Genomic DNA, 57,671 nt, shown 5'->3' with positions numbered 1-57,671 from the left:
TACACAAAAAGAGACCTGGTTCTTAATTCTTGATCAGGATGGGAAAACAGGGATCGGTGAATGCGGAATTTTAAGAAGTCTTAGTTACGATGATCGACCCGACTATGAGGAAAAGCTAAAATGGGTTTGTGAAAATATTGATCTGGGGGAAGAAAGATTGTGGGAGGAGCTAAGGGAATTCCCCAGTATACAGTTTGGAGTGGAAATGGCTTTTAAGTCGCTGGCTGCTGAAGATCCATTTTTACTTTTTCCTTCTAATTTCACCCAGGGTAAAGCCTCTATTCCTATCAATGGCCTTGTCTGGATGGGAGAGGAAGAGTTCATGAAGGAACAAATTGTTGAGAAGATAGAAGATGGCTTCAGGTGTATAAAGCTGAAAATTGGCGCCATTGATTTTGAAACTGAAATGAAATTGCTGAAGTTCATAAGGCGTGAATTTACTTCAGAAGAAATAGAAGTAAGGGTAGATGCCAACGGGGCTTTTAAGCCTTCTGAAGCCCTTGAAAAACTGAAGCGTCTTAGTGAACTGGAACTTCACAGTATTGAGCAGCCCATAAAACAAGGGCAACCGCAGGAAATGGCGGCACTTTGTGAAGCCAGCCCTCTAGCCATAGCACTGGATGAGGAATTAATTGGAGTGACAGGTGTAACAGAAAAGAGGGAGCTTTTACAAACAATAAAACCACAGTATGTAATTTTTAAACCCAGTTTAATAGGTGGTATAAAAGGAACAAATGAGTGGATAGAATTACTGGTCTCAATGGAGACCGATTGGTGGATCACCAGTGCACTGGAGAGTAATGTAGGGTTAAATGCCATAGCACAATATACGTTCAATCTAAAAAATCCAATGCCACAAGGTCTTGGTACAGGAGGTTTATATACCAACAACTTTAGTTCTCCTCTTGAAGTGAGGAAAGGAAATTTGTGGTACCAGCCCTCTAACAAATGGAATTTTAACCTATAGATTTTATCATGTTTATTAAATTAGCTTATAAAGCAAAAACCGAATGGTGGCGATATCTAATTGGTGTTATCATCATTTTTTTGGGGTGGCAGTTATTTGGGTTTTTACCGTGGCTGGGCCTGCTTGTTCTTGAGGCAGGACCCCAGGTGTTTACACTTACCCAGGGGGAAATGATGCAGGTCCTGGATTCAAATCTCACATTTTTCTTTTTGTTACTGTCCTTTGCTGTAGGCCTGGCCACGCTTTTTTTCGTCGTTAAATTCCTGCATGAACAAAAGATCAAAGACGTTACCACTTCGCGAAAAAAAGTGGACTGGGGAAGGTTTTTCTTTGGATTTAGTATAGTTGCCGTTTTTTCACTTGTTACCACAATTGTTGATTATAACATGCAACCCGAGGATTATCTTTGGAATTTTAAAACGGTTCCCTTTCTTATTCTTGTAGCTATTGCTCTAATCATGGTCCCATTGCAAACCAGTTTTGAAGAATACCTTTTTAGAGGCTACCTTATGCAGGGAATAGGTGTTTTAGCCGGAAACAGGTGGTTGCCACTAGTGATAACTTCTGTGATCTTTGGAGGCATGCATATTTTCAATCCCGAGGTTGAGAAACTGGGATACATTATTATGGCATATTATATTGGTACCGGTTTTCTACTGGGCATAATGACACTTATGGACGAAGGGATGGAACTGGCCCTGGGTTTCCACGCAGGTAATAACCTTATTGGAGCACTATTAATTACGGCCGACTGGACTGCATTTCAAACTAATTCTGTATTAAAAGATGTTTCAGATCCTTCGGCGGGATGGGATATTCTTGTTCCACTTCTGGTTGTTTATCCTGTCTTTCTTTTTCTAATGGCAAGAACCTATAGGTGGAATAACTGGAAGGAAAGGCTTTTTGGAAAGGTGAGTCCGCCGCAAACCATAAACTATCATGAAGAGATTTAATTTGTTCTGAACAATTCGTTAACTTTAGCATTTAAGCGTTAAATATGACTAGAGTTATGGAAACTAAATTCAGTTTACCGGAAACCCATCCCGAGTTTAGGCTTAATGGTCTTTACTATACCAATGAAGAACTGGCTGCGGTAGCCTATAGTCTAATTAAGGAAGGGGAACCATATGAAGGTCAGGCGGGAAATTTTCTGCTTGACTGGCTTAATGACAAAGATTATATCGAGGTAAAAACTTCCGGTTCCACGGGGCCTCCCAAAGTGATTTCGATTAAGAAGCAGCAAATGGTCAACAGCGCAAGGTCAACCGGGAAGTTCTTTGATCTGGGGCCGGGTACTACTGCGCTACATTGCCTTCCCACAAATTTTATTGCCGGTAAAATGATGCTGGTACGGGCTATGCTTCTGGGTTGGAAGCTTGACCTGGAGCTGCCCAAGGCTAATCCTCTTGACCGCATATTTAAAATATATGACTTTTGCGCCATGACCCCATTCCAGCTGGATAATTCCCTTAGCCGGCTACATCTTATTAAAAAGCTAATAGTTGGAGGGGGAGCCGTTTCAAGTAATCTGCGCAACCTGGTACAGGGTATAAACACCAAAGTTTATGAAACATACGGAATGACAGAAACTGTTTCTCATATTGCTGCCCGCAATGTGAATGCCAGGGGTAAGAAACTTGAGGAGCCATTGCCATTTACAACACTTCCAAATGTGAAGATCGATATTGATGAAAGGGATTGCCTTATCATTGAGGCACCACAGTTATCTGATGAAACACTGATCACAAATGACGTGGTAGAGTTAATTTCTGAAAATAAATTCATCTGGAAAGGTAGAATAGACAACCTGATAAATTCCGGAGGGGTGAAACTTTATCCTGAAGAGATCGAGGCAAAATTGGCACCTATCATTGCACACAGGTTCTTTGTGACCTCCCTGCCAGATCCTGCACTTGGGGAGAAACTGGTATTGATGGTAGAAAGTGAGTTTTCAGAAACTGCGTTGAACAATCTGGAAAGAGAGATCAAGGTCTGTCGAAAACTCGGGAAATTTGAAGTCCCTAAGAAAATCTACTTTGTTGAGAAATTTGAAGAAACTGCCAATGGCAAGATACACCGCGCCAACACCCTTAAAAGCAGGATAACCTAGGCTACATCTGCATTTTAAAATAGTAGTCTGCCGAGTGCTTGCCCGCACCATAGAAAATAAAAAATATGGTTGCGGCAAATACCAATGTTGCTAGCAGTAAATTCCCCCAATCCATAATTCCCACAAAGTTGATCAACACAGCGCCAATGAGAATTGGTAATTGCGCTACAAGAGCCCAGCGGGTAAGGAGCCCAAAAGCAATAAGAACACCTCCTACCAGGTGAACGGGAGCAATATAATGGATAACCAGCATTACCCCGCCATAACCTTTTAATGGCTCAATAAGGTCGGTAAGCATGTGGGTTTGAGAAATAAATTGTATTCCTTTAAGGAAGAAAAAGATACCCAATGCTACTCTCAAAAGGTCAAGCGGATAATAAGTATGCGCATTGGCCCATTTGTTTAAAGATTTGATCGTCATCATAACCTCAGGATTTTGAAGTTATAATTTACTGAAAATTAGTTATTTAAACTAAAATTTTTTGAGAAAGGAATTTGTAAGGGTGGCAAAAATATCATTTTTCAAACCTGTTTCAGGTTTTTTCTCTTGATGTAAAACTCTTTCTCTTTAACCTGTAATTCTTCTGGAGAATTTACCTGTTGCTCCATTTTTTGCCATTTTTGAGTCGGGTAAATCCGGGTCTCTTTCCCTTTGATCAAAATATCTACAGGCATATTAAAGCCCTCAACATCGGCTTGCCATTTATAGAAAATCTCGCCTTCCTCTTTTTTAAATTGTAACTCGGGTATGGAGGCGTATCTTAGATATTGATCGAATACCGGCTGCAGGTCGTAATCAATGGCAGCATTGAAAAAATCTTCGGTAGTTTGGGTGGTAATGATCTTGTGGCGATTGCTTTTTGTATAATCTTTTAAGGTTTTCCACCACAATTCGTCATCATTGTAAATACTCCTTATGGTGTTCAAAAGGTTGGCTCCTTTATAATACATGTCCCCGGAGCCTTCACTGTTTACTCCATAGGTGCCAATTATCTTTTTTGTGTTGCCAATATTGTTTCTTATGCCCTGTAGATATTCAAGAGCTTCCTCTTTTCCCCAGCGGCACTCTATGTAAACAGCTTCAGAATAGGAGGTGAAGCCTTCATGAATCCACATATCGGCAATATCTTTTGCTGTTATGCTGTTTCCAAACCACTCATGACCTGTTTCATGGATAATGATAAAATCCCATTTTAGGCCAATTCCTGTACCGCTCAGGTCGTTGCCCAGGTAGCCTAGTTTGTATTCATTCCCATAGGCCACTGCACTTTGATGTTCCATCCCTAGGTAGGGAGTTTCCACAAGTTTAAACCCGTCCTCTTCAAAAGGGTAAGCCCCAAACTTTCCATAGAAGCAGTTCATCATGAACTTTACTTCCTCAAATTGTTTTTTCGCCTTTTCCAAGTTGTAGGGAAGAACGTAATAGTCCAGGTCGAGGTGGCGAAACTTATCTTTAAAATGTACGTAATTGCCTATATTCAGAACAATATTGTAATTATTGATGGGGTTGTTCACCTTCCAGTTCCAACGGGTGTAGCCGTTATCGAGAACCTCTTTCCCTAAAAACCGGCCATTGGAAACATTCATGAGTTCATTGGGGACTGCAATTCCAATAAGCGCTTCTTCGGGTTCATCGCTCTGGTGATCTTTGTTGGGATACCAGAGACTTGCCCCTGTACCCTGTACGGCAACTGCGATCCATGAGTTACCCTGTTGATCCTTTTCAAACACAAAACCCCCGTCCCAGGGAGCATTCTTCGCAACTATCGGGTTTCCGGAATAGAAAAACTGAATGGAATCGATTTCATTTTTTTCCACTTTCGGCGCCAGATCAATGAATACAGCATCATGCCTGCGATCATACTTCATTTTTCTTCCGCGGAAAAGAATTGAATCCACATCCATATTCCTGAAAAGATCAACCTGCATTACCGGCAACGGGTCTTCAGCTTTAAAGGTAATACCGTTAAAACCTGAAATGTACTTCTCTTCGGGAACTACCTTTACCTGAAGGTTGTACTTAAGGACGTCATAGTTCCTTTCGGGCCGCAGGGAACCGCGAAGGGTATCGGCTTCAGTAAACTGACTTTTGCTGGTAACAACTTGTGCCTGTATAGGCGCGGCAATTAAGGCCATTAAAAAAAAGAGTGCTGAAAAGCGCATTTTTGGCAGGTATTAGGTCTGGATCACTCCCAGGTTAAAATCTTTTTCGATAGGTGCGTGGTTGGCTGCTTCTATTCCTGTGGAGATCCACTTTCGTGTATCTAATGGATCGATCACGGCATCTGTCCACAAATGAGCGGCGGCATAGTAGGCCGAAGTCTGCCTGTCATACCTGGCTTTGATTTCGTCAAAGACTTCTTTTTCTTTTTCGGCATCAACTTTTTCACCTTTCTTGGCCATTGATGCGGTTTCTATTTGCGCAAGGACTTTTGCAGCTTGTGTACCACCCATAACAGCAAGTTCGGCGCTTGGCCAGGCAAAAATAAGTCGTGGGTCATAGGCTTTTCCGCACATTGCGTAATTCCCGGCCCCGTAGGAGTTTCCGATAATTACAGTGAATTTTGGAACTACCGAATTACTTACGGCATTCACCATTTTTGCGCCGTCTTTAATGATACCGCCGTGTTCACTCTTGCTTCCCACCATAAATCCGGTCACATCCTGAAGAAACACCAACGGAATTTTCTTTTGATTACAGTTTGCGATGAAACGGGTAGCTTTATCGGCCGAGTCTGAATAGATCACTCCTCCAAACTGCATTTCTTTTTTAGCACTTTTGACGATCTTACGCTGATTGGCAACAATACCTACGGCCCACCCGTCAATACGGGCATAACCGGTAATGATTGTCTGGCCATAACCTTCTTTATATTCCTGGAATTCGGAATTATCTATAAGCCGGTCAATTATCTCCCGCATGTCATATTGTTCATTGCGCTGCTTAGGAAGTATCCCGTAGATATCCTTTTGATCCTTCGCCGGTTTTACCGGTTTTTTGCGGTTATATCCTGCTTTGTCGCTATCTCCAATCTTGTCAATTAAACCTTTGATGGTTTCAAGAGCATCTTTGTCGTCTTTGGACTTATAATCTGTAACCCCGCTAATTTCACTGTGGGTAGTGGCCCCACCAAGGGTTTCATTATCAATAGATTCTCCAATGGCAGCCTTTACAAGGTAACTTCCCGCAAGGAAAATACTTCCGGTTTTCTCCACGATAAGGGCTTCATCACTCATAATTGGCAGGTAAGCACCGCCTGCAACACAACTACCCATAACGGCAGAGATCTGGGTAATTCCCATGCTGCTCATTACAGCGTTGTTTCTAAAAATCCTTCCGAAGTGTTCTTTGTCGGGGAAAATTTCGTCCTGCATTGGCAGGTAAACTCCGGCAGAATCCACCAGGTAGATTATAGGCAGCCGGTTTTCTATGGAGATCTCCTGGGCTCTTAGGTTTTTCTTTGCGGTAATTGGGAACCATGCACCTGCTTTCACAGTGGCGTCATTAGCAACAACAATACATTGTTTGCCCGATATTTTCCCAATCTTCACAATAACACCACCACTTGGGCAGCCGCCGTGCTCTTCATACATTCCTTCACCTACAAAAGCACCTATTTCTATGGCCTCTTTTGCATCATCGAGTAAATAATCCACCCTTTCCCGCGCAGTCATTTTTCCCTTGGCGTGATGTTTGGCGATTCGCTTTTCCCCACCTCCAAGTTTTACCTTCTTTAGGCGCTGATTAAGATCTGAAACTAATAATTTGTTGTGGTCTTCGTTTTTGTTGAATTCAATATCCATTTATAAGAGCTAATAGTCGGTTATCAGGTTTATCTTGCAGTGTTTGGCAACTCCAAACACGGCAATTTTTTCAATGGTTGCTAAAATACAAAAACCCTGCAACTAAAAATCTTTATAAAAAGATATAAAAACACGATATTTGTCATAGGAGAGCTTATTCCACAAATATTACTTTTGCCTCCAATTGGTGAAGACTGCCATACAATTAACTACTTGCTGCTATTATGGGAATGAATAAGAATACGATTTTTGGGTGGGCATCCTTTTGCATGCTCCTGGTTGGCATAGCCCTTGTTTTACTGGGAGTTTTAAAATACAGGGACTATGCTATAGGTTTCTCCACAGCCGGAATAGGTTTCTTTATAGTGTCCTGGGCCTTCAATGCGCTTAAAGGAAGAGTGTAGGAAATCTTAACTTTTTTATCGGTATTTTGTTCAAGCAAAGGAGGCTGTCTGAAAAAGCCATTTTTCGTCAAGCTGAAATAAATTCAGGATAACGTACGTATTACATACTTTTTAGACAGCCTTCTTTTATGATGATAAGCTGTATCAAAAAGCAAAGCCAATACCAATGTTAGCCATGAATCCTTTAAAAAAGATATCTGGAACAGATAATTCTTCAATCAGATCGTAAGTCTCTGTTTCCGAAGTGCCATCTTCATACTCAGCAGTATACTCAAATGTTTCGGGCATGGAAGAAAATGAATAGCCAATTTCCGGTCTAAGATAGAATAAGCCACCAATTTTGGCTCCTAATTTGACACTTATCGAATTATGGTCATAGTCTATTTGGCCCGTACCTTCCTTCCCATCACTTTCAACAGAGGTTTGTCCTTCAAATTTAAATTTACTGTAACTCAAACCACCATACAGTCCTTTTCCAGCCTTGAAAAAATAATAATTTACCCCACCTTCCAAATAAGAGAAATCTAGATCTGTATTTTCATCATTGTCTTCTTCAGAAAGAAACCAGTCAGATTTTACAGTGGAATAATCCAGACTTACTGCAAGTTTGTCATTTAAAAGAGGGGTCACATACTCAACATTTCCTCCAACCAAATTGGGAAATCCTAATTTAAGACCCAGCCGCACCGGTCTCACCTTATAATCCCTTTCTTCAGGTATGTCGGTTTGAGCCTGTGCAAAGTCGAACTGAAACAGCATAGCAGCCAGCAATAAATAACAAAATGAAGTAGTTGTAATTTTTCCCATGATGAATTTTTTTAATAGGAAAGAAATATATTTTATTATTAAAGAGGCTGCAATACCCATTAATGAGTAATTTTAGAAAACAATTTGAATTTTTATGGACTCAGAAGTTAATATGAAGAGAATACTGCTGAAACATCTTCGTGGAGGTGAGGCTTTTATGCCTTTGGAGGAAATCCTTAAAAAGATCCCTTTTTCTGAACTCGGAAAGAGACCGGCGGGACTTCCCTATTCATTTTACGAGATCTTTTACCATATAAAGTTCACTCAAAATGACATTTTAGAATACTGTAGAAGGGAAAATTACAAATCCCCCGATTGGCCCCTGGATTACTGGCCCGATCACCCGCAGCCAGAAAGTGAAAGCTCCTGGGATCAACTAAAATCGGAATATTTTAAAGATCGGGAAGAATTGGAAGCGCTTGTGATTTCTAAAGAAACAGACCTTCTGGATACTGTACCTTCAGGTGGGGATCATACCTTTATGAGGGAGATCTTATTGGTTATTGAGCACACTGCTTATCACAGCGGACAGCTTTTAATTCTCTTAAGGCACCTGGGACTACATTCTTCCTGAAATTATTCGGCGGCAGCCTTAAAATCAATTCTAAAATTGTGATATTTGTCTGTTAATTAGAATTACAGGGAGGTTCTTAAAACCTTCAGCAAACATTAAGAAAAACGAAATTTATGGCAGATGATAAGAAAGTAATTTTCTCCATGTCGGGGTTAACAAAGACATACAAAGGAGAGAATACACCGGTTTTAAAGAATATCTATTTGAGCTTCTTTTACGGAGCCAAAATAGGTATCCTTGGACTTAACGGTTCAGGTAAATCTACCCTTTTAAACATCATAGCAGGAAAGGAAAAGAATTACCAGGGAGATGTTGTTTTTGCACCGGGTTACACTGTGGGAATGCTGGAGCAGGAGCCTGAACTAGATGAGGAAAAAACAGTCCTTGAGGTGGTGAAAGAAGGTGCAGCCGAAACTGTTGCCATCCTCGAGGAATATAATAAGATCAACGATATGTTTGGTCTGCCTGAGGTCTATGAGGATCCCGACAAGATGCAGAAGCTTATGGATAAGCAGGCTGCGCTGCAGGATCAAATTGACGCCAGCAATGCCTGGGAGCTTGATACAAAGCTTGAAATCGCGATGGATGCTTTGAGAACTCCCGATTCTGATAAAAAGATAGGAGTACTTTCTGGAGGGGAAAGAAGAAGGGTGGCATTATGCCGACTTCTGCTTCAGGAGCCAGATGTGTTGCTGCTTGATGAGCCAACCAACCACCTGGATGCAGAATCTGTATTGTGGCTGGAACAACACCTTCAGCAATACAAAGGAACAGTGATCGCCGTAACTCACGACCGTTACTTCCTTGATAATGTTGCAGGATGGATCCTTGAGCTGGACAGGGGAGAGGGTATCCCCTGGAAAGGAAACTACTCTTCGTGGTTAGACCAGAAAGCAAAGCGTCTTGCACAGGAACAAAAACAGGCAAGTAAACGCCAAAAGACCCTGGAGCGAGAGCTTGAATGGTCGCGTATGGCGCCAAAGGGAAGGCAGGCAAAGCAAAAAGCCCGTCTAAACAACTATGATAAACTCCTTAGCCAGGATCAAAAGCAAATGGACGAGCAGTTGGAAATTTACATTCCAAATGGCCCGCGCCTGGGAACAAACGTGATCGAGGCCAAAGGTGTAAGTAAGGCGTTTGGTGACAAGCTGCTCTATGACGATCTAAACTTTAAGCTCCCTCAAGCGGGAATCGTGGGAATTATAGGGCCTAACGGTGCAGGTAAGACCACCATTTTCAAAATGATCATGGGAGAGGAGAAACCCGATAAGGGAACCTTTGAAGTGGGAGAGACTGCAAAAATAGCTTACGTAGATCAAAGCCATTCCAATATCGATCCTGAAAAGACCATCTGGCAGAACTTCAGCGATGAGCAGGAGTTGATCCTGATGGGTGGCCGCCAGGTAAATTCAAGAGCCTATTTAAGCAGGTTCAACTTTAGCGGAAGTGAACAAAATAAAAAAGTCAGTAAACTTTCCGGTGGGGAAAGAAACCGTCTTCACCTTGCAATGACGTTGAAGGAAGAAGGGAACGTGTTGCTTTTGGATGAACCTACCAACGATCTTGACGTAAACACCTTGCGAGCCCTGGAAGAGGGATTGGAGAATTTCGCCGGTTGTGCGGTGATCATTTCCCACGACCGTTGGTTTATGGACAGGGTGTGTACCCATATCCTGGCTTTTGAAGGAAACTCTGAGGTCTATTTCTTTGAAGGCAGTTTCTCTGAATATGAGGAGAATAAAAAGAAACGCCTGGGAGATGTCACCCCAAAAAGAATTAAGTACAAAAAGCTGGTAAGATAGAAAAAACAAGAGCCTCAAAAATGCCATTTTTGAGGCTCTTGTTTTTTTCAAGTTCCAGGTTCCAGGTTCAGGTTTTTCTGACCACTGATTACTGACCACTGATCACTTAATCCCCCGGATACCAGTTAGCTAATATTACTTCCACATTAGGATTACCTTCGTTTACAAGTTTTCTGAATTGTTCCACATCGGCTTTGCCGTCCTTTCCACGAAAGTGGTATGGATAAACCTTATCGGGTGCGAACTCAATGACAGCATCTGCCGCTGCATCCACAGGCATAGTGTAAGGTAAATTCATTGGCACCAGGGCAATGTCAATGTTCTCAAGATTTCTCATCTCCGGGATGTCTTCGGTGTCGCCGGCTATATAAAGTCTTTTACCGTCTTTTTCCAGTAAATATCCATTTCCGCGTCCTTTGGGGTGGTATTGTTTTGCTTCTTCCCGCAGGTTGTACATAGGAATGGCTTCAATGGAAATGCCGTTGTGATCTAAAGTTTCTCCATTGTTCATCACCGTGATCTTTGTACCTAAAGAGTCAGGCAATTCATCTTTTACGGCTTGGGGTGCAATGATGGGAACATTGTTTAAATTCAAGGCTGCCAGGGTTTCAGCATTCATATGGTCGCTGTGGATATCTGTAATGAGGACCAGATCGGCTTGATCCATTCCGGCAAAAGCTTCAGCTCCTCCCACCGGGTCGAGGTAGATAGTGTTTTCTCCCCAATTGATCACCGCGGTGGCATGAGAAATGGGATGAATGTCTATTTGTTCCTCGTTTGTGGCTGTTGCAGTTTCGCCTTCCATCACCTCTTCTTCGGTAACTATAGGTTCTTCCCTGTTTTCATTTCTGCAGGAAAAAAGCAAAACAGGGGCTATAAGTAAAATTAAAATTCGCTTCATAATTATTCGGTTTTACATAAAACTACTTAAAAATGAAGCTTTTTGCCTCAGGTTTAATAGTACTTTAAGAAAGCGGAAGCTCCATTTTGATGTCACCCCGGGAATATGGATTGCCCTCTCCTAAGGGAATTTCCTTAAAACCGTACTTTTTGTAAATATGAATGGCATTCTCCAGTTTGCGGTTCGAATAAATGATAAGCTTTTTCCATCCCTTGCGACGCGCAAAGTCAAGTGTATGCTCCATGAGTTTCTGACCAAAATTTCTGCCCTGTGCAGCCGGTAACACAGCCATTTTTGTCAATTCAAATATGCCGTCCTCTATTTTCATGAGGGCCACCGTGCCAATGATTTTTTCCCCTTCACGAACAAAAAATATATTACCTCCGGGTTCTATGATATACTTCTCAGGTTTTCCTAAAACCTCTTCATCATGAGGTTCTACCCAAAAATATTTTTCCAGCCACTCAATATTCAGTTGCCGGAAGTCTTCGGCATACTGAGCTTCATATGAAATGATCTCCATTAACTATTGTCCTATTTCTTTTTTCTGCCAGGGCCATTTCCCCTCAAGTTCTACCTGCAATGAAAGACTTAAAAAGGTTCTGATTAATACAATTACCCCCAGGACCAGTACATTGTTCATTGTAGGCGCAGTGCTAACCGTAGCGATAATATCACCGGCGACCAAAAATTCCAGACCTAATAGAATGGCTTTTCCAAGATCATGGCGAAAAGTCCTGTAGGTACTGCCATCTTCATGTTGATCAAAGAAGTAGCGCCAAAGCGCAAAAAAGGGTCCTATAACCATTACCAGGACTCCTGCAACCTCAATAATCAATGCTGCCAGTTCTACATAATATTGTATAGTTTCATGCATGTTTTTTATCTTTTAAAAAATCTGTAACAAGGTAGCTCAAGGCCTTCCCGGTGGGATAAATGTCGTTTGCCACAGCTTCACAAATGTGAAGATAACAACAATTTCTTTCTTTTGCTGCTTCTTTTATTAGCTCTCTGGCTTCGTCAAGGGTAAGGCCAGAGGGGGAGACCGCACTGCTTGGGAAATTCGCAATGGCGTCACAATCCAGTTCCAGCCCAAATTTTTCTTCCCTTACAAAATCCAAATTGTCGCAAAATGCTGCTGTACGTTGCTTTTGCGAAAGCTCCTCCAGCAGGCTGTAATGAAATGCTTCGGAAGCATCCATGTCATTAAAAATATATTGCGCAGTATAATTACGGTGCAGCCCAAAAACAGAATACTTTTCTAAAAAGCCATTTTTGAGAGCATAGCTAAAACCATTTCCGCTGTGGCGATGTTCCAGTTTTCGTAGATCTGTATGTGCATCAATGTTCAGGACGTTGATGGGGTGACCAAAAGCTTCAGAGGCACCTTTAAGGTTTCCGCAGGCATTATTATGGCCGCCGCCAATGATGACGGGAAATTTCCCTGCAGAAATAACCTTTTTGACCACCTCACTTACTACGGAATCCAATTGCTCTACAAGATCCCCAAGCTTCCGGACGTAATTAGGATCTGAAACATCAATGTTCCCTGCCTTTTGCATTACTTCGGAAGTATTCAGTTCCCCAAGCAAAAGAATTTTTCTGGCGGAATTATACTTGTTTTCCTGCACATTGAGGAAAGCTTTCAGGAATTCCTGCCATGCATTTGAAGTACCCGGTTTACCATAATTTGCCCGGACCCCAACATCCTCAGGGATTCCAAAAATGACAAATTGAGCATCAGTTTTTTCCAGATCGTCAAGACCGGAGGCAACATTTATTTTTTCCCCCAGCTTGGTTTCTCCCGGCCTCTGGGAGATGAGTTTGTTGATTTGCTTTTCAGAATAGAACTTGAGCCCGCTCATCTAGACTTGTTTTCCGTTGATGTAAACCGAATGGATATGATTGGCACCAAAGGAGTAGGGCATGAATCCATAGGAGGGGATCTCATCTGTAAGGATAAGGTTTGCTGCCTTTCCTTTTGTGATGCTGCCATGTGTGTCGAGAATATCCATCGCATAAGCCGCGTTGATTGTAGCTGCATTGATGGCTTCTTCGGGATTTAATTTCATCTTGATACAGGCCAGGGAGATCACCAGGTTCATATTGCCATTTGGAGTACTTCCCGGGTTGTAATCTGTTGCAAGAGCGAGAGGTAATCCCGCCTCAATAATATCCCGCGCAGGGGTATAAGGTATTCCCAGGAAAAGAGAGCAGGAGGGAAGTGCCACAGGCATGGTTTCGCTGTCTTTCAAAACATCAAGATCGTCGGGCTCCATCACTTCCAGGTGATCTACAGAGAGGGCGTTGTGCTCTACCGCAGTTTTGATCCCGCCAATAGAATTGAACTGGTTGACGTGAATTTTTGGTTTGAGTCCATATTTTTGTCCCGCCTCCAGGACACGGTGGGTGTCTTCTACGCTGAAATAGCCTTTTTCACAGAAAATATCCACAAATTCTGCCAGCTTTTCTTCGGCGATCTTTGGCATCATTTCATTGATGAGCAGGTCAAGATAACCGTCCCTGTCATTTTTATATTCCGGTGGAATGGCATGAGCTCCCAAAAATGTCGCTTTAATGGGGAGATCGTAATTATCCTTTAATTTTTTTATAACCCTAAGCATCTTAAGTTCGGCTTCTGTGGTCAGGCCGTATCCCGATTTGATCTCAATGGCCGTGGTGCCCATTTTCATCACCTCCTCAAGCCGCTTTGCCGATTGCAGGTAAAGATCATCTTCAGGAGTTTCCTGAAGCTTTTTTGCCGAATTTAGGATACCTCCGCCTTTTTCAGCAATTTCTTCATAAGTGAAGCCGTTGATACGATCTATGAATTCCTGTTCTCTGTTTCCGGCGTAGACCAGGTGTGTATGGGAGTCGATCCAACCCGGCAAGAGGAACTTTCCGGAGGCATCAACTTCAGCTATTCCTTCAAAAGAGGGTAGATCCTGCATTTTTCCGAAGTCGGCAATTTTACCGTCCTCCACGAGTAACCAGGCGTTGTCAATCACAGGAAGCTCCTTCATTTCACTGCCTTTTAGAGGCTTGAGAGTTTCCTCCCGCACCTGTACGAGCTGTTTAATGTTCTTAAAGATGGTTTTCATATCGTAAAGATAGGAAAGTGTTGAGAATTTACAGGGCCTGCCAAAGAGGACCTTTGAAAATGCCACTTTTGGAGCCTCGTCTTTTCAGTATTTATTTTTAACTTGGGAAAGAAATTTTTCCAACAACTATGAATCAAAAAAAGCCAGGTCTTAACACCATTTGTACCCATGTGGGAGAGGTGAAGGACGAACAATTCAAGGGGGCTGTTTCCCCGTTATATATGTCAACTTCGTATGCTTATGAAGATGTAGAGGTGAAGCGGTATCCACGTTATTTCAACACTCCAAATCAACGGGGACTGGCCCAAAAAATGGCAGCCCTGGAACACGGGGAGGCTGCTCTTATCTTTGGAAGCGGAATGGCTGCAGTAAGCACCGCCCTTTTTGCCTTTTTACAAAAGGGGGACCATGTGGTGCTTCAAAGGACCCTGTATGGGGGAACGAGTAACCTGGTAGTGGAGGAATTTGAAAAATTCGGAATTGAATATTCCTTTGCAAATGACATCTCTGCCGAAGCTTTTGAAAAAGAGGTTCGGGACAATACAAAGGTCATTTACATTGAGACCCCGTCGAATCCGCTTTTGACCATTACAGATATAGAAGCTGTGGCGAAGCTCGCAAAGAAGCATGGGCTGGTGAGTATGATCGATAATACCTTTGCTTCGCCTGTTAACCAGAATCCTATTGATTTTGGTATTGATGTGGTGATACATTCAGCTACAAAATATATGGGCGGGCATAGCGATATCCTGGCGGGAACAGTGATCTCTACGGAAGAATATGTGGACAGGATCTTTCAGCTTGCAAAGAATTTTGGCGGCAGTCTAAGTGATTACACCGTATGGCTCCTGGAGCGCAGTCTTAAAACATTGGGATTAAGAGTAAAGGCGCAGAATGAAAACGCTCAAAAACTTGCTGAATTCCTTGAAGGAAATGAGCTGGTGAAAAAAGTTTACTATCCCGGTCTTTCTTCCCATGAAGGACATGAGCTGGCGAAAAAGCAAATGCACGGCTTTGGAGGGATGATGTCCTTTGAGCTGAAGGATCTAAATTCTCAAACCTTTATGAATTACCTAAGGCTTATCAAGCCTTCAATGAGCCTTGCGGGTGTAGAATCCACCATCCTGTCCCCAACCAAAACCTCTCACGGATTATTAACGCCCGAAGAAAGGGCAGAGCAGGGGATAAGTGACCACCTTATGAGATTTTCTGTAGGGATTGAGGAGCCCGAAGATCTTATTGCCGATATAGAACAGGCGCTGGAAGAGGCCCGTAAGGACATGCTGGACGTGAGGCTGTAGGAGTCGATTCAATAAGTGTTCAGTGTTCGGTGCTCAGTGATCAGATTGTTTGGGAATATTCGCGTATTCGTGGCTAATAAAAGAATCAAGAATCAAGAGGCAAGAGCCAAGACTGGTGTTCAGTGGTCGGTGTTCAGTAGTCAGAATTTTGGGAAATATAAAACTCTGGAGGAGCGACATTAAATGAGTGATCAGTGTTCAATGATCAGTATTCAGAAATTTTGGGAATCAAGATCCGGAGGAGCGCTATATTTATGGAATAATAAACGGAATTGCATACAGAGCTCCAGAGGAGCGGCATAGTTAAGCACAGAAAAGGAAATAAAAACTATGTGTGTATTTGTGGCTAAAAAAGAAACAAGAATCAAGAGGCAAGAGCCAAGACTGGTGTTCAGTGGTCAGTGTTCAGTAGTCAGAATTTTTGAAACATAAAATTCTGGAGGAGCGGCATAATTAAGTTGAAAACAATAAAAAATTATTCGTGTATTCGTGGCTAAAAAAAGAAAACAAGAAGAAGTGATCAGTATTCAGTGATCAGTTTTCAGATTATCTGAATAAGAAGCTCCGGAGGAGCGATATGTTTATAGCGGAAAATTATAAATTAAAAGAGCTCCAAAGGAGCGACACAATACAAAAAAAAATTATTCGTGTATTCGTGGGTCATTTTAACCACAGAATAGAAATTATAAAAAATGAAATTAGATATACTGGCCATTGGAGCCCATCCCGATGATGTAGAGTTAAGTTGCTCTGCGACGCTTGCTAAAGAAATTTCCCGCGGAAAAAAAGTTGGTGTTCTTGATCTTACCAGGGGAGAATTAGGAACCCGTGGTACGGCCGAAATAAGGGACCAGGAAGCTGCCGATGCTGCCAAGATACTTGGGCTTTCGATGCGTGAAAACCTCGAGTTTAGCGACGGATTCTTTGTAAACAATGTGGCACATCAACTGGAGATCATAAAAGTTCTTAGAAAATATAAGCCAGACCTGGTGCTGTGTAATGCCATTGATGACCGGCATATTGATCATGGTAAAGGTGCAAAACTGGTAGCCGATGCTTGTTTTTTAAGTGGTTTGAGAAAGATAGAAACCATTCTTGAAGGAAATTCCCAGCATGCCTGGCGCCCAAAGAATGTTTTTCACTACATTCAATGGAAGAATTTAACGCCAGATGTGGTGGTCGATGTCACCGGATTTATGGAGAAAAAGATGGAATCTGTAAAAGCTTATCGCTCTCAATTTTGGGATGAAGACAGCAAAGAACCCCAAACGCCAATCTCGAGCAGCAATTTCTTTGACAGCATCACCTACAGGGCCAGGGATTTAGGTCGTTTAATAGATGTGGAGTACGCCGAAGGGTATAACGTGAGCCGTCACGTAGCGGTAGATTCCCTGTTTGATCTTCTGTAAAAATTTGATTTTTTTCTTTTGTAAAAGAAAGGATTTATACTACATTTGCATCCGATTTAAATGGTGGTTGTAGCTCAGCTGGTTAGAGCGCTGGATTGTGGTTCCAGAGGTCGCCGGTTCGAACCCGGTCTTCCACCCAGAAAGCTTCTTGTGAAAACAAGGAGCTTTTTTTGTTTTAGGAGTTTCTTGTAGCAAGAATTGAGAGTGGTTGCCGGTAAAATAAAAAAAGACCTAACAGGTTGTGAAAACCTGTTAGGTCCGGATTCTTGAGTGAGTTCTATAAATACTACTCTGTAGCTTCTGTCGTTAGAGTAGGTTTATCAACATAAGGGCGAGTTTCCCTATTTGCTACTTCCCATGCCGTGAGGAATACCAGTTTGGCTCTTTTAGCCAGGAGGTCATATTCGATCTTGTCGGGAGTATCCGTAGGCTGGTGATAATCTTCATGTACCCCATTAAAATAGAAGATAATTGGAATATCATGCTTTGCAAAGTTGTAGTGATCACTACGGTAGTAGAACCTGTTAGGATCATTTTCATCATTATAGGTATAATCCAGGTTGAGGTTAAGGTATTTTTCGTTCACCTCTTCACTAAGTTCATGCAGCTCTGTACTTAATTTATCGCTTCCAATAAGATATACATAATCACCCGCAGTTTCCATGTCTGTTCCTATACGCCCAATCATATCTATATTCAGATTGGTCACGGTGTTAGCCAGAGGGAAAACCGGATTTTCTGAATAAAATTTTGATCCTACCAGGCCTTTTTCTTCTCCCGTGACATTCAGGAACAAGATAGAGCGCTTAGGAGCAAAACCATCTTCCTGTGCTTTTTTAAAAGCTTCGGCGATCTCGAGAATGGCAACAGTTCCCGACCCGTCATCATCGGCCCCGTTGTAGATGTTTCCTTCATCATCGATCCCTACGTGGTCATAATGAGAAGAGATCACCAGGACCTCTTCCGGCTTAGTGCTACCCTGGATATAGGCCAAAACATTTTCGGTATCATTCACAGTTCCGCGTGTAAAATAACTACCCGGTACCTCCTGGTAGTAATCATCCTCACCTAAGGGGGAATCAATATCAAGGCTCTGGTATTCTTTTTTCAGATATTCGGCGGCCAATTTTTGTCCGGGTTCTCCAGTTTCCCTACCCTGGAATTCATCACTGGCAAAAATGTAGAGGTGCTCCTTTAATTCTTCCGCAGTAATTGTATTTGCATATTCCATTGGATTGGCCTCCGAAACGTCTCCTGGCTGTTGCGCCTTACATCCTACAAGGCTTACTGCAAGGGATAACAAAAATAATTTTTTCATGTTTTAATTTCAGTTTTATGATAAGAACGGCAAGATAATAGTTTTAAAGGAATTCTGTTTTAAAAGCCTTTGGGCGTTGATTTTTATAAAAGATTTCGAGGTCCTTAATAGATAATAAAACAGATTTGTCGTATTTTTAAGTACATGATGTAAATCTTTATACCAATGAAAAATGCCGTCCCCGTTTCCGAGATTATGACCAAAAATATTTTGAGACTGTCTTTGTCTGATAATTTATCTACAGCTGAATCTCTAATGAAGAAAAACCACATAAGACACCTTCCGGTAGTTGAGAAGGAACACATTGTGGGCATGGTAAGCCTTAATGACCTGCTAAGAATTTCTTTTGCCGATGCGGTAAATGTGGAAGATGAGGAGGTTGAAACTTCTGTTTATGACATGTTTACCATTGAACAGGTCATGACGAGGAAGGTAGAATATATTTCTTCTAAAAGTACAGTAGATGAAGTAGCCAGATTATTCCTTAACTATGAATTTCATGCCTTGCCTGTAGTGGATGATGACTGCCTTACCGGAATAGTTACTACTACAGATATAATAAGATTTTTTCTGCAAAATTCATCCAATGCATGAATTGGGACAAACAAAAAAGTGAGAAGAGTAATGTAGGGGGGTACGCTTCTCACTTGTAGTGCCTTTACAGGCAAATTTCTTTACTTCAAAATAACTCATTTCTATCAATAAAAGTATCCGATAAATCGCGGTTTAACCTCCATTTAACAGTACATGTAGGAACTTTCCACCAAAATTGAGACTTACATTTGCCCTATTAATTAGTAGAAGAAAAATTTGAGCCCCTTCTAGTTTTTTTTGGTTATACGATTCGGGTCAAGTTTTGCTGTTTTTCTTTAAACTTTGGGGAGCGGGTTTTTCATGCAGAATCTTTTTTCCGGTTCTTTGTATTGCTTTAACTTCTTTTGCTTTAGGGAGGATGATAAGAGAAAATAAAGCCCGGGGCAAATATATATTACTCAAGCATCCCTATTCTTCAAATAAATATTATCCGAATAAAAGCAAGTCGGCAACATGAAACCTCTTCCTGCCAAAAGCAATACTGCAGAAATATTATTGGCATGACCAGGTTCGGAAAGGAAAAGAGAGGGTTAAATAAGACTTCAGATAGAAAAAAATGAGCCAGGATCTTCAATGCCTTAGTTGGAGTTTTTCCCAGAAAGGAGGAGGATGAGGATATGAAAAGTTGAGATTCAAGATATTAACGGGACAGGGGTTCATCAGTGAAGTCGGATCTATTTCTCCACCTGAATTTCTCTCTTTAAAAAAATCCTTTTTTTAGGTTTTATTTTAAAAAAGCTTTTTATATTTGCACCCGCAATGGAGGAATGGCAGAGTGGTCGATTGCGGCAGTCTTGAAAACTGTTGAGGGTAACACCTCCGGGGGTTCGAATCCCTCTTCCTCCGCTGAAAAGTCCGTAAACGCACTGTTTACGGGCTTTTTCATTTTTCATAATTTCAAATAATTTCAAATAATTTCAAATAATTTCATCTAATATCATTCTTCGCGGTGAACGATTCGGAGGCAATAAGGCCATGAAATTGAGTGACACCTTTATGATGAATATTTCTACAAAAAAGGATGCAAAAATTCTTAACCGTTACCTGAATAAAAAGAAAATGATCTGTATATGGCACATCAGAACCTCTTAGAAAAAGAGAAATTTTTTACGGCCAGAGATCTGATTGACTATTCTCTAAGAAAGGATGTAAAAGACTCTACACCAAAACAGGTTTTAGAAATTTTCGAGGAACATAACGCAAAGGTCAACAGCCTTATAGGTGATATTCCTGTCCAACGGAGAGATCACAGATTTATTTCGGGTTTTGAATACTATCTTAAAACTGAAAGGAAATGTAACCACAATTCAGCTAAGAAGTATATTGTGAATTTTGCAAAAATCATCCGCATTGCATTTGCGAATGAGTGGATTTCCAGGGACCCTTTTCGAACTGGAAAGGAACTTTAAAAATTGTTGACCGGGAATTCCTTACGCAGGAATTGAAGGGGCGGAAAAATTTTGCTGGATTTTTATCCCAAATTTTTAGATGATAATCAGCGATTCACGCTATTCTTCAATCATGACGATATTTGTGTAAAGAAGGAGGGACAACTTACTTTTATCCCATCTATGGCCAAACATAGTAAAACTTCTTGAGATTCCAGAACGATTCTTTGAAGACATTTTATGTTGCTGATTAGTAGGAGGTCTTGTAAATTGCAGTGTTATTGAAAATATTTAAATGAAATCAAATAAAGAGGTTCTAACAGCTGCTGAGGTTGTTATGTTAATTATAAAAAATGAAGGAGAGTTGGAGGATGATTTAGAATACCCTGCGGAGTTTTCTGAAGCTTACAGGCTTCTTCTGGCTTTAGAGGTAATTCAGTTAGTAGAGGAAAAATTTCTTCCCTCAATAAATTTCGACGCTGCACATCGTATAGGTGTGCAAAAGTTTTTAGAGAGTGAAAATTATAAAAAGGAGACATTAGAGAGGCGACGCAGTCAAAATAAAAATGTTCGTGTGGCTGTTTTTTCAAGTGCAGCAGTTGCTATAGCGGGATATTTCATTAAGAGAGCAAAAGCAAATACCCGATCATAATTATTTACGGTTTTTATTTTTTAATGGTCCTCTACGACCGACTTTTTTGGCAGCATCTGGAAGAAAATTGCCTTCTTCTTAGAATAATTTTTCCCTACCAATATTACAAGAGCAATTCCGGAACCCACTAATAAATTCGTCAGGGTTTGGGTGCTTTCTCCCAATAAAGCTAACATTAACATTAGAGGAGTTATGCCTGCAATACAGGCTAAACTGAATTTCCAATAGTCCATTTTCACCATTCCGCTAACCAGGCTCACAACATCATTTGACAGAAAAGGGATTTAGCCGTGTAATAAAAATAATCCAAAAGCCGTATCTCTCAGGAAAAATTGTAGTTCTGGACCTTGCTGTATTTCCTTTTATCTTTTCTACCGTAAATGGACCAAACACCGGGTCTATGAATTAACCTGCCGATGAAGCCGCATAATTAGAGCAGGTCACATATAGAATAAGCCTTATTCTTGGAGATGTTTTCCTTGAAGTATTTAGAAATAATTTGATAAGTGGCCCGTATGAAAAATGAAGAATGGATGCGTTTATAGAAGGATAGATCGGGGTTTGAAAAAACTGAAAGATTTACTAACTTACTAAGAATATAAAAAGATCAATATGAAGTGTCCGAATGATAATACCACCTTAGTTATGACTGATCGTAATGGTGTAGAAATTGATTATTGTCCAGAATGCCGGGGAGTCTGGCTGGACAGGGGAGAACTGGATAAGATCATTGAACGATCCTCAACTCCTGTACAAGGTCAAGCTCCGCAACACCGTGGTGATAGATATTCAAATACAGGAGAAAATAAATACAACAAACCGCGAAAAAAAGATTCTTTTCTTGGGGATTTATTTGATTTCTAGCTTGAACTTAATTGCTCATATTTAGCTATTCTAAAATTATATTTTTAGAATAGCTAAATTTTTTTCAATTTAAAGGATCATTACTTTATTACTGCCAATCGTAGATTTTCCAGCTCTCATTTTTAGTGCTTCAAAATTGGAAGATGCAGCTTCTAATATAGATGTCGTCCTTTCTATTCTTATTAAAGTTATCGGTCTTACAAAAGTAGCATTTGTGCAATCAGCGCCGGAACTTGTAGTAAATTTAATGGCAGCCGTTCTGAAAAATACCTTTTTTAAGAGTACTATTTTGACATAATAATCTTTATCTCCCAAAAATTATAAGTTTATTCTTTAGATAGGAGAGCTTAATTGTAAGAGGTATGAAAAAAGATTTTAACTTTTTTTAGGAGGAACAATTTTTGTGGATATTTGCATGAATTTTCTAATTCATAGGAATGAAAGACAGTGATAATGATAGTTCCCCTGTAAGAAGCGGTGGTAATATTAAAAAATACAGCTTTTCTAGTACAAAGGTTATAACCTCTCCTATCTTGAATCGGAGCATATTTTCAAGATCCACCTTCCTTATTAATCCATTCTGATGGCACTTCTCCTAACTTACCTTTTTATTGCATTATTTACTTCATTTCTTTGTTCTATTGCTGAAGCGGCTTTGCTTTCCACACCTATCTCCTATGTAAAGGCTAAAATGGAATTTGGCAGTAAAACCGCAGAAAATTTTCTTGCCTTAAAAGAAGATGTTGACAGGCCGCTTTCGGCAATTCTTTCTTTGACCACTGTAGCTCACACAGTCGGTGCTGCAGGGGTAGGAGCCCAGGCAACGATCGTTTTTGGAGAAGCTTATTTTGGTATTGTTTCTGCAATTCTTACCATTTTGATCCTGGTGTTTACCGAGATTATTCCTAAAACTTTAGGTGCAAATTTTAGCAGGGAATTAATGGGCTTCACCACTAAGACTATTCGAGTAATGATCGTGTTGACATATCCTTTAGTAATTATGTCAATGTTCCTCACTAAATTTTTATCCAGGAAAGAAAAAGAATTTACCACCAGCAGGGAAGAAATTTCTGCTTTGGCTTCCATAGGAACAGAAGAGGGGATTTTTGTAGACAAAGAGAACAAGATAATCCAAAACTTAATTAGATTGAAATCTATTCGTATTTCTGAAATTTTAACCCCCCGAATAGTTGTGGTTGTTGCCAATGAAGATATGACTCTTCAGGAATTTCTGATTAATAAAGAATTTTTACACTTCTCTCGTATTCCTGTTTATCATGACAGCAGAGATAATATTACAGGATATGTTTTCAGAGAAATGGTTTTTGAAAAGTTAGCAGAGGATCAATTTCATCTAAGACTTAAGGATATCAAAAGGAATATTTCCACCTTTGCAGAAACAGATACACTGTTCGGGGTTTGGGAGGAATTATTGAAGAGGAAGGAGCAGATTTCTTTAGTCGTAGACGAATACGGAGGAATGGATGGTATTGTCACTTTGGAGGATATTATTGAAACCCTGTTGGGCTTCGAAATTGTCGATGAAAAAGATAGAGTAGAGGATATGCAGCAGTACGCTATGGAGCGTTGGAAAGCAAGACAGAAGAAGTATAAACTTCTTAACGATGATTTCAAGAAGCCGGAATAGAATACAAGCTTTTGAAGAAAGTTAAATTAATTGACTATTGATTTTTTCAAGTAGAATTTCTATATCAAAGGACTTAGACAGGAAGTCATTTGCAGCACCTTTAGCTCCTACGGCGTTTTCATGAGCGGACATAAGGATCACCGAAATCTCGGAAATTTCTTTCTTTTATTTTAGTTTTTTGCTTAGAGCAGCTCCATTTCCATCAGGCAACATGATATGTAATAAATACAAATCAGGTTGTTGTTTCCCTCTTCAAAAGATCTTATGGTAGAGAATGCCTTAACAGAAAACCCCTTATTCGAAAGTAAGAATTCTAATAATTCTCTTATTCCCTGGTCATTTTCTACTATATAAAAATTTTCTTTTTTGTTTTTTCTGTGCCTATTTATTCATAGCTCCTAAATATTCGCTAAGACTTTGAAGTTTAGCAGGTGCTGTTCAAAATCATTTTTGGATTCCTAAAATTATTTAATTCATCCTGGTTCTTATTAATAATAGGTTTTATAATGAGTTTACCTTTCCTAAGAACATTCCCCTTGCCAATTTGAAGATTTAAGAGTGAGAAGGCGGAATAACCCCAAAGGGTTTTTAAAAAAAGCATCAAGAAAGACTTCTGTTAACATTCTTGGTACTCCCAGGGGCTTTATCTGTCATTCTATAATATTCAGTAACTTTAAAAAAAAGATTTTCATGGAATTACTCATTCTTTATGCCTTTTTATCCATTTTCTTTTCCTTTCTCTGTTCTATTCTCGAGGCCGCTTTGTTGAGTTTTACCCCTTCCTATATAAAAGTAAAGAAACAGGAGGGAAAGAAATTTGCAGATACACTCGCTAAATTTAAAAAAGATATTGACCGGCCATTGATTGCTATATTAACCGTTAACACCATTGCTCACACTGTAGGGGCTATAATGGTAGGAGTGCAGGCAGAAACGGCTTTTGGGGATGGGACAAATGCTGTGGGCATAGTTTCAGCGGTTATGACAATTGCAATCCTTGTTCTCTCGGAAATCATTCCCAAAACTATTGGTGCTACCTATTGGCAGAGCCTTGGAGGATTTACGGCTAAAACATTAAATTTATTGATCTTCCCCTTGAAATATACTGGAATCCTCTGGTTGATGATGCTCACTACAAAAATGGTAGGAAAATCGGCTCATGTAAGCACTATGAGTAGAGAAGAGTTTATAGCAATAGCAGATGTTGCCGGAGAAGAAGGTGTTTTTGAGGAAAATGAGACGACAATTATAAAAAATCTTTTATTGTTTAGATCAATTGAGGCTAAGGATGTGATGACTCCTTTTTCTGTTGCCAAGATCGAAGATGAAGATATAAAAATTGAAGATTTTTTTAAAGCTAATAGAAATCTCAAATTTTCCAGAATTCCTATTTATAAAGGAACACCCAATAACATTACAGGGTTCTTTTTAAAAGATGACCTTTTGGAAGAAATGATAGATGAGAAAGGGCCTGAACCGTTAAAATCTCTGCGTCGGGATCTTCCTGCTATTGCGGCTGAAATTCCCATACCCGATCTTTTTGACAATTTTATAAAAAAACGTGCTCACATCGCTATGGTCGTCGATGAATATGGGAATACAATTGGATTAGTTACTATGGAGGATATTATTGAAACCCTTCTTGGCCTGGAAATTATGGATGAAAGTGATAGTGTGGAAGATATGCAAAAGCTGGCAAGGAAAAAATGGGAAGAACGTGCGAAGAGAATGGGAATCTTAACCCTGGATCAAGAGGATTGAACACCAGGTGAGATGTTGAATTAATGACTAAGACCTTTTAGTTGGATAGGAGGGCGGTAAGCTTCTCCTAATTTCTTTTTTGTGCAGATAGCCACATTCACCGGAAAAACATACGAGATAGAAATTTCCGATGATATCAATCACCTGTAGGCTAGTTTGTTTTTCTAGTATTATAATCTTTTCTCCTTGTTTGGATGGTTCCTTTCTAAGAGTTGCTCCCTCTAAAGCATAGGCACGTATTGGCCCCGAGAGGTCCTTAATCGGAAACTCTGCTATTTTACCATTAATCGTACTCAGGGAATCTTGAAGAATATCTATTTCTTGTCTTATCCCTTGACGTTTTTCCTCAAGCTCTTTTAAACTAGATGTTTGGGAATGTAGCTGGGCAGAGAACAGAATTAAAAGAAGTAGAAGTAGTTTCATGCTTATATTTGCTAGTTTGATAATCAAAAACTTTGCCACCAACAATTCCAGGTGTCCAATATCTAAATAGACTTTAACAACCTTCAAAAACTGGAAATACCAAATTAGAATTAACCTGTGGGAGACATGTAAAAAGGGTAAGTGAGAAATGGGTGTAGTGAGCGAAAGTACTGTTTTAGGAATTGATATTATTTCACCCACCATTCCCGAAAGGCAAATTCGTATACTTCAGCTCCTTTAACAAATTTTTTTCAGTATTTGATAGGGGGTTTTCTAATTTAGTTTTTTAAACGCCCCCCTATGAAGTTTTTCCTACCGTTTATTTTGTTATTTATAGCTACCTGGACCTCCCTTTCACAGGAAGTTCAAAATTTAGAAAACTTCCCTGATCAAAATGAGAAGCTGCACAGTTTTTATCTTATCGGAGACCTGGGTGCAGACTCCTCTGCTGATTCCTTTCCTACGCTTTCCGCCTTAGGTGAACTTCTGCAATCCCGGGAGGAGATGGATGTCAAAGGGAAAAAATCTTTAATTTTCTTAGGAGACAATGCTACGAGAGAGTTGGAGTTAAAATGGCATGGGGCACTGAACAAGTTAGAGAATAGAACAGAAATGTCGGTTTTTGTTCCGGGGGAGAATGAATGGACGTTGGGTATCGATGGATTGAAAGAGATAGAAAATGACCTGGAGGATGTTTTGGTGAAGGATAAGCTGGTGATTCCCAATCCCGGATGTGCTTTTAAATTTGTGGATATATCTAAGGATGTACATCTAATTGTACTGGACTCTCAGTGGTTCCTGGAGGATTGGGATGAGCATCCATTGATCAATGACGATTGTCCGGAAATAAAATCCAGGGCGGCGTTCTTTGAAGAATTTGAGACGGAATTAAAGAAAAACCAAAATAAGACTACTATAGTTGCTCTCCACCATCCTCTAATTTCTAACGGTATTCACGGCGGGAGGTTTGGATGGTCATCTTATTTAAACCCGGAGGAAAAGAAGTTGCCCATTCCTGTTGTGGGGCAGATCATGAACTTACTAAGAACCAGTGGAGGAACCTCTTACCAGGATAGTAACAACCCTTTATATTCTTCATTTGTGGATCGAATTGAAACCATTGCCAATAAGTGGGGAAGAGTTGTATTTGTATCGGGTCATGACCATTCACTGCAATATCTTGAAAAAGATCACCTCAGGCAGATAGTATCAGGATCTGGCGCCAAAAGCTCGTACGTAAGGAGTGGAGGGAATGGACTATTCTCAGAAGATTTGAGAGGTTTTGCTGTTTTGGATGTTTTTCAAGATGGCTCTTCCCAGGTAAGGTTTTATCGAGGAAAGACTGGAGAACCTAAGCTTCTATATCATAAAGAATTATTTCCACATCTTCCTGAGTACTCTACAGATACTCTCTCTAAAAGTTTTCCTTTAACAATCAAAGCATCTGTCTATAACCCCGGGGAAACAGAAAAAACCGGTTTTTATAAAACCCTTTGGGGGGAAAGGTACAGGCGGTTGTATGAGAAGCAGATCGAAGTTCCCGTCGCAGATCTTGATACCTTATATGGAGGTTTAACCGCGATGAGAATGGGAGGAGGTAACCAAACAAACTCTGTAAGAGTTAAGGATAGTCTTAATAGAGAATATAATTTCAGGATGTTGCGCAAAGATGCAGTTCAATTCTTGCAGGCAACGGCATATAAAGACAAGGTAATAGAAAAGGCTTTTGAAGATACTTTTGCAGAGGAAATGATACAGGATTTTTATACGGCCTCCCATCCCTTTGCTTTTTTAGCTGTTCCTACTCTGGCCGATGCGGTAGGGGTGCTTCATACTAATCCCGAAATTTATTATTTGCCCAGGCAGCAGGCTTTAGGGGACTATAATTCCGCACATGGAGATGAAATATATATGATCGAGGAAAGGCCGGAGGAAAATTGGCTGGGGCATGAGAGTTTTGGTTCGCCAAATCATGATATCCAGAGCACTGCCGGAATGTTCGATCGCTTGAGAAGAGATGAAAAATATAAACTTGATGAAGAGGCATATATCAGAGCGAGGATCTTTGATATGCTGATAGGGGATTGGGACAGGCATAATGATCAATGGCGGTGGGCAGAGATCGAACAGGAAAATGGAGGTAGGATTTTCAAACCTATTCCGAGGGACAGAGATCAGGTTTTCTCGAACTTTGACGGTTCTGTGTTCAATAACCTACGTGGAATAATTGGCTTTTTAAATCAATTTGGCAGATATGATGAGGATATAGCAGATGTAGAATGGTTCAATAGATCTGCAGCAAATCTGGATCGCGCTCTTGTTCAGAATAGTGGAAGAGAGGAATGGCTGGAGCAGGCAAAAATAATCCAGAATAATATGACAGACCAGGTGATAGCTGAAGCTTTTGAAAGGCTCCCTAAAGAAGCACAAGGTGAAACTACAGAGGAAATAATTCGTAAGCTAAAAGGCAGGACTGCCAACCTTGTGGATATTGTCGAACGGTATTACGAAATACTTGCGGAATTGGCAATTATGACAGGAACAGACAAAGATGAATATATAGATGTTAAAAGATTACCCGATGGAAATACGCAGGTAATAATTTACCGAAATAAGAATGGTGAGAGAGATGAAATAGTCAATCAGAAAATTTTCAGGAAAGATGAGACAAAGGAGGTCTGGGTTTATGGATTGGATGACGAAGATGAATTTTCGGTAGACGGAACCGGGCCTGCTGAAATTGACGTGAAGCTTATTGGCGGGCAAAATAACGATACTTATAAATTAGAACGAGGTGACAAGATCAAGGTATACGACTACAGATCAAAATCTAATAAGATTGAGGAGAATTCAGGAGGAACAGTTTTTTTAACAGATAACTATGATATTAATGTGTTCAATAAGAATTTAAAGATATCAGACAAAAACAGCCTACTACCATTTGTTGGTTTTAATCCCGATGATGGGATCATCCTGGGCTTCAGGAATACCTATACAGTAAATAACCTGGTACGTAAACCCTTTACCTCAAGACATGAAATTGGTGGGGAATATTTTTTTGCCACTCATGGATTCGAAGTTTCATACCGGGGAGAATTTGCACATGCCGAAAGAAAGTTCAACTTGACTGTGGGAGCATATTTTTCAAGCCCGAGGAATACTACGAATTACTTTGGCATCGGGAATGAAACTCCAAATTTTACTGAGGAACTGTCAAAAGACTACAACCGTGTTCGCGTGAGTGCTTTAGGCGGGGAAGTTGGATTAATAAGAAGAAGCCCCTATGGTAGTCGTTTTTCGGTTAAAGCTTTAGTTGAAGGTTTAGAAGTAGAGAATACTCCTGATCGAGTGATAACAGATGTCTTTAAAGAGGGTCATGAGATCTTTAGTAGGAATTATTTTGGGGGAATAGAAGGGAACTACAGCTATGTTAGTTTGAATAGTAGAACAAACCCTTCTAAGGGTTTAACAATAGATTTAAATTTTGGAGGTAAAACAGAATTCCAGGATGTATCCCAGACCTTTCTTTTTGTAAATCCTTTCCTTGAGCTATTTACTCCTCTAACAGCAGATGAAAAATTAGTCTTAAATCCTCGCGTGATGGCAGAACTCAACTTTCTGGATAATTTTAGGTTCTACCATGCTGCGACATTGGGAGGGGATAATGGACTTAGAAGTTTTCGTCATGAAAGATTTACCGGGACAAAAGCTTTTGCCGCCGGTTCTGATCTGAGGTACTCCTTCAATACCATCAGGAATAATTTTTTGCCTGTACAAATTGGAATATTAGGAGGGTATGATTTAGGTCGGGTGTGGGCACAGAATCATGACAGTACGGTTTGGCATCAAAGTTATGGAGGAGGATTATGGATTACTATGGCCAGGGCAGCTGCAGCTGAATTAAGTCTATTTCACGGTGTGGAAGGATTTCGATTTTCATTTGGATTCAGATTTGGCCTTTAATTTTAAAGGAATTTCTTCGCTTCATTAATTTTTCGTTAAACAACTCCTTATATTTTTTGTTTCCATATATTTTCTTTTGATTTCTGTAGGTTTGAAATGATTATTTCAAGAACTATTATTCCAGTTATTTCAAAATTATAGTCTTTATCTCTCCTCTTATTTTGTAATAATTTTGCCAGGACCAAAGTCACACAGGATGTAGGAAAAAAGTATCAAAAATGAGGAAAACCGTAATTTTTATCTTTAAATTAACATTAGATTAGCTGCATCTGTTGGTGCCGGTCTGGGACTCAGCAACCGGAGGTGTGGAAAAAGATCAGGTTAAATGGCAATAGATATCTAATTTATTTTGCCATGTATGGCTGCCAGGTTATGAGGATATATTTCTTCTTATTGTTTTCTATTTTTGAAAGGAAACCAAATTCGTAAACAAAAAGATAAACATCACCTTGCTTGTTTTTCCAAAAGTGCGTGAAAAAATTAGGATCAAATTGCTGGTCAAGTAGCACCTGTGCTCTCACAGTTGCTTTTCCAGCTTTGTTGTACTGCTTTAATAGTTTTCTGTTGATTTTTAGTTGTCGGTCTACTTTTGCATAAAAGCCTGCGTTTCCTTGTTTGCTCTTGTTATAATGCCAGGAACTTTTGCAATATGGGTCGCAGAACTTTTTATCTGATCTTCCTTTTAGTTCCTGATCACAGGCCAGGCATTTTTTTTGAAGCTCCATCCTTCAGATCCATTTTAGTCGTATAATATACGGATAATAAACACCTTATGGTTTTTCCTAGTCTACTTTTACTTAAAAGAAAGTTTAATGGACAGGAAATATGTGACATTAAAGAATTTATTGATAGCCCAGGAGAAGTGCATTGGGTTAAAATTTTTTGCAGACAAGGTGGTGCAGGCTTTGGTGAATGATCTTCCGGAAGTTAAATGGAGTGAGGAGTTCAATATGAATTATATCTTAAATACTCCTGCTAACCTGGAGCTGGTTTTTAGCACCTTTCGCGGGGTGGCCTGGATCAATTGCAATCATTTTTATTCAAGAAGTAATTTTGGAAAAGAATTAGAACCGGTAGATATACGTGCCCTTCAAAAGAGAGAACCTGTTGCCGGGAGAAAATTCTGCCCCGGGAGTTACCTTCAAAAGCTCGAGTTGAAGAGATATGCGGCCAGTACCGTGAAAACTTATGTTTCGTGCTTTGAAACTTTTATGAATTATTACAGCAATAGAGAAGTAAAGGATCTCAATGAAAATGACATAAGGCTTTACCTTCAAAAAATGATACGCGAAGAGGCTTCCCATTCCTATATTAATCAGGCAATCAACGCGATTAAATTTTACTACGAAGTTGTTTTGGAAATGCCCAATCGGTTCTATGCCGTTGAACGTCCCAGGGCAGAGGAGAAGCTTCCGGAGGTTTTGGCCAAAGAGGAAGTGCTATGTATTATTGAAAACACAAACAATATTAAACATCGCTGTGTAGTTAGCCTGTTGTATTCTGCAGGACTTAGAAGGGGTGAAGTTCTTAATCTGAAAATAGGTGATATAGACAGCAAGAGAATGGTGATTAGGGTGAGATCGGGCAAAGGGAATAAGGACCGCTACACTATACTCTCTGAAAAGCTCCTTGGAGATCTACGAAAGTACTTTTTGGAATGGCGGCCAAAGGAGCATTTATTTGAAGGTCCTAAGGGAGATAAATACTCAGCCGAAAGTATAGTAAAGATCGTAAAGGAGGCTTCGCGAAAAGCCGGAATACGAAAGAGAGTTACCCCGCATATGCTGCGACATTCTTTTGCCACTCATCTTTTGGAGAGCGGTACAGATTTGCGTTACATCCAGGTATTGTTAGGACATAAAAGCACTAAAACCACTGAAATATACACACACGTGGCCACAAATATTTTTTTCAAGATCAAAAATCCACTAGATTAGCCAGTAAAGTACAATAAAGACAAAGTGTATATAAATGTACCACTGTGTTTATACGTACGTTACCCAAAATGCCGCTGACAAACAAAACGCCGAAAAAAAATGACTCGAATATAACGGCCTTCTAAAATGCCATTTTTGGGAGGAAATATAAATTGAGTTTTAAAAGAAGAATTGCGACGGATCACTCACTCAAGCGGATAATTAAAAGGTGCTAAAAACATCATTTTTGAATAGTAAGAAAATCAGATTTTCAAAATAAACTAAAACGGACTTGCTCACTCAAAGCGGACAAAAATAATCGGACGAAAAATTGCCATTTTTGAGAGGGAAGAAATTTAGAGTTTAAATCAAAACGCAGCGGACTCTCACTCAGACCTGGAAAATAAAGAATAAGAAACGCAGATTACTCGGGCGGCTCACTCAGGCGGGCGGCACATTGGGTAACAACGTATAAAAACAATGCTTAAATTAGTCTCAAATCGAAGCTCCGTGCTCGCTTGCAACGCCTGATTGTCCTGCGGACAATCAAGCTCGCCAGCTCGCATAGTTTTTATACGAGACGTTGTGAGTCATTGCAAAGCGGGTGGGAGCGCAGTCGGCAAATTTTAGTTAATCAGCAAATACAGTTTTTCCGGGAAGAAAAAAAGCTACGGGTTAAAATCATCACTCGGGCGCAAGTGGCGCTTTTTTTGGTGAATTTGGATGTTATTGCTTGTGAATAAGCGGACTTTTGACCGCAGCTGATTTTCGGGAAAAGTGTTCAAATTGGCCTTTTTAAGGCTTCTTTGCAGCGGACAAATAAAACAACAACTCACAACAGCATATAAAAACAATGCTATCTTTAAAGTCTAATCGAAAAACCTGGCTGGTTTGCAGCGTCTGATTTTCCTTCGGAAAATCATTCTGGCTGGCTCGCACAGTTTTTATACGAGACGTTGTGCATAATACGAACTAAGCTTAAATGAAAATTAAATCTTTCTCGACTTTATTTGGAATACTATTTTCTATCATCGGAATCATTGTCGGAATATGGATTTCAACTACAGCTATAAGTAACGATTATAGATATTTCTATATCTACTCTGGGATTTCGGGATTTATAACTGGAAAACTCTTCGCCAAATATATTATTGAAAAGAAGAATAGATTTAATCATCAGAATTATATTATTGTAGCAATATTAACTGGACTACTTTCACATTGGTTGTGTTGGTATTTAATAACATTGGAATTGAACTTCCGATATTGGATTATGGACGTGCACTTTTTCTCTCCTCCGATTAACCCTTTAATGGGAATTCTTGGAGTATTTGTGTTCTGTCTTTGGAGTTGGATTTTTGTTGGTTGGGCTACTGTCTTGGGCGGAATTGTTAGTATTTATTCCACTAAATGGATTTATGAAAGAAATGAAAGTACTATGCACAACAATGAATAACACAAATTGCGGAACACCTCTCAAAAATGGCATTTTTTGGGACCTTTTAAATTAAGTCTTTAACTGAAAAATTCAAGTTCCCAAGCCGCAACTTGCGTTATTCGAGACGTTGTAAGTAAGGCGAAAAACGAAATATGAAAATAGTATTTATCATAATTGGAATTGTTGTTCTGTTAATCATAGTCTTTATGATTTATAGATATTTTGCATTTAGAAAGGAAAGTGCAGAAACCCATAAATTGAGATTTGAGCGAATTCACCCACTTTATGAAAATTTGGAAAATGGAAATGATTTAAACGAAGAAGAAGTTTTAAAATACGCTCAAGACAATAAAACTAGAGAAGTGACTTATCAAATTCTGTCAGAGCACAATAAAGCGGAATTGTTTCCTAAAGAATTTTTGACAATAGAAAGTGGAGCTGAAAGTAATTTGGTAAACTGGCTTGAATTTCCAACCGAATTAGACAAAGCACCAGACGATATAAAGCATTTGAAAAGAGTAACTATCAAGTTTGACGGAAATGATGTGTATTATCACGTTTTTAGGTATATGACAAACGAACCTCATTGGGCTTCTAAAAATGGTTGGATGTTAGGAGTTGTCGGACCTTATTTTGACGACAGTAAGCCATATGATTTCCCAGCTGCGACTTTTAGTAGATGTAGCAGTAAAGTCGGAGAAATTGAACCGGAAGATGAAGCGAAGTGGGTTCACGAAAATATTGCACTGAAAAGATAAAGCCCTACTTACAACAATATATAAAAACAATGCTTAAATCAGTCTTGAATCGAAAGTCCGTGCTCGCTTGCTGAGCTGATTGTCCCGCGGACGATCAAGCTCGCCAGCTCGCACTGTTTTTATACGAGACGTTACCTCACATTCTTAACTGGAAAGGCAGTTATTTTTTGCCATTTTTGAGAGGTAAGGTTTCTGATAATTCCAGTCGCAGTTTTTGGTTCAAAAAGTCGGTTCCTAAAAGCCATTTTTGAGACCTTTATTGGGCAAATGTTCTGGTCGATCACGACGGCGGACTTTATTCAGACGCGGTAACGGACGGTCGATTCAAGCTCAACGTCCAGGCAAATATGAACATTAACTCATAGCTGGAATGGTCACAGCGGACAAACAAACGTGAGGTAACAACATATAAAAACAATACTTATTTTAGTCTCGAATCGAATGCCTGTGTGTACTTGCTGCGTCTGATTTTCCTGCGGAAAATCAACGCCGGCAATCGTCGCACTGTTTTTATACGAGACGTTACCCACAATTATGAGAAAACTGATTTTATTAATTGCGCTTGGATTTTTTCTGCTAAGCTGCTCTGATCGAAGCCCGGATAAGAAAGCTACAGCCCAGGAAGATTTTATAGCCTTACAGGAACAAACTGTTTCAAGTGTTACTCAGGAAACGGATTTATTAAAGATCATAGATTCTTATCAAGAGATTTATTTGATACAAAGAAATGACAAATGTGGTGAATGGGGCGGAGATAAAGAACAACTCCGGATTTACAAAAATAACCCCGATGGAAGAATTTTACTTGATTATAAAAAATCAATAATTAATTGTGAGGATCCATATTCTCAAAAGGAACCTGCAAAATTGATTGAGAAGGATCGGATTTCATCTAATAGAGAAATATTGGAATTAATTGAAAAAAGTATTATAGACCTTACAAAGCACAAAATATCAACTCCTCAATCGGTTTCCCATAGTGGAATTGCTAATTATATAATTTCAAAGGATTCAACTTTGCTAATAACTCATTATCCGTCCTATAGATGGTCAGCATTTCAAGAACTGACGAAAATAATTGTGGAAAAATAACTGTGGGTAACAACATATAAAAACAATGCTTAAACCAGTCTCAAATCGAAAGTCCGTGCTCGCTTGCAACGCCTGATTGTCCTGCGGACAATCAAGCTCGCCAGCTCGCACAGTTTTTATACGGGACGTTACCCAACATAGAAAAAATGGAAATAGTAAAAATTGAAGTAGGTCAAGAAAGACCACTGATTAATAAAATTGGAGGATGGATTTTCCTGATCGGGATTTTATTGTTACTGATCTCGGGTGGAATTCTCTTTTTTGGCTACTACCTTCCACTTGAACTGACCTTGGTTTACTACCTTGAATTTCTTCATCAAAACATTTATCTGACATTCATACTTTCACTCGGACTGACTTTCGGTGGTGGTTGGCTGATGTCCTGGCTAAAGTACATCCCGACTGATCTTAAAATAAATGAAGGGGATATTATCTTTTTTAAAGGTGAAGAAGAAATTGAACTTCCGACAAGAAAAATCCATAAGCTCCTATGGAAAAAGAAAATGTTTAGTGATTTAAATAATGTGGTGATTAAAACAATTGGTTTAAAAAAATACCATACTCGAATGGATAATATGAACTACAATCGTTTAACCCAATCATTACCAGATAAAACATCGGAATACAACTACGTTGGGTAACAACATATAAAAACAATGCTAAAATCTGTCTCAAATCGAAGCTCTGTACTCGCTTGGAACGCTTGATTGTCCTGCGGACAATCAAGCTCGCCAGCTCGCACTGTTTTTATACGGGACGTTGTACACAAGCTAATATGACAAAATTTAAAACTCTTATTTTGGTCCTTCTTACTTCCTGGTCATACGGACAGGAAGCTGGTTGTGGCGGAATAGCCAATTGGGAATCTGACAAAGTTATTCAAGTTTACGACCATCCAAAAGGATTGCCAATAGCTGCACTTCAAAACAAAACACAAGAGGAAAACTTCTTGTCTTTTGATATTCTTGAAACTCAACCAGATTTTTTTAAAGTTGAAATTAAATACGCTTTTGACTCTGACCCCATAGTTGGATGGATAAAGAAAGAAAAGGAAATTGGTTTATATGCCAGAAACTACCATCCCGATGAAATTCTAAAATTTTTTAGTGCTCCAGATAAAAAAACCAAAGTACGAGCTGAACTGAATGAATATGTCCCTGAGTTTTACCAAATTTTAGATTGTCAGAATCAATGGGCCTTGGTAAGATTGGTTTGGAACGGGAAAGTATTCGAAGGATGGATAGAACCCGAAATGCAATGTGCTAATTCTTATACAACTTGTAATTGAAAAGCCTGTGTACAACAATGGCTATCCAAAAATGGCTTTTTTGAGAACTTATTTCCTACATTTATTTCCATTAGAAACAGCCGGTTCAACTGAAAGTGCACTCTTCCCTACACGCCACTTTTGATAGCCGGGACGTTGGCAACAAGCCTAATGAAAATTTATGAATAGAATAATATTAATAGGTAACGGTTTCGATTTAGCACACGAAATGAAAACCACCTATAAAGACTTTTTGGATAATTATTGGGAAGAGGTTATTGCCTTAATTAAAAAAAGTCCTCAAGGAAGAAAATTTGAAAATGATGAAGTTATCATAAATAAATCTCCTTCGGGATTTTTATCTGGCAATAGTTATAATGATTTGAAAGCAACATTGAAGGATTTCAAAGAGGATATCATTTTCAAAAATAAATTTCTGGAGAAGATAACTGAGAAATCTAATATTGAATCTTGGGTTGATGTTGAAAATGAATATTATTCGCTACTAAAAGATATTTATAAAAAAAACGGAAATGCACTAAAAAACTATTCTATCTCCCAACTAAACTTAGACTTTCAAAGAATAAAAGATCTTCTAAGGGAATATCTAACATCTATAAATGAAAATTTTAAAAGAAATTATCAATGGCATAATAGGACTGAGCAGACTATTGGTTATAAATTATTCGAGTTATTAAATCCCCGAGACTTTTCCGAAGATGCATTAAATGAAATTGTTGAAATAGAATATAAAAATTTAGAAAAAGAAATAAACGAAATTAAACAAGGGAAACTAGATTTAGAAAGAGTCGAGGGAAGTAAACAAGCTTTATTGAGAAAACTCTTGAATTCATATAATCCACGAACTACTATCCGTAGACTGCTTCAGTCCCCAGGTGCTAGCAATGATTTTAACATGGTTCCAGAAGAAACCTTATTTTTAAATTTCAATTATACATTTACGGAAGATTTTTATACAAGACCGAAAACTTTCAATCACTTCGATGATTTTGACACCAAAGTTTCTGTGAATCATATTCATGGAAGTATTAATAAATATGAAAAATCTCCCATAATCTTTGGGTTTGGGGACGAGTTAGATGATGAGTATTCTAATATTGAAAAACTCAATAACAATGAGTATTTAGAAAATATAAAATCAATTAATTACCTAGAATCTTCCAATTATAAGAGCCTATTAGAATTTATCAATAGCCAGAGGTATCAAATTTTTATAATCGGACATTCCTGTGGAATTTCAGATCGTACTCTTCTTAACACAATGTTTGAACACATAAATTGCTCTTCTATAAAGATATTTTATCATCAAAAATCTGAAGAGGAGGACAACTACAGTGATATAGTAAGAAACATTTCAAGAAATTTCAATGACAAAGCTTCTATGCGAGATAGGGTGGTCAACAAACAATACTCACAGAAACTGTTATAGGGCCAGTTGCCAACAATGAATAACACAAATTGCGGAATACCTTTCAAAAATGGCATTTTTGACTACCTTTTAAAACCAATATTTAACTGATAAATCTGAGTCTCCCAATCCGCAACTTGCGTTATTCGGGACGTTGGCAGCAATGCCATAGAAAATCCCCAATAAAGAATTGAGTATAATCAATTAACCAGGAAGATGAAGATCCACATAGAAACAGAAAGATTAATATTAAGGGATTTGTGCAAGGAAGATGCAGAAGGTATTTATGAGCTTGATTCTGATCCTAAAGTGCATACCTTTTTAGGGAAAAAGCCCATTAAGACTTTAAATGAAGCAATAGCCATTGTTGAATTTATCAATCTGCAATACAGAGAAAATGGAATAGGAAGATGGGCTGTTATTGAAAAAGAAACAGAAAGATTTATTGGTTGGAGTGGATTCAAATTTATTACTGACCCGATAAATGGCAGAAGTAACTACTATGATTTAGGCTATCGTTTTCTTAGAAGATTTTGGGGAAAAGGTTTCGCATCTGAAAGTGCACAAGCCTGTTTGAATTACGGATTTTATAAAATGAATCAAAAAGCTCTTTTTGCAATGGCTGACAAGAATAACTTAGCTTCAACTAGAATTTTAGAAAAAATAGGTATGTCTAAAATTGATGAATTTCAATATGAAGCTGTATCTCATAATTTTTACCAGTTAAAAAAAATTGAATGGGAAAACAGCACAGCTGCCAACAACATATAAAAACAATGCTAAAACCTGTCTCAATTTGAACCTCCGTGCTCGCTTGCAACGCCTGATTGTCCTGCTGGACAATCAAGCTCGCCGGCTCGCACTGTTTTTATACGAGACGTTGTAGCACATTTGACAAAAAAAACTGAAACCTTAGATAAATTAAAATGCGATATCGAGCACTAACAGATTTTGGAGGATTTCTTTGGTGGCTAATTATAAGGTTTGGAAAAACTGAACTTGAAGAAGAGCAAAAAAAAGATAAATGGGCGCGAAATTTATTTTTCCTAATCATCCTCGGATTAATAATTGCTTTTTTGACAATCAAAGTTTTCTAATAAAAACCCGTGGCAACCAAGAATATGAAAATTATATTTACTTGAACGGACAAGAATTATAAAGCTGCTTATGAAACTGTTCGGAATACAATAAAAAAAGTAACGAGTGAAAAATAAAACGTGCTACAACATTATATAAAAACAATGCTAAAACCTGTTTCGAATCGAAAGTCTTTGCTCGCTTGCAACGCCTGATCGTCCTGCGGACAATCACGCTCGCCAGCTCGCACTGTTTTTATACGGGACGTTGGCAGCAATAATAACAAAGTATGAATAAAGAACAAGCCCTGACAAAACTTGAGGAATTTAAACGAGATATACTTAAACTTGAAGTAGGTTGCACTAAGGAAGAATACCGAGAACTAAGAACTAAAATAAATAAAAATAAACCTCTAGTTCAGAAGATTGTTAGACGGACAGGAATCGCCAGATTTATGGATATTGCGCCACCCCCAATGATTGGTGGATTCGTGATGAAATCGATTGATCCATTTGATGTCATTTTTGATACCCCGTATGGAATTGACATCACGCCTATATTAACTGATGTAATAGACCAAGCAACTGGTATTATTGAAAGTAAAGAAACTTTTGAACTTGCTGCTGCCAAACCAACAATCCCTGTAAATTCTAAAAAATTAAGTTCGAAAAAAGTTTTTTTAGTTCACGGTCACGACAACGAATTAAAAGAGAAGACAGCCCGATTTTTAGAAAAACTAGGTTTGATCCCGATTATCCTACACGAGCAAGTAAATGAAGGGCTCACGATAATTGAAAAATTCGAAAAACATTCGGACGTTCATTTTGCTATTATTCTAATGACACCAGACGACATAGGGAATACTAAGGATAAGCCAGGAGACCTCAAACCTAGAGCTAGACAAAATGTAATATTGGAACTAGGATATTTCCTTGGTAAACTCGGCAGAAACAATGTTTGTGCTTTAGTCAAAGATAATATTGAGATTCCATCCGATTATGATGGAATAGTATACATTGCTGTCGATCCTGCAGATGGTTGGAAACTATTACTGACCAAAGAAATGAAACATTCGAAATTAGAATTTGATAGCAACAAAGTTTTCTAAATTACTGCTGCCAACAACGTATAAAAACAATGCTTAATTTAGTCTTGAATCGAAACTCTTTGCGTACTTGCTGCTTCTGATTTTCCTGCGGAAAATCATCGCCGGCAATCGCCGCACTGTTTTTATACGAGACGTTGTAAACAATGCCAAAAAACAAATGAACTACTACACTGGAGCATATTACTTTATTAAGTTAAAACCTGTCGATTATGGAACAATAAAAGGTTCTAAAATCTTCACTTGTAGTCGGTGCATAAACGACTCTTATTTTGACGATTGGGCAATTTCTTGGGCAACAACAGACAAGAAGGAACTTGATGAAACTAAAGCTATATTTAGTTTAACCGATAAAAAAGTTGAAGAAATTCAAACTTGGGCGGACAAAAAGCTGGACGAAAAAAAACTCGGCTGGATAAACACTTTTTCGGACTTAAAAACATTGACCGAATACAAAGAAAAGTTCTTCCCAAACGAATTGAATTTTCAAATATTAAGTATTTCTTTCCCAGAATCTGAATTGGACGAGGCTATAGAACTGACTCAACCGCCAGACGCTCAAGGTGGAGAAATGGGAATTCACACCAAGCTGAAAAATAAAGAAATTGAGAATAGTGGAGGAACGTTTTTAGGCTTTGACATAATTGGAATTGAAGTTGGTGGAGATTTTCACTCTTTTCATTGTCACGACCTCTCAACTGATTTGAAAGAAAAGTTCGGTCTCACAATAAATGAATTTGGACTTATTGAAAATTTTGAAAATTGGGATGAGTTAATGGAATTTATGAATGACGAATCCAACGGGTTTGAACCTGTTCCTTGGTTTTACGTAAAAGTAAATCAAATAAAAAACAAAAAAAGCACTGTTTACAACAACATATAAAAACAATGCTAAAACCTGTCTTGAATCGAAACTTCCTGCTCACTTGCATAGCGGATTGTCCTGCGGACAATCACGCACGCCAGCTCGCACAGTTTTTATACGAGACGTTGTGAGCAATTATAACAAAGTTTAATATTAATTTAAAGATGCTTAAATCGAGATTATACAATCCAAAAGAGGATGAACTAATCTATCATTATTGCAGTCCTGAATCATTTTACTCCATCTGTCAGAATAAAACTCTGAGATTAAGCGATGTTTATTCCATGAATGATTTTATGGAAATGCATTGGGGATACTCAATTTGGGAGGAGGCGGCAGGAATGTTAATTCCAGAATACGGTTTACCATTCATAGACAAAATTGACAAAGTAATACATGATTCTGGTGCCCAAGCCTTAACCTTAGCCGCATGTTTTTCAAAAGATGGAGATGTGTTAAGTCAATGGAGAGCATACACCAACGACGGATCTGGCTATTCCATTGGTTTTAATGCAAAGGATTTAGTTAAACTTGCAGTAAAACCCCTCAAAGTACTTTATGAAAAGGATAAACAGCTGGAAGAAATTAAATCAGTGATAAAGAAAATCCATCAATTGGAAGAAGGCAAAACAGGTAATTTTGGTGTAGACTTTAATAAATACTGTACAATGCTTTCGTTTGATTTGATCTCATTTAAAAATCCTGCTTTTAAAGAAGAAAAAGAAATAAGATTAACCCATCTTTTAGGTTTTAAAAAGAGCAATAACTCATTAAAATTAGAAGATCCTGGCGGACTTTATTTTGGAAATCACTTCAAGCACGAGGTGAAGTTTAGAATGAAAGAAAGTTTACCTGTTTCATTCATTGATGAAGATTTCACTAATAACTCACAAATTAATCCGATCAAAGAGGTAATATTAGGCCCAAAGAATGATTCAAACCCTACAGCCATTTCAATTTTTTTAGAAACTATAGGTGTTGGCAATGTGAAAATCAAAAAGTCCCAAGCATCATATCGATAGATAACTGCTCACAACAACATATAAAAACAATGCTCAAATCAATCTTGAATCGAAACTCCATGCTCGCTTGCTGCGTCTGATTTTCCTGCGGAAAATCATCGCCGGCAATCGCCGCACTGTTTTTATACGGGACGTTGTGCGTAAGCCGTAAGAAATTGTAATTGTAAAATTTAAGAAATGAAAATAGTCAAAGTATTTATTTATTTGGTAACCCTTATTCTAATTAATAGCTGTTCGCTAAGTAAAGCCGCTAAATATTTTAAAGAAGGAAAAACAGAACAGGAAAATTATAAAGTTACTTTTCCTTTCGAGATGGAAAAGGGGTGGATAATTGTACCCGTTGAAATAAAAAATAAGACTTATAGATTTCTTTTAGATACAGGAACACCCACTCTTGTATCAAAAGAACTTGCTGAAAGTTTAAATATGAAAGTGATCGATTCTGTAAATGCTTCTGATGTTTATAATAAATCACAACAAAATAAATATGCAAGAATAGAAACCATTGGAATTGGAACAATAGATTTTATTGAAACAGTAGCCTTAATAAATGATTTTAATGCTACACCAATGTGGGCTTCTTTGAATGTTGATGGATTTATAGGTGCAAGTTTAATGCAACACGCTGTTTGGGATATTGATTTTGACCAAAAACAAATTACCATAACTGATAATGAATCAAAATTAAATTTACCTAAAGAGGTAATTGAGAATAAGTTATTTATAGGTGTCGCAGGATTACCTTCTATTGCCGCTAAAATAAATGGGGAAAAAATTTGGAATTTCCCTGTTGATTTAGGGTATAATGGAGACATAGTCATACCATTTTCTGAATTTAAAAAGCAAACAGAAAACGGTGAAATTTCAGATTTTAAAAAATTAAATACTCAAAGTGTTGGAATTTACGGGAAAGAAAACGCAGCAAGGGAATCTTATACCGGAATAATTAATGAAATAGGATTCGGCAATTCTACTCTAAAAAATGAAAAGGTGTATTCAGAACAATATTTAAGTAGGAGGTTTGGTTTAGATTTTTTCAGAAATTATCGTGTTATTCTAAATTGGGATAGTAAAAAAATAAAGTTGATAGAAAGTAAGGAAACCACTGATTCTTAGTCAACAGCCTACGCTTTAAATCCAACTTCTAAAATCAAGAAAAATATTTAAAACAACTGATTATCAACAAGTGCTTTAAATTATAAAATTTACAGTTATGAAAAAGACATTATTTACCTTCATAGTCTTTGTGCCGATTATAGCATTCGGCCAGGATAAAACTTACAGTAAAAAAGATTTGCAAACCGAAACGGTAATCGCAAATTATACTTTATTAAAACCTTCTAATGAGTCGGAAAGAAATATTGAAACAGTGCTCATAGATGATCGGAATTTTTCAAAATCTTTAATAGATTTTAATTTGGATAAGTCTTATAGTCTATCCTTTACAGAAAAAAGTGCAAGGTTATCCAAGTTCATTGACGACAAAGATTCAAATGAAGAAATTTTGGAATTAGAACCTTTCCTGTACTTCGAATGGAAGCTTAGAAAGTCAAATTGAGGCAAAACTTTCCCACAATTTTCAGTTATCCTTCTACCACTTTAAATTTCTCAGCAGCGCCTGTCGGCACAGCAGGTAATTGCTTGAAAGTCCGTGCTCGCCCGCTCACATTATATTTAAACGAGACGTTGGCAGCAAGTTTCACCAATTTAAATAATTGATAGTAATAGCATTTGATGACCAGATACATCCTAACTATGGGATTTCTACTTATATGTTCAATTGTTCATTCTCAGCAGCAAATAATTCTGGAAGGAAAGATAGTTGGAGACTCCTTAGAAAACTCTCAAATCAACATTATAAACCTCACGAGAAAGACGGGTACGACTAATTCTGATTTAGGAGAATTTACAATTGAGGTAATAGAAAATGATACACTTTCTTTTTCTTCTGTGCAATATGAAACAGTCACTATAAAGATCTCGGATAAAATTATTTCACAAAAATTCCTGAAGATTAAATTAACTCCAAAGGTGATAGATCTGGATGAAGTATTAATACAAAAAACTGACCTTACAGGTAATTTATCTCAGGATATAGGAAAAATTAATACTCACAACTATTACGAAGGTATACCTCTACCAAAGAAAGCAAAATTAACAAGCATAGGTAGAAAATTATATACGGCAAGAGATGGAGATATCGATCCTCTCCTAAATATGATTTCAGGAAGAATGCAAATGTTAGAGAAAGCACAGGAAAATGAGCATATGGCATTGGATGTTCAGGAAGGAATGGATGCCATAGAATCTTCAGTCTTTATTCATCTGCTTCAAATACCTGAAGAGGAAATTATCAATTTTGTTTATTATTGTGCCACAAGTCCTTCCTACAAAAAACAAATTGAAAATAATGATTATTTAGAGCTTATAGAGTTATTCAAAGAAAAGGCTCCTGTCTTTCGGGAACTCAGAAGAATAAAACCAGCTGCCAACGGCCGTTAGCGAGCAAATAAGGCCTACGCACAACATTATATAAAAACAATGCTTAAGTCAGTCTCAAATCTAAAGTCCGTGCTCGCTTGCTTAGCGGATTGTCCTGCGGACAATCAAGCTCGCCAGCTCGCACAGTTTTTATACGGGACGTTGCCTGCAATTAGACCAGCCCCGACTCAATCATTCATAAATGGAAAAAATAAATATTTACTACACCCGAATGACCTATTATTATCTTCATAGAAGAGGTTATGATTTAAAGCGAGCAAAAAATAAAGCTTTTACTAAAACAACTCTTCTATTGGGTGTCTATCTTTTCTTCGTCTATGTGGCAGTTATGAATATTGCCAACCAACTTATTTTTCATCTTGATAACAACAGAAAGAACGGACTTCTCATTATAACCCCTTTTGTCTTACTTGCTTATTTGTTTGCGGAGAAGAAATTAAAACACCGACTTAGGTTGATTGAAAATGTCGACGAATATAAAAGGGAAAAACTGAGAACCTATAATAGATTCCAAATTCGAGTTGCAATAATTGCAGGTATTTATGCAATTATTATGTTTTGTTTAATACGCCTGACCAACATTTACCTGTTATAATTAAATCCAACTGCAGGCAACAACATATAAAAACAATGCTTAAACCTGTCTCAAATCGAAATTTTGTGCTCGCTTGCAACGCCTGATTGTCCTGCGGACAATCACGCTCGCCAGCTCGCACTATTTTTATACGGGACGTTGTGGTGCATTTGAAAAAATGTCTTGGCAGGGAAAATAATCAATCGGAATTTCAGCGGAAAAATGACATATTTGAATTATTCATTAATGAATAAAAATGGATAATTGTAACAAAGCCATAAGATTACCTACTAATATTAACCCACCAAAATTTTTTTCTATGAAAAATAATATCGGAATTACAGTTGCTGCAATCGGACTGTTATTGTCAATTAGCGGACCCACTCTTTTTGAGCAAAATCAATTTCTTAAGTATACTTTTCTTGGATTAGGAGTTTTATTAGCAATTTATGGTGCTTATAAAGCGGACAAAGAACGCAAGTTAAACTAACAGATTTTTTCATTTTACTTTCGATGGACAAATCTAAATAAGAAAACGCACCACAACAGCATATAAAAACAATGCTAGAACCTGTCTCGAATCGAAAGTCCGTGCTCGCTTGCAACGCCTGATTGTCCTGCGGACAATCAAGCTCGCCAGCAAGCACTGTTTTTATACGGGACGTTGTAGCCAATTTAAATGAAACACTATTTCAAAGAATATTTCAAAATTTGGTGGGTTCCTATTGCGTCCTTTGCAATTCCATTTCTAATTTTTCATTTTAGGAAGTTTATTTGAAAGTGATTTCATAGTTGATCTATCACTATGGATATTCGGATTAAATATTGTCGGAACTGTTATTTCAGGAATAGTTCAGATTTGGATAAAAAAATGGTACTTAATTATTCCTCAAATTTTAATAACAGCATTTCTCTTATTTTTTGTCAGTTTCATATTCGTTTTTTCACCGCCAGATTATTATGGAGCGAACAAAAAAATTCCAACTGATATAGAAATATCTGAACCTTTAGAAAGAGAACCGATCAAAGAAGATTTTGAAAATTCGGACTTGATTATCTCTGCACTGTTTCAACCTGGAATCTATAGTTATTATACGGATCACAAACCTAAAGAGCCTGGTTATTTTTACATCAAAGCTTTTGAAGTTACGTCCAATGACAGATTATCTCAAGAACAGATGGATGATAATTCAAAGATTACTGTAACGGATTTAGATAAAGAATTTTATGAAGGAGAATTCACCATTTATGAAGGTTCCTGGGGAGATAAATATGCAGGAAGAATTGAGTTGTGGTTCAGTCCAACAACCTCCAATAAAGATTATAGAGTTACCCAAAGGAATTATATTATTGAAGGGTGGATGAGATAAAACTGGCTACAACAATGAATAACACAAATTGCTGAATACATTCCAAAAATGACATTTTTGACTACCTTTAAAAAGTAGTCTTTAACTGACAAATTCGAGTTTCCAAGCCGCAACTTGAGTTATTCGAGACGTTGTGCGCAATTAAACAAAACAAAATATGTTAACTGATAAAGAATTAAATAAAATCAAAGATGTTCAAAAGTTGCGTAAGTTTCTGGAAGTTGAGTCCGATAGAGGCTGTTGTTTGTTAGCAGTTTCCTTTTTAGATAATGAAATAAAATTACTGCTGGAAAATAAACTGGTTGGAACAGAAAAATTCAAGAACAACCTTTTTAGTTTAAATGGTCCTCTCGGTACATTTTCATCCAAAATCGATTTAAGTTTCTCCATTGGATTAATCGGGGATGATGTTAAGGGCGATATACATATTATTCGTAAGATCCGTAATGAATTCGGACATAGCTACGACCCCATCGACTTTAATTCGCAAAAAATTAAAAGTCGAATTGAAAACCTTAAACACAACATTTACAAATCAGATGAAAAAATCATTCGAGAACAATTCATAGACGCAGTAACTCTAATATTGGCAGAAATTAGCGACACTGATTATTCGCATTCAAAATTTTCACAAAAAGGAAATAAGAGATATTTAGATAATCCAAAACTTGCCAACTTTTTGAAAAAAGGGATAGATAAAATTTACAACGAGTAAGAATAACTGCGCACAACAACATATAAAAACAATGCTTAAACCTGTCTCGAATCGAAGCTCCGTGCTCGCTTGCAACGCCTGATTGTCCTGCGGACAATCAAGCTCGCCAGCTCGCACTGTTTTTATACGGGACGTTGTGCATAATGTAAAATGATGAAAAAACTACTTATAATTATTTCCTTGATTTTTCAACAGTCTTACTCACAGACGGCTGATGATAATTATGAACTATATTCTCTTATTTTGTCTGAGAAATTAGAATTAGGAACTACAAAAAAGATTGATTCAATTCTACTTATTAAAAGATTTGAGAATAGACTCGGTAATGATTACAGCCTATTTGAATTGAGTTCTGATTCAATTACTTCTAATGATATAAATATTCTTTTAATCAAAACAAATAAGGATACAACCTTTGTAAAAAGACTTATACAAGAACCATCCATTAAAAGGCTAATTACTGGATTGACGGACAATATAGATGATAATCCAAAGATTGAAATTAACCGACTTAAACCCACCAATCTCCATACTCAAAGCATATCTACAAGGAAATATTATTCATTTTTTGGAAGAAATTTCGACAAGAAAAACCCGTGGGAACGGATTGAAAGAAAATTTGGAACTCGGAAAGTAGTCGAGCTTTCAAGGGTAAATTATAGCGGTAATCTAGCTGCAGTCTATTACGGTCTTCATTGTGGAAGTTTGTGCGGTACCGGCAACATCGTCATATTTGAAAAAATAGATGAAAAATGGCGGATCTTGACTGAGTTAAATTTATGGATGTCCTGATCAAAACACTATGCACAACAACATATAAAAACAATGCTAAAACCTGTCTCAATTCGAAACTCTTTGCTCGCTTGCTGCGTCTGATTGTCCTGCGGACAATCATACTCGCCCGCTCGCACTGTTTTTATACGGGACGTTAGCCACAATTAAATAAACCCGATGAAAAAAAGCATTGCTATAATTTTAGTTATTATGCTCTCCAGTTGTAAAGAAACTGTCAATTCGAACAACAAAGTTGTCAACCAGAAAACGAAAAAAGTTGCACAAGTTGATTATCACAAAATAATGGATGTTGTTCTTGATACCTTCAGCATTCAGCACGACAAGATTATTTATTTAGAGTATGAACCAAGTGAACAACCTATTGACTCTAAGTACCGTAACTACATCTTAGAAAATCCAAGATTGGAGGAAAGTGAGAAAAAATTGGCTATCGCACTATTAGAAACTGGAAAAGACTCTTTTAACTTTGACCGATCCAAACTGAACCAAAACAGTCAAGAAATCTTAAAAAATACGGACAAAACTACTGATAAAAACCTGACTTATTACTTCAATTCTTTTCTTAGTAATAAAGAAAATGATCTGGTGGTTTCCACAGTCGGCGCAATTATGAATAATGAATCGTACAGTACAAAAAACTCCGGAGCAGAATTGATTATGTTTTTCAAGAAAGGGTCGGATAATCAATGGAAACTGTCGAATTTCATTTCAACTATTGAGTATTAACTGTGGCTAACAACTTATAAAAACAATGCTCAAACCTGTCTCGAATCGAAACTCTGTGCTCCTTTGCTTAGCGGATTGTCTGGCGGACAATTACGCTCGCCAGCTCGCACAGTTTTTATACGGGACGTTGGCAGCAAACCCTTAATAACTAAACTAAAAAATATTTACTATGACAATTTTAATGATTACTCTGATTGTTTTGACAGCAATTTTATGGATGTGGGCTTTCGTGGATATTTCACGTTCAAGATTTGAGACCCCAACTATGAAATGGTTGTGGATTATTTTAATATTATTTTTTCCAATATTAGGTTCTATAATTTATTTCCAGTTTGGAAAAAAATATACCAAAGACCCCAAAAAATTTAATCCGGACTTTAGTAAAAACTCTGAATAAAAACGTTTAATCGGATTACTAATAGGTCAGCTGCCAACAATATATAAAAACAAAGCTTATTTATTGTTGAATCGAAACTATGTGCTCGCTTGCATTGCGGATTGTCCTGCGGACAATCACGCTCGCCCGCTCGCACAGTTTTTATACGAGACGTTGTGAGCCATTGCAGGCAGGAGGGGAGCGCAATTAGGAAATTTCCGCTTTTGTGCTGCTGCTGGTGTAAAAACGCAGAAAAAAAGCTACGCGATAAAACATCACTCAGCCGCAAGTGGCGCTTTTTTTTGGCATTTTTGGAAGGTATAGTTTGTGAATAAAGCGGACTTTTGACCGATGGTGTTTACCAGGAAAACCAGTCAAAAAGGTCATTTTAAAGACTTCATTGCAACGGACTTTAAAATAAAACAACGGCTCACAACACTATATAAAAACAATGCTAAATTTAGTCTCAAATCGAAACTCCGTGTTCGCTTGCTGCGCCTGATTGTCCTGCGGACAATCAAGCTCGCTAGCTCGCACTGTTTTTATACGCCACGTTGCCAAAAATGCTGCTGACAAACGAAATGGGAAAATTTAAAAACTGGCTTGAATAAAACGGACTCCTAAAATACCATTTTTGAGAGGTAAGCAAAATTGATTTTTTAAAGAAAATTATAAACGGATTCTTACTCAATCGGATAAAAAAACAAGTTTGAAAATTGGCTTTTTGGGAAGTAAGAATAATTAGATTTTAAAAGAACAATTGCGTCGGACAATTTACTCGGGCGGAAAAAAAGAACCTGGAAAATATCATTTTTGACAGGTAATAAAAATGGAGGTTCAAAGATAAAGGCAGCGGATTTCCTCACTCAAAACGGAGAAAAAAAAGAGAACGCAAAATTTACCATTTTTGAGAGGTAAGAAAACAAATACTTTAAAACAAAACGCAGCGGATTGAAAAGCGAAACGGCTCACTCGGGCGGGCAGCACTATTTGGCAACAATGTATAAAAACAATGCTATCTTAGTGTCGGCTCGAAAGTCTGTGCGTACTTGCTGCGTCTGATTTTCCTGCGGAAAATCATCGCCGGCAACCGCTGCACTGTTTTTATACGAGACGTTGTAGCAAATTTAAAACACTCATATATTTACAAAATGGGCAAATTACGAATCCATAGAAGTAACCAATGGTATGGCGGAGTAAGAGACTACAAAATCTTTCTCGACAATCAGAAAATCGGAGAAGTTGGAAAAGGAGACATAAAAGAATTTAATATACCAGATGGCGAACATCAACTTTTCGCAAAAATAGACTGGTTTGAAACTAAGAAAATTTCTTTAAATCTTGAAAAAGATGAGGAAAGAGAAATTGTACTAAAAAGTTCCGATAAATCTAAATGGACAATTCCAGTCATTTTTATTTTACCAGGTCTAGTTTATCTGACTGATCTAAAATTAGAACTTTTACTTCTTCTTTGTATTCCCATCGTGCTGCTACTTCTGTATACTCTGACCTATGGAAAACGATCATTTATAAAGGTTGAATAAAAAAACTTGCTACAACAGCGGTTATCCAAAATGGCTTTTTTGAGAGATAATTTCCTACATTTATTTCCATAAGAAAAACCCGTTACGCCGGAAAGTGATTCCTTCCCTACACGCCACTTTTGTTAACCGGGAACGTTGTGTGCAAGTGGAAAAAATCCGAATAATAATTCATAAATTAGATAAAACATTAAAATTCAAAATATTATGAAAACTTCTAAAAAATACGGATTACTACAATTGATGATTTTGACTTTTATAATGACCTTTTCACCGTCCGAGTTGTTTGCACAAGAAAATAAGGAGAATCAACTGACTGATTTTTTGTTAGTTGTTCAAAACTCAGACAATAATAAAATTGCTATGGAGTGCAAAGAAGGTTGTGCCTGGGAAACCTTGTCTTACAATCTATCGGACAACAGTAAACCTCAAGCTATTGATGAATATGGAATGACTGATTTAGATAAAGTAAATCCTCAAGAAGATGCTGACCTCTCTAATTTTCTTTTCACGGTAGAAAGAAAAGGTAATAAACTATTTTTTAAAGGAGTAGAAGGTACTGCGTGGACTGAATTAAGTTTTTCGATTTCCCCACAAGAAGAACAGGCTATTAATCAAATGGGCATGACAGAATAACCTCCTCTCTCCCGGACATAAAACACCTGCACACAACAATAAATAACACAAATTGCGGAATACCTTCCAAAAATGGCATTTTTGGCTACCTTTAAAATTAGGTATTTAACTGACAAATTCGAGTTCCCAAGCCGCAACTTGCGTTATTCGGGACGTTGTGTGCAAGTGGAAAAAAATCCGAATAATAATTCATAAATTAGATAAAACATTAAAATTCAAAATATTATGAAAACTTCTAAAAAATACGGATTACTACAATTGATGATTTTGACTTTTATAATGACCTTTTCAACGTCCGAGTTGTTTGCACAAGAAAATAAGGAGATTCAATTGACTGATTTTTTGTTAGTTGTTCAAAACTCAAACAATAATAAAATTGCTATGGAGTGCAAAGAAGGTTGTGCCTGGAAAACCTTGTCTTACAATCTATCGGACAACAGTAAACCTCAAGCTATTGATGAATATGGAATGACTGATTTAGATAAAGTAAATCCTCAAGAAGATGCTGACCTTTCTAATTTTCTTTTCACGGTAGAAAGAAAAGGTAATAAACTATTTTTTAAAGGAGTAGAAGGTACTGCGTGGACTGAATTAAGCTTTTCGATTTCCCCACAAGAAGAACAGGCTATTAATCAAATGGGAATGACAGAATAATCTCCTCTCTCCCGGACATAAAACACCTGCACACAACAATAAATAACACAAATTGCGGAATACCTTCCAAAAATGGCATTTTTGGCTACCTTTAAAATTAGGTATTTAACTGACAAATTCGAGTTCCCAAGCCGCAACTTGCGTTATTCGGGACGTTGTAGCACATTGAAAAAATGAAACCGAATAATAACATATTTACAGTGATTATGATCTTCGTTTGTGGATTAACCTATGCACAAGTCGAAATCAGGGGAACTATATTATCTGAATTGACAGGTAAAAAACCCGACGCGGAAATTTACATTCAAGAGCTGCAAACTCGACATCCAGGAACAATTGCGGATAGTCTTGGAAAATTTCGTTTAAAAAATTTAGAACCGAACCAGAAATACGTGCTTAAGATCTCCGCATTTGGATTTCCTACTCAAGAATTTGAAGTAACCACAAATAATGGAATAACAAACGAACTCTTCGTGCTAAAAGCTGATTGTGAGTTTGATGCCGAGAAAGCTGAATCGGACTGGAAAAATGGAACTCCTAAATTACTGCTGTTCGGATCTATTGCGCCAATAGCTAACACTAAAGCCGACAAACGTTTTGAGAGGAAATATAATATTCAATATTACGACTTTGGAGATTCTCCTCCTGCAATGGACTGTCTAAAATTGTACAATGAGAGAATGTTTAAATTATTGGATGATAAATACGGACCGCAATGGCGAAAAAAAGTTCGGTCTGACGTGGAGTATTTGAAATAAAACGTGCTACAACAACATATAAAAACAATGCTCAATTTGTTCTTGAATCGAGATTCCTTGCTTGCTTGCTCAGCGGATTGTCCTGCGGACAATCACGCCCGCCAGCTCGCACAGTTTTTATACGAGACGTTGTGCTTAATGTAAAAAAAAGAAAAATAAATGATGCTATCAGAACATAACAGGAATACATTGATGTTATTTCTTCAGCAAAAAATTGAAGAAAAAGCAGAAAATATTGTTGATCAATTAGAAAAGGGAGAAATGACAGATTCTCTGACTTATCCACCAAATGGGGGTTTGACCGAAGAGGAAAATTTATCATTACAAAATTTAAAAAACGACCCGACTTTTAAAAGTGCGCTTAGAAAGATATTAGCTGACAATTCAGCAGGAGTTCTATTTGAATTACTTAATATAATTGATGGAACAACTGACCCTGACGAAGAATTAGGTGAATGGACTGAAATCAGTCTTGTGGATAAAACCGACGAAATAGCAGAAAATGCGGAAATGCTGCACGACGAGTTATATTCAAAATATTGGGACTGGAAAGAAATAAGTACTGACAAGAAATGATAGCTGGACCAGGATGACGAATAAACACTAAGCACAACAACATATAAAAACAATGCTTAAATCAGTCTCGAATCGAAAGTCCTCGCTCGCTTGCAACGCCTGATTGTCCTGCGGACAATCACGCTCGCCCGCTCGCACTTTTTTTATACGGGACGTTGCCAACAATATGAAAAAACTTCTTTATATAATTTCTCTGGTTCTGATCTCATCCTGTGGCTCAAAAAAGAGCACCTCAAATTCTGTAGCGGACGAAAAATTCAAACTTTGCTCAGAGATTAAATATAATAGACTAGTAACTGATTACGGACCTATTGAAGGCAAACCGATTTATAAGCAGAACATTCACAGTCTGTTTGAAAATTTACTCCTACGGGAAAAATATTTAAATGAGGTGAGCAAGACAGGATATAGAGATTTATTAAAAAAGGTGAGTCAAAATAAAATAGAAGGCGATATCCTAGGGAAGTTTAAAGAAGATCTTGAATTTGATCCGTATATGCTTTTTCCAACCAATTCCTTTCTATCCTGTTATGGATATTTATTCGAACAACTCAACATCCTAGATGAGTCTGATCACTCTATTTGGCAATACAAGTTCGCACTTGCTTACAATAAATTTGAAGCTTATGGGAATCTAAAATCTGACAGTAATTATCTTCTGGATGCATTAAATAAGATACCGGAGAAGGAATTTGAAAAAATAATGTATCGGAAACTATTTTTGGACTTGATATTTATGGAATTGAACTAAAAAATACTGTTGGCAACAATGTATAAAAACAATGCTTAAACCTGTCTCGATTCGAAAGTCTGTGCGTGCTTGCTGCGTCTGATTTTCCTGCGGAAAATCACGCCGAAATCGCCGCACTGTTTTTATACGAGACGTTGGCAGCAAGCTAAAAAATCATATGATACAAATATTCTCAACCGACAACATTCCCTCTGACTTTCTGGAAGCACTTAGGCTGTCTATGAATTATGGTTTTGTAACAAAACAGGAAATTTGGAATTGGGCTATGGAATCAATCGAAAAATCGGACACCTATGATCCTATTCTCTTGGAACTTATAAGTGGAAGCGAAGCGGACGCCAGACAAATAGATTATGCTATTAAGATGAGAACCCAAGGCGAGAACCAAAACAAAGCCTTCAGAATTCTTGTAAGTTTTATTAGTCGAAATCTATTTGCAGGAAAAATTTCTACAAAAGAGGCTGCACGTGATTTACATAAAATCTGTATGGAATTAAAAATAGATGAAACAGATTGGGAAGCTCTGTATCTTTTTGATAATGACTTATATTTAGCAGATTCTCAAATTATTGGGGATACAGGGCAAATTGAAGCGGATTTGAAACGGACAATTGAGCCATATAAAAAGCTGAGATTTGATAATTATGAAGATTGGAAAATTATCAATCGAGAAATTGATGAACGGATAAAGCCAGCTGCCAACAATGAATAACACAAATTGCGGAATACCTGTCAAAAATGACATTTTTGACTACCTTTTAAAATAGTGTTTAACGGACAGTTTTGTCTGTCCATCCCGCAACTTGCGTTATTCGGGACGTTGTGCAACATTACAATAAACAGTATCATAAGAATATTAAGATGATATTCACTACAAAACTAAATTAAAAATGATCCTTCAAAAGCCATCGCTTTTTGTCTTTGCATTTCTAACGTTGATAGGTTGTAAGCCAGATCAACAAAAAGCCCCGAATCAAAATGAGATCTACCAGATAACAGGAAATGTTACCGGTTTCACCGAAGGTACTAAGTTTTACCTTTATAGCCTTGAAACCAATGCTAATGTCGACAGCGCTCTGGTCAAGAACAACGAGTTTCGTATGGAGGGTCATATTGTCAATCCTCCCACCTTATTCTGGTTAAGAGCAACTGATGGTGAGGACTACGTCTATACACCTCTACTCATCGGAAATGATGATTTAGAATTAAGTGCTAACAAAAAGGATTTTGCTTGGAACGTGAAAACTCTGGGTTCTACTATTGACGCCAATTATCGTAAATCGATGGATATCACAAAAGAACTTAATATCAGAAGAGACTCACTTATATTTGGTTACCACGCCTTGCCTGTTGCACAAAAAGAGGCAACGAGAGAGAGATTTATGGAAAGTGTCGGCAACATTGATAGCGTCACAAGGAACAAAACGATTAAATACATCAAAGAGAACAATGACAATTATGCCAGTATTCTTAATCTTACATTTTTAAAGGATGAAATTCCAAGGGATTCGGTGGAACTAATATTTAACGACTACACAGATGAGCTAAAGCAAAGCAAGTTCGGAAGAATAATTAAAATATATTTAGAGTCCAATCATATAGCAAAAGGCGATCCGTACCTCAATTTTGAGGGAATAAAAAAGTCCGGTGAAAAATCGAGTTTAGCGGGCCTAAAGGAAGATAACAAGTTCCTTTTAATTAATTTCACTTCCGCCTATTGTGGATTTTGCATTAGAGCTACAGATGAACTTAAGGCGATTTATAACCAACACCAGAAATCTCTTAATATTGTGGACTTCTCTGCTGATCCGCAGAAGAAGGATTGGTTGCATTCTATTGAGCGCGATGGAAATCAATGGCCAAGCTTGTGGGATGGTCAGGGGAGGTACAGTGAAAGTGCCATTCGCTATAATTTTTCAGTTACACCAACCTTCCTGCTCATTAGTCCTGATGGTAAAATAGTTGATCGCTGGGTAGGTTATAAAGAAGGAGAACTTGAAAAAGGCTTAGAAAAATACTTATAAACTCCTGAATAGGAAAACGTTGCACAACAGCATATAAAAACAATGCTCAAATCTGTCTCAAATCGAAAGTCCATGCTCGCTTGCAACGCCTGATTGTCCTGCGGACAATCAAGCTCGCCAGCTCGCACTGTTTTTATACGGGACGTTGTGAAAAACACCGCTGACTAACGTAGCGCGGGAAAATTAAAAACCGACTCAAATAAAACGGACCGCGAAAATGCCATTTTTGGAAAAAAAGAAAATTAAGTTTTAAAAGAAGAACTGCGACGGATTATACACTCAGACGGAGAAAAAAGAACCGGTAAAAATATCATTTTTGAGAGGTAAGAAAATCATAGTTTCGGATTGAAATACAACGGACTTTCTTACTCAAGCGGAGAAAAAAATTGGACGCAAAACTGCCTTTTTTGAGAGGTAAGAAAATAAAAACTTTAAAAGCAAAACGCAGCGGATTGAAAAGCGAAGCGGCTTACTCGGGCGGGCGGTGCATTTCACAACAACGTATAAAAACAATGCTTAAATTAGTCTCGATTCGAAGCTCCGTGCTCGCTTGCAGCGCCTGATTGTCCTGCGGACAATCAAGCTTGCCAGCAAGCACTGTTTTTATACGGGACGTTGTACAAAATGCCGCGGACTGAAAATATAAGAGCGAATTTTCAGAAGTGAAATTAAAAAAAAAGAAGATTTGAAAATGCCATTTTTGAGAGGTAAGTAAAATTAACTTTTAAATTAAAGATCAGCGGATTTTAACTCTAACGGATTTAATTAAAAAAAACGAATTTCATCAGATTATTCAGCGGAATTACCACTCAGACCGAGGAACCTTGTTCTGAAATAAACAAGAAATATCTAATTTCAATTGAATGATTGGCCTTACTCAGTCGTAATCAGATAAAAATCAAAATTTGAAGAAGTCGAAAATTATTATCTCAACCAGGAGAATAAAAAATAATATAAAAACGGCTTACTCAGATGTGCGGCACATTTGTACAACAATGGTTAACAAAAATGGCTTTTTTGAAGGATAATTTCCTACTTTTAATTCCATAAGAAAGAAATCGTTACGCCGGACAAGTGGAACTTCCCTACTCGCCACTTTCGTTAACCGGGACGTTGGCATACATTAAAACCATTTAAAACTTAACCATTATGAAAAAATTCATCTTTCTATTAATGACCTTGAGCTATTTGATTAGCTGTTCAACCACAACAGATACTGATTCCACGGATCAAATTGTCGGAGAATGGGTCTGGATTGAATCTTCGGGCGGACTTGCTGGTACAACCGAGACGCCAGAATCGACTCAAAAAGAAGTTACGTTACATATATCCAACAACTCCATTAAACAATATGTAAATGGAACCTTAGAATCTGACCGACCCTACAATATTGAAAGAAGAGAAAGTGTCATTTATGGAGATACAAGAGAAATGATCGTCTATGACAACGGATTTAGACAAATCTTTTCTACTACAGGAAATCAGCTGATTCTAATTGGCGACTGCAATGATTGTTTCCAAGCGGAGTACGTAAGAAAATAAACGTATGCCAACAGCATATAAAAGCAATGCTCAAACCTGTCTCAATTCGAGAGTCCGTGCTCGCTTGCAACGCCTAACTGTCCTGCGGACAATCACGCCCGCCAGCTGCACTGTTTTTATATGAGACGTTACCAAAAATGGCTCCCAGAAAATATCAGATCAAACAATTTTATAAAATGGCAAATACTAAAAACACTCCGAAAAATCATTTTAGTAAAAAAGAAATTTTTTCAGTTGGGCTAAGCTTCCTTTTTTTCTATTCGATTTTTTCAAATTGGGATTTAATAAAAAGCTGGATTTCGGACTTGTTTTAAAAGAGGGCTAAGATTCGGTCGGACAGGGAAGCGGACATTTTGATCCGGCCATAAAAA

General features: G+C 37.9%; 57 protein-coding genes and 2 tRNA genes (1 of these 59 only partly in view). 46 read left to right on the top strand and 13 right to left on the bottom strand.

Annotated features, from left to right (window positions below; genetic code table 11):
* The 3 genes in view from LA313_RS03555 to LA313_RS03545 are tightly spaced (at most 56 nt apart) and all read left to right on the top strand, a layout consistent with a single transcriptional unit that may run on beyond the window.
* Positions 1-967: the 3' portion of an o-succinylbenzoate synthase gene (locus LA313_RS03555; protein WP_228913251.1), read on the top strand. Its footprint begins 68 nt before the window's first position; the window shows 967 of its 1,035 coding nt (coding positions 69-1,035); its start codon lies off the left edge, out of view; the stop codon is at positions 965-967.
* Between the two features lie 8 nt (positions 968-975).
* Positions 976-1,920: a CPBP family intramembrane glutamic endopeptidase gene (locus tag LA313_RS03550; RefSeq protein ID WP_228913249.1), complete on the top strand. Its 945-nt coding sequence runs from the start codon at positions 976-978 to the stop codon at positions 1,918-1,920.
* A gap of 56 nt (positions 1,921-1,976) precedes the next feature.
* A complete protein-coding gene (locus LA313_RS03545) occupies positions 1,977-3,077 on the top strand; it encodes an AMP-binding protein (RefSeq protein WP_228913247.1) in 1,101 nt (366 codons plus the stop codon).
* 1 nt (position 3,078) lies between these two features.
* Here LA313_RS03545 and LA313_RS03540 read toward each other — a convergent pair whose 3' ends face one another.
* From LA313_RS03540 to LA313_RS03530, 3 genes are all read right to left on the bottom strand, one after another.
* Positions 3,079-3,501 carry a DoxX family protein gene (locus LA313_RS03540; RefSeq protein WP_228913245.1) on the bottom strand — a complete coding sequence of 141 codons (423 nt, stop codon included), beginning with the start codon at positions 3,499-3,501 and terminating at the stop codon, positions 3,079-3,081.
* Between the two features lie 98 nt (positions 3,502-3,599).
* Positions 3,600-5,240: a M1 family metallopeptidase gene (locus tag LA313_RS03535; RefSeq protein WP_228913243.1), complete on the bottom strand. Its 1,641-nt coding sequence runs from the start codon at positions 5,238-5,240 to the stop codon at positions 3,600-3,602.
* A 12-nt stretch (positions 5,241-5,252) separates the two neighbouring features.
* Entirely contained in the window at positions 5,253-6,881 is a 1,629-nt protein-coding gene (locus tag LA313_RS03530; protein ID WP_228913241.1) for an acyl-CoA carboxylase subunit beta, read from the bottom strand.
* Between the two features lie 224 nt (positions 6,882-7,105).
* Between LA313_RS03530 and LA313_RS03525 the strand changes: the two genes are divergently transcribed.
* Positions 7,106-7,285 (top strand): CAL67264 family membrane protein, encoded by a 180-nt coding sequence (locus tag LA313_RS03525; RefSeq protein ID WP_029033564.1) that lies wholly within the window; start codon positions 7,106-7,108, stop codon positions 7,283-7,285.
* A gap of 144 nt (positions 7,286-7,429) precedes the next feature.
* Here LA313_RS03525 and LA313_RS03520 read toward each other — a convergent pair whose 3' ends face one another.
* Complete coding sequence (locus LA313_RS03520; RefSeq protein WP_228913239.1) at positions 7,430-8,092, bottom strand: hypothetical protein; 663 nt, start codon at positions 8,090-8,092, stop codon at positions 7,430-7,432.
* A gap of 94 nt (positions 8,093-8,186) precedes the next feature.
* On the opposite strand from LA313_RS03520, the gene LA313_RS03515 reads away from it, so the two are divergent.
* Both LA313_RS03515 and ettA read left to right on the top strand, forming a co-directional pair.
* Positions 8,187-8,666 (top strand): DinB family protein, encoded by a 480-nt coding sequence (locus tag LA313_RS03515; protein ID WP_228913238.1) that lies wholly within the window; start codon positions 8,187-8,189, stop codon positions 8,664-8,666.
* Between the two features lie 113 nt (positions 8,667-8,779).
* Positions 8,780-10,468 (top strand): energy-dependent translational throttle protein EttA, encoded by a 1,689-nt coding sequence (gene ettA, locus LA313_RS03510; protein WP_228913237.1) that lies wholly within the window; start codon positions 8,780-8,782, stop codon positions 10,466-10,468.
* A gap of 106 nt (positions 10,469-10,574) precedes the next feature.
* Here the strand turns inward: ettA and LA313_RS03505 are convergent, their stop codons facing one another.
* The 5 genes from LA313_RS03505 to hutI form a co-directional block, all read right to left on the bottom strand.
* Positions 10,575-11,369, bottom strand: a complete 795-nt coding sequence (locus tag LA313_RS03505) for an MBL fold metallo-hydrolase (RefSeq protein WP_228913236.1) — start codon at positions 11,367-11,369, stop codon at positions 10,575-10,577.
* Between the two features lie 64 nt (positions 11,370-11,433).
* Positions 11,434-11,892, bottom strand: a complete 459-nt coding sequence (locus tag LA313_RS03500) for a GNAT family N-acetyltransferase (RefSeq protein WP_228913235.1) — start codon at positions 11,890-11,892, stop codon at positions 11,434-11,436.
* Between the two features lie 3 nt (positions 11,893-11,895).
* Positions 11,896-12,246 (bottom strand): DUF1622 domain-containing protein, encoded by a 351-nt coding sequence (locus LA313_RS03495; RefSeq protein WP_228913234.1) that lies wholly within the window; start codon positions 12,244-12,246, stop codon positions 11,896-11,898.
* A complete protein-coding gene (locus LA313_RS03490; RefSeq protein WP_228913232.1) occupies positions 12,239-13,234 on the bottom strand; it encodes a formimidoylglutamase in 996 nt (331 codons plus the stop codon). The genes LA313_RS03495 and LA313_RS03490 overlap by 8 nt, the downstream gene beginning before the upstream one ends.
* Positions 13,235-14,470 (bottom strand): imidazolonepropionase, encoded by a 1,236-nt coding sequence (gene hutI, locus LA313_RS03485; protein WP_228913230.1) that lies wholly within the window; start codon positions 14,468-14,470, stop codon positions 13,235-13,237.
* 128 nt (positions 14,471-14,598) lie between these two features.
* Here hutI and LA313_RS03480 point away from each other — a divergent pair, with 128 nt between their 5' ends.
* The 3 genes from LA313_RS03480 to LA313_RS03470 all read left to right on the top strand — a co-directional run bounded on the left by LA313_RS03480 (position 14,599) and on the right by LA313_RS03470 (position 17,318).
* Positions 14,599-15,771 (top strand): trans-sulfuration enzyme family protein, encoded by a 1,173-nt coding sequence (locus tag LA313_RS03480; protein ID WP_228913228.1) that lies wholly within the window; start codon positions 14,599-14,601, stop codon positions 15,769-15,771.
* Positions 15,772-16,463: 692 nt separating this feature from the next.
* Entirely contained in the window at positions 16,464-17,180 is a 717-nt protein-coding gene (bshB1, locus tag LA313_RS03475) for a bacillithiol biosynthesis deacetylase BshB1 (protein ID WP_228913225.1), read from the top strand.
* Between the two features lie 62 nt (positions 17,181-17,242).
* Positions 17,243-17,318 (top strand) — tRNA-His (locus LA313_RS03470).
* Between the two features lie 148 nt (positions 17,319-17,466).
* On the opposite strand, the gene LA313_RS03465 is transcribed toward LA313_RS03470, so the two are convergent.
* Complete coding sequence (locus tag LA313_RS03465; protein WP_228913224.1) at positions 17,467-18,498, bottom strand: M28 family metallopeptidase; 1,032 nt, start codon at positions 18,496-18,498, stop codon at positions 17,467-17,469.
* A 165-nt stretch (positions 18,499-18,663) separates the two neighbouring features.
* On the opposite strand from LA313_RS03465, the gene LA313_RS03460 reads away from it, so the two are divergent.
* The 5 genes from LA313_RS03460 to LA313_RS03440 all read left to right on the top strand — a co-directional run bounded on the left by LA313_RS03460 (position 18,664) and on the right by LA313_RS03440 (position 21,996).
* Entirely contained in the window at positions 18,664-19,092 is a 429-nt protein-coding gene (locus tag LA313_RS03460) for a CBS domain-containing protein (protein ID WP_228913222.1), read from the top strand.
* Between the two features lie 761 nt (positions 19,093-19,853).
* Positions 19,854-19,938: transfer RNA gene (locus LA313_RS03455), tRNA-Ser, on the top strand.
* Positions 19,939-20,162: 224 nt separating this feature from the next.
* Positions 20,163-20,501 carry a phage integrase SAM-like domain-containing protein gene (locus LA313_RS03450; protein ID WP_228913219.1) on the top strand — a complete coding sequence of 113 codons (339 nt, stop codon included), beginning with the start codon at positions 20,163-20,165 and terminating at the stop codon, positions 20,499-20,501.
* Positions 20,502-20,775: 274 nt separating this feature from the next.
* Entirely contained in the window at positions 20,776-21,132 is a 357-nt protein-coding gene (locus LA313_RS03445) for a hypothetical protein (protein WP_228913218.1), read from the top strand.
* 612 nt (positions 21,133-21,744) lie between these two features.
* Entirely contained in the window at positions 21,745-21,996 is a 252-nt protein-coding gene (locus tag LA313_RS03440; RefSeq protein WP_228913217.1) for a TFIIB-type zinc ribbon-containing protein, read from the top strand.
* A 69-nt stretch (positions 21,997-22,065) separates the two neighbouring features.
* Here LA313_RS03440 and LA313_RS16470 read toward each other — a convergent pair whose 3' ends face one another.
* Positions 22,066-22,311: a hypothetical protein gene (locus tag LA313_RS16470; RefSeq protein WP_228913216.1), complete on the bottom strand. Its 246-nt coding sequence runs from the start codon at positions 22,309-22,311 to the stop codon at positions 22,066-22,068.
* A 268-nt stretch (positions 22,312-22,579) separates the two neighbouring features.
* Here LA313_RS16470 and LA313_RS03430 point away from each other — a divergent pair, with 268 nt between their 5' ends.
* Positions 22,580-23,644: a CNNM domain-containing protein gene (locus LA313_RS03430; protein ID WP_228913215.1), complete on the top strand. Its 1,065-nt coding sequence runs from the start codon at positions 22,580-22,582 to the stop codon at positions 23,642-23,644.
* Positions 23,645-24,334: 690 nt separating this feature from the next.
* Positions 24,335-25,405: a CNNM domain-containing protein gene (locus LA313_RS03425; protein WP_228913214.1), complete on the top strand. Its 1,071-nt coding sequence runs from the start codon at positions 24,335-24,337 to the stop codon at positions 25,403-25,405.
* A gap of 27 nt (positions 25,406-25,432) precedes the next feature.
* Here LA313_RS03425 and LA313_RS03420 read toward each other — a convergent pair whose 3' ends face one another.
* On the bottom strand, positions 25,433-25,828 hold the full coding sequence (locus LA313_RS03420) for an SH3 domain-containing protein (RefSeq protein WP_228913213.1): 396 nt from the start codon (positions 25,826-25,828) through the stop codon (positions 25,433-25,435).
* 300 nt (positions 25,829-26,128) lie between these two features.
* Between LA313_RS03420 and LA313_RS03415 the strand changes: the two genes are divergently transcribed.
* Positions 26,129-29,791 carry a phosphoesterase gene (locus LA313_RS03415; protein ID WP_228913212.1) on the top strand — a complete coding sequence of 1,221 codons (3,663 nt, stop codon included), beginning with the start codon at positions 26,129-26,131 and terminating at the stop codon, positions 29,789-29,791.
* Positions 29,792-30,135: 344 nt separating this feature from the next.
* Here the strand turns inward: LA313_RS03415 and LA313_RS03410 are convergent, their stop codons facing one another.
* Positions 30,136-30,516, bottom strand: a complete 381-nt coding sequence (locus LA313_RS03410) for a hypothetical protein (protein WP_228913211.1) — start codon at positions 30,514-30,516, stop codon at positions 30,136-30,138.
* Between the two features lie 87 nt (positions 30,517-30,603).
* Between LA313_RS03410 and xerA the strand changes: the two genes are divergently transcribed.
* The 29 genes from xerA to LA313_RS03265 all read left to right on the top strand — a co-directional run bounded on the left by xerA (position 30,604) and on the right by LA313_RS03265 (position 57,300).
* A complete protein-coding gene (gene xerA, locus LA313_RS03405) occupies positions 30,604-31,728 on the top strand; it encodes a site-specific tyrosine recombinase/integron integrase (protein ID WP_228913210.1) in 1,125 nt (374 codons plus the stop codon).
* A gap of 1,569 nt (positions 31,729-33,297) precedes the next feature.
* Entirely contained in the window at positions 33,298-33,903 is a 606-nt protein-coding gene (locus LA313_RS03400) for a hypothetical protein (protein WP_228913209.1), read from the top strand.
* A gap of 534 nt (positions 33,904-34,437) precedes the next feature.
* Positions 34,438-34,995: a hypothetical protein gene (locus LA313_RS03395; RefSeq protein ID WP_228913208.1), complete on the top strand. Its 558-nt coding sequence runs from the start codon at positions 34,438-34,440 to the stop codon at positions 34,993-34,995.
* 146 nt (positions 34,996-35,141) lie between these two features.
* Positions 35,142-35,636 (top strand): hypothetical protein, encoded by a 495-nt coding sequence (locus LA313_RS03390; RefSeq protein WP_228913207.1) that lies wholly within the window; start codon positions 35,142-35,144, stop codon positions 35,634-35,636.
* Positions 35,637-35,770: 134 nt separating this feature from the next.
* On the top strand, positions 35,771-36,283 hold the full coding sequence (locus tag LA313_RS03385) for a hypothetical protein (protein WP_228913206.1): 513 nt from the start codon (positions 35,771-35,773) through the stop codon (positions 36,281-36,283).
* A gap of 160 nt (positions 36,284-36,443) precedes the next feature.
* Complete coding sequence (locus LA313_RS03380; protein WP_228913205.1) at positions 36,444-37,712, top strand: AbiH family protein; 1,269 nt, start codon at positions 36,444-36,446, stop codon at positions 37,710-37,712.
* A 195-nt stretch (positions 37,713-37,907) separates the two neighbouring features.
* Positions 37,908-38,462, top strand: a complete 555-nt coding sequence (locus LA313_RS03375; RefSeq protein ID WP_228913204.1) for a GNAT family N-acetyltransferase — start codon at positions 37,908-37,910, stop codon at positions 38,460-38,462.
* A 595-nt stretch (positions 38,463-39,057) separates the two neighbouring features.
* Entirely contained in the window at positions 39,058-39,876 is an 819-nt protein-coding gene (locus LA313_RS03370) for a TIR domain-containing protein (protein ID WP_228913203.1), read from the top strand.
* A gap of 157 nt (positions 39,877-40,033) precedes the next feature.
* Positions 40,034-40,756 carry a hypothetical protein gene (locus LA313_RS03365; RefSeq protein WP_228913202.1) on the top strand — a complete coding sequence of 241 codons (723 nt, stop codon included), beginning with the start codon at positions 40,034-40,036 and terminating at the stop codon, positions 40,754-40,756.
* 146 nt (positions 40,757-40,902) lie between these two features.
* Positions 40,903-41,760, top strand: coding sequence for a DUF2971 domain-containing protein (locus LA313_RS03360; protein WP_228913201.1), 858 nt, complete (start codon positions 40,903-40,905; stop codon positions 41,758-41,760).
* Between the two features lie 177 nt (positions 41,761-41,937).
* Positions 41,938-42,876: a retropepsin-like aspartic protease gene (locus tag LA313_RS03355; RefSeq protein WP_228913200.1), complete on the top strand. Its 939-nt coding sequence runs from the start codon at positions 41,938-41,940 to the stop codon at positions 42,874-42,876.
* A 97-nt stretch (positions 42,877-42,973) separates the two neighbouring features.
* Complete coding sequence (locus tag LA313_RS03350) at positions 42,974-43,318, top strand: hypothetical protein (protein ID WP_228913199.1); 345 nt, start codon at positions 42,974-42,976, stop codon at positions 43,316-43,318.
* A 176-nt stretch (positions 43,319-43,494) separates the two neighbouring features.
* Positions 43,495-44,262 carry a carboxypeptidase-like regulatory domain-containing protein gene (locus tag LA313_RS03345; RefSeq protein WP_228913198.1) on the top strand — a complete coding sequence of 256 codons (768 nt, stop codon included), beginning with the start codon at positions 43,495-43,497 and terminating at the stop codon, positions 44,260-44,262.
* 181 nt (positions 44,263-44,443) lie between these two features.
* Positions 44,444-44,857, top strand: coding sequence for a hypothetical protein (locus LA313_RS03340; RefSeq protein ID WP_228913197.1), 414 nt, complete (start codon positions 44,444-44,446; stop codon positions 44,855-44,857).
* A gap of 298 nt (positions 44,858-45,155) precedes the next feature.
* The gene (locus tag LA313_RS03335) at positions 45,156-45,326 is read left to right on the top strand and encodes a hypothetical protein (protein ID WP_228913196.1); all 171 of its coding nucleotides are present in this window, start codon (positions 45,156-45,158) and stop codon (positions 45,324-45,326) included.
* A gap of 559 nt (positions 45,327-45,885) precedes the next feature.
* Entirely contained in the window at positions 45,886-46,206 is a 321-nt protein-coding gene (locus LA313_RS03330; protein WP_228913195.1) for a hypothetical protein, read from the top strand.
* A 157-nt stretch (positions 46,207-46,363) separates the two neighbouring features.
* Positions 46,364-46,921 carry an MltR family transcriptional regulator gene (locus LA313_RS03325; RefSeq protein WP_228913194.1) on the top strand — a complete coding sequence of 186 codons (558 nt, stop codon included), beginning with the start codon at positions 46,364-46,366 and terminating at the stop codon, positions 46,919-46,921.
* A 150-nt stretch (positions 46,922-47,071) separates the two neighbouring features.
* Positions 47,072-47,713 carry a hypothetical protein gene (locus tag LA313_RS03320; protein WP_228913193.1) on the top strand — a complete coding sequence of 214 codons (642 nt, stop codon included), beginning with the start codon at positions 47,072-47,074 and terminating at the stop codon, positions 47,711-47,713.
* 159 nt (positions 47,714-47,872) lie between these two features.
* Positions 47,873-48,442, top strand: a complete 570-nt coding sequence (locus tag LA313_RS03315) for a hypothetical protein (protein ID WP_228913192.1) — start codon at positions 47,873-47,875, stop codon at positions 48,440-48,442.
* Positions 48,443-48,611: 169 nt separating this feature from the next.
* A complete protein-coding gene (locus LA313_RS03310) occupies positions 48,612-48,839 on the top strand; it encodes a PLD nuclease N-terminal domain-containing protein (protein ID WP_333473544.1) in 228 nt (75 codons plus the stop codon).
* Positions 48,840-49,969: 1,130 nt separating this feature from the next.
* Positions 49,970-50,362 (top strand): hypothetical protein, encoded by a 393-nt coding sequence (locus LA313_RS03305; RefSeq protein ID WP_228913191.1) that lies wholly within the window; start codon positions 49,970-49,972, stop codon positions 50,360-50,362.
* A 204-nt stretch (positions 50,363-50,566) separates the two neighbouring features.
* Complete coding sequence (locus tag LA313_RS03300; protein ID WP_228913190.1) at positions 50,567-50,995, top strand: hypothetical protein; 429 nt, start codon at positions 50,567-50,569, stop codon at positions 50,993-50,995.
* A 225-nt stretch (positions 50,996-51,220) separates the two neighbouring features.
* A complete protein-coding gene (locus tag LA313_RS03295) occupies positions 51,221-51,649 on the top strand; it encodes a hypothetical protein (RefSeq protein WP_228913189.1) in 429 nt (142 codons plus the stop codon).
* A gap of 173 nt (positions 51,650-51,822) precedes the next feature.
* Positions 51,823-52,407: a carboxypeptidase-like regulatory domain-containing protein gene (locus LA313_RS03290; RefSeq protein ID WP_228913188.1), complete on the top strand. Its 585-nt coding sequence runs from the start codon at positions 51,823-51,825 to the stop codon at positions 52,405-52,407.
* A gap of 159 nt (positions 52,408-52,566) precedes the next feature.
* The gene (locus LA313_RS03285) at positions 52,567-52,983 is read left to right on the top strand and encodes a hypothetical protein (RefSeq protein ID WP_228913187.1); all 417 of its coding nucleotides are present in this window, start codon (positions 52,567-52,569) and stop codon (positions 52,981-52,983) included.
* Between the two features lie 166 nt (positions 52,984-53,149).
* Positions 53,150-53,734: a hypothetical protein gene (locus LA313_RS03280; RefSeq protein WP_228913186.1), complete on the top strand. Its 585-nt coding sequence runs from the start codon at positions 53,150-53,152 to the stop codon at positions 53,732-53,734.
* 157 nt (positions 53,735-53,891) lie between these two features.
* Complete coding sequence (locus LA313_RS03275) at positions 53,892-54,446, top strand: hypothetical protein (RefSeq protein ID WP_228913185.1); 555 nt, start codon at positions 53,892-53,894, stop codon at positions 54,444-54,446.
* 178 nt (positions 54,447-54,624) lie between these two features.
* Positions 54,625-55,758 carry a TlpA disulfide reductase family protein gene (locus LA313_RS03270; RefSeq protein WP_228913184.1) on the top strand — a complete coding sequence of 378 codons (1,134 nt, stop codon included), beginning with the start codon at positions 54,625-54,627 and terminating at the stop codon, positions 55,756-55,758.
* A gap of 1,149 nt (positions 55,759-56,907) precedes the next feature.
* A complete protein-coding gene (locus LA313_RS03265) occupies positions 56,908-57,300 on the top strand; it encodes a hypothetical protein (RefSeq protein WP_228913183.1) in 393 nt (130 codons plus the stop codon).
* Positions 57,301-57,671 lie beyond the last annotated feature (371 nt).

It is taken from the genome of Salinimicrobium sediminilitoris, from assembly GCF_020866905.1.
In the GTDB taxonomy this organism is placed as follows: domain Bacteria; phylum Bacteroidota; class Bacteroidia; order Flavobacteriales; family Flavobacteriaceae; genus Salinimicrobium; species Salinimicrobium sediminilitoris.
Note: the sequence above shows the minus strand (reverse complement) of the source record. Positions and strands in the feature narration are given on the sequence as shown.

What these genes read in the sequence shown, in the direction of transcription:
- LA313_RS03550 (WP_228913249.1), top strand. Translation starts at nt 976, where the DNA reads ATGTTTATTAAATTAGCTTATAAAGCAAAAACCGAATGGTGGCGATAT.
- LA313_RS03545 (WP_228913247.1), top strand. Translation starts at nt 1,977, where the DNA reads ATGGAAACTAAATTCAGTTTACCGGAAACCCATCCCGAGTTTAGGCTT.
- LA313_RS03540 (WP_228913245.1), bottom strand. Translation starts at nt 3,501, where the DNA reads ATGATGACGATCAAATCTTTAAACAAATGGGCCAATGCGCATACTTAT.
- LA313_RS03535 (WP_228913243.1), bottom strand. Translation starts at nt 5,240, where the DNA reads ATGCGCTTTTCAGCACTCTTTTTTTTAATGGCCTTAATTGCCGCGCCT.
- LA313_RS03530 (WP_228913241.1), bottom strand. Translation starts at nt 6,881, where the DNA reads ATGGATATTGAATTCAACAAAAACGAAGACCACAACAAATTATTAGTT.
- LA313_RS03525 (WP_029033564.1), top strand. Translation starts at nt 7,106, where the DNA reads ATGGGAATGAATAAGAATACGATTTTTGGGTGGGCATCCTTTTGCATG.
- LA313_RS03520 (WP_228913239.1), bottom strand. Translation starts at nt 8,092, where the DNA reads ATGGGAAAAATTACAACTACTTCATTTTGTTATTTATTGCTGGCTGCT.
- LA313_RS03515 (WP_228913238.1), top strand. Translation starts at nt 8,187, where the DNA reads ATGGACTCAGAAGTTAATATGAAGAGAATACTGCTGAAACATCTTCGT.
- ettA (WP_228913237.1), top strand. Translation starts at nt 8,780, where the DNA reads ATGGCAGATGATAAGAAAGTAATTTTCTCCATGTCGGGGTTAACAAAG.
- LA313_RS03505 (WP_228913236.1), bottom strand. Translation starts at nt 11,369, where the DNA reads ATGAAGCGAATTTTAATTTTACTTATAGCCCCTGTTTTGCTTTTTTCC.
- LA313_RS03500 (WP_228913235.1), bottom strand. Translation starts at nt 11,892, where the DNA reads ATGGAGATCATTTCATATGAAGCTCAGTATGCCGAAGACTTCCGGCAA.
- LA313_RS03495 (WP_228913234.1), bottom strand. Translation starts at nt 12,246, where the DNA reads ATGCATGAAACTATACAATATTATGTAGAACTGGCAGCATTGATTATT.
- LA313_RS03490 (WP_228913232.1), bottom strand. Translation starts at nt 13,234, where the DNA reads ATGAGCGGGCTCAAGTTCTATTCTGAAAAGCAAATCAACAAACTCATC.
- hutI (WP_228913230.1), bottom strand. Translation starts at nt 14,470, where the DNA reads ATGAAAACCATCTTTAAGAACATTAAACAGCTCGTACAGGTGCGGGAG.
- LA313_RS03480 (WP_228913228.1), top strand. Translation starts at nt 14,599, where the DNA reads ATGAATCAAAAAAAGCCAGGTCTTAACACCATTTGTACCCATGTGGGA.
- bshB1 (WP_228913225.1), top strand. Translation starts at nt 16,464, where the DNA reads ATGAAATTAGATATACTGGCCATTGGAGCCCATCCCGATGATGTAGAG.
- LA313_RS03465 (WP_228913224.1), bottom strand. Translation starts at nt 18,498, where the DNA reads ATGAAAAAATTATTTTTGTTATCCCTTGCAGTAAGCCTTGTAGGATGT.
- LA313_RS03460 (WP_228913222.1), top strand. Translation starts at nt 18,664, where the DNA reads ATGAAAAATGCCGTCCCCGTTTCCGAGATTATGACCAAAAATATTTTG.
- LA313_RS03450 (WP_228913219.1), top strand. Translation starts at nt 20,163, where the DNA reads ATGGCACATCAGAACCTCTTAGAAAAAGAGAAATTTTTTACGGCCAGA.
- LA313_RS03445 (WP_228913218.1), top strand. Translation starts at nt 20,776, where the DNA reads ATGAAATCAAATAAAGAGGTTCTAACAGCTGCTGAGGTTGTTATGTTA.
- LA313_RS03440 (WP_228913217.1), top strand. Translation starts at nt 21,745, where the DNA reads ATGAAGTGTCCGAATGATAATACCACCTTAGTTATGACTGATCGTAAT.
- LA313_RS03430 (WP_228913215.1), top strand. Translation starts at nt 22,580, where the DNA reads ATGGCACTTCTCCTAACTTACCTTTTTATTGCATTATTTACTTCATTT.
- LA313_RS03425 (WP_228913214.1), top strand. Translation starts at nt 24,335, where the DNA reads ATGGAATTACTCATTCTTTATGCCTTTTTATCCATTTTCTTTTCCTTT.
- LA313_RS03420 (WP_228913213.1), bottom strand. Translation starts at nt 25,828, where the DNA reads ATGAAACTACTTCTACTTCTTTTAATTCTGTTCTCTGCCCAGCTACAT.
- LA313_RS03415 (WP_228913212.1), top strand. Translation starts at nt 26,129, where the DNA reads ATGAAGTTTTTCCTACCGTTTATTTTGTTATTTATAGCTACCTGGACC.
- LA313_RS03410 (WP_228913211.1), bottom strand. Translation starts at nt 30,516, where the DNA reads ATGGAGCTTCAAAAAAAATGCCTGGCCTGTGATCAGGAACTAAAAGGA.
- xerA (WP_228913210.1), top strand. Translation starts at nt 30,604, where the DNA reads ATGGACAGGAAATATGTGACATTAAAGAATTTATTGATAGCCCAGGAG.
- LA313_RS03400 (WP_228913209.1), top strand. Translation starts at nt 33,298, where the DNA reads ATGAAAATAGTATTTATCATAATTGGAATTGTTGTTCTGTTAATCATA.
- LA313_RS03395 (WP_228913208.1), top strand. Translation starts at nt 34,438, where the DNA reads ATGAGAAAACTGATTTTATTAATTGCGCTTGGATTTTTTCTGCTAAGC.
- LA313_RS03390 (WP_228913207.1), top strand. Translation starts at nt 35,142, where the DNA reads ATGGAAATAGTAAAAATTGAAGTAGGTCAAGAAAGACCACTGATTAAT.
- LA313_RS03385 (WP_228913206.1), top strand. Translation starts at nt 35,771, where the DNA reads ATGACAAAATTTAAAACTCTTATTTTGGTCCTTCTTACTTCCTGGTCA.
- LA313_RS03380 (WP_228913205.1), top strand. Translation starts at nt 36,444, where the DNA reads ATGAATAGAATAATATTAATAGGTAACGGTTTCGATTTAGCACACGAA.
- LA313_RS03375 (WP_228913204.1), top strand. Translation starts at nt 37,908, where the DNA reads ATGAAGATCCACATAGAAACAGAAAGATTAATATTAAGGGATTTGTGC.
- LA313_RS03370 (WP_228913203.1), top strand. Translation starts at nt 39,058, where the DNA reads ATGAATAAAGAACAAGCCCTGACAAAACTTGAGGAATTTAAACGAGAT.
- LA313_RS03365 (WP_228913202.1), top strand. Translation starts at nt 40,034, where the DNA reads ATGAACTACTACACTGGAGCATATTACTTTATTAAGTTAAAACCTGTC.
- LA313_RS03360 (WP_228913201.1), top strand. Translation starts at nt 40,903, where the DNA reads ATGCTTAAATCGAGATTATACAATCCAAAAGAGGATGAACTAATCTAT.
- LA313_RS03355 (WP_228913200.1), top strand. Translation starts at nt 41,938, where the DNA reads ATGAAAATAGTCAAAGTATTTATTTATTTGGTAACCCTTATTCTAATT.
- LA313_RS03350 (WP_228913199.1), top strand. Translation starts at nt 42,974, where the DNA reads ATGAAAAAGACATTATTTACCTTCATAGTCTTTGTGCCGATTATAGCA.
- LA313_RS03345 (WP_228913198.1), top strand. Translation starts at nt 43,495, where the DNA reads ATGACCAGATACATCCTAACTATGGGATTTCTACTTATATGTTCAATT.
- LA313_RS03340 (WP_228913197.1), top strand. Translation starts at nt 44,444, where the DNA reads ATGGAAAAAATAAATATTTACTACACCCGAATGACCTATTATTATCTT.
- LA313_RS03335 (WP_228913196.1), top strand. Translation starts at nt 45,156, where the DNA reads ATGAAAAATAATATCGGAATTACAGTTGCTGCAATCGGACTGTTATTG.
- LA313_RS03325 (WP_228913194.1), top strand. Translation starts at nt 46,364, where the DNA reads ATGTTAACTGATAAAGAATTAAATAAAATCAAAGATGTTCAAAAGTTG.
- LA313_RS03320 (WP_228913193.1), top strand. Translation starts at nt 47,072, where the DNA reads ATGATGAAAAAACTACTTATAATTATTTCCTTGATTTTTCAACAGTCT.
- LA313_RS03315 (WP_228913192.1), top strand. Translation starts at nt 47,873, where the DNA reads ATGAAAAAAAGCATTGCTATAATTTTAGTTATTATGCTCTCCAGTTGT.
- LA313_RS03310 (WP_333473544.1), top strand. Translation starts at nt 48,612, where the DNA reads ATGACAATTTTAATGATTACTCTGATTGTTTTGACAGCAATTTTATGG.
- LA313_RS03305 (WP_228913191.1), top strand. Translation starts at nt 49,970, where the DNA reads ATGGGCAAATTACGAATCCATAGAAGTAACCAATGGTATGGCGGAGTA.
- LA313_RS03300 (WP_228913190.1), top strand. Translation starts at nt 50,567, where the DNA reads ATGAAAACTTCTAAAAAATACGGATTACTACAATTGATGATTTTGACT.
- LA313_RS03295 (WP_228913189.1), top strand. Translation starts at nt 51,221, where the DNA reads ATGAAAACTTCTAAAAAATACGGATTACTACAATTGATGATTTTGACT.
- LA313_RS03290 (WP_228913188.1), top strand. Translation starts at nt 51,823, where the DNA reads ATGAAACCGAATAATAACATATTTACAGTGATTATGATCTTCGTTTGT.
- LA313_RS03285 (WP_228913187.1), top strand. Translation starts at nt 52,567, where the DNA reads ATGATGCTATCAGAACATAACAGGAATACATTGATGTTATTTCTTCAG.
- LA313_RS03280 (WP_228913186.1), top strand. Translation starts at nt 53,150, where the DNA reads ATGAAAAAACTTCTTTATATAATTTCTCTGGTTCTGATCTCATCCTGT.
- LA313_RS03275 (WP_228913185.1), top strand. Translation starts at nt 53,892, where the DNA reads ATGATACAAATATTCTCAACCGACAACATTCCCTCTGACTTTCTGGAA.
- LA313_RS03270 (WP_228913184.1), top strand. Translation starts at nt 54,625, where the DNA reads ATGATCCTTCAAAAGCCATCGCTTTTTGTCTTTGCATTTCTAACGTTG.
- LA313_RS03265 (WP_228913183.1), top strand. Translation starts at nt 56,908, where the DNA reads ATGAAAAAATTCATCTTTCTATTAATGACCTTGAGCTATTTGATTAGC.